39 protein-coding genes and 1 pseudogene (1 of these 40 running past the window's edge) are annotated in these 43,450 nt (G+C 65.8%); 28 read left to right on the top strand and 12 right to left on the bottom strand.

Annotation, left to right across the window (positions count from 1 at the left end):
- From ACU0AG_RS14010 to ACU0AG_RS14025, 4 genes are all read left to right on the top strand, one after another.
- A protein-coding gene (locus ACU0AG_RS14010; RefSeq protein ID WP_482782896.1) for a leucine--tRNA ligase crosses the window boundary here: on the top strand, positions 1 to 88 show its 3' portion. The gene continues 2,618 nt to the left of window position 1, outside the view; 88 of the gene's 2,706 nt are visible here — the last part of the coding sequence; the start codon falls outside the window, past its left edge; its stop codon occupies positions 86 to 88.
- A complete protein-coding gene (gene lptE, locus ACU0AG_RS14015; protein WP_482782897.1) occupies positions 88 to 588 on the top strand; it encodes an LPS assembly lipoprotein LptE in 501 nt (166 codons plus the stop codon). Before ACU0AG_RS14010 ends, lptE begins: the two co-directional genes overlap by 1 nt.
- Positions 585 to 1,667: a DNA polymerase III subunit delta gene (locus ACU0AG_RS14020; RefSeq protein ID WP_482782898.1), complete on the top strand. Its 1,083-nt coding sequence runs from the start codon at positions 585 to 587 to the stop codon at positions 1,665 to 1,667. The genes lptE and ACU0AG_RS14020 overlap by 4 nt, the downstream gene beginning before the upstream one ends.
- Positions 1,668 to 1,753: 86 nt before the next feature.
- Entirely contained in the window at positions 1,754 to 3,157 is a 1,404-nt protein-coding gene (locus ACU0AG_RS14025) for a sugar transferase (protein WP_482782899.1), read from the top strand.
- On the opposite strand, the gene ACU0AG_RS14030 is transcribed toward ACU0AG_RS14025, so the two are convergent.
- The 3 genes from ACU0AG_RS14030 to ACU0AG_RS14040 are packed head-to-tail and all read right to left on the bottom strand — an operon-like array spanning position 3,151 to position 5,052.
- Positions 3,151 to 3,738 carry an LptA/OstA family protein gene (locus ACU0AG_RS14030; protein WP_482782900.1) on the bottom strand — a complete coding sequence of 196 codons (588 nt, stop codon included), beginning with the start codon at positions 3,736 to 3,738 and terminating at the stop codon, positions 3,151 to 3,153. The genes ACU0AG_RS14025 and ACU0AG_RS14030 overlap by 7 nt on opposite strands.
- On the bottom strand, positions 3,738 to 4,406 hold the full coding sequence (lptC, locus tag ACU0AG_RS14035; protein ID WP_482782901.1) for an LPS export ABC transporter periplasmic protein LptC: 669 nt from the start codon (positions 4,404 to 4,406) through the stop codon (positions 3,738 to 3,740). Before lptC ends, ACU0AG_RS14030 begins: the two co-directional genes overlap by 1 nt.
- Before the next feature lie 25 nt (positions 4,407 to 4,431).
- Positions 4,432 to 5,052, bottom strand: a complete 621-nt coding sequence (locus tag ACU0AG_RS14040) for a ribonuclease D (protein ID WP_482782902.1) — start codon at positions 5,050 to 5,052, stop codon at positions 4,432 to 4,434.
- A 79-nt stretch (positions 5,053 to 5,131) separates the two neighbouring features.
- Here ACU0AG_RS14040 and ACU0AG_RS14045 point away from each other — a divergent pair, with 79 nt between their 5' ends.
- Positions 5,132 to 5,830, top strand: coding sequence for a uracil-DNA glycosylase (locus ACU0AG_RS14045; RefSeq protein ID WP_482782903.1), 699 nt, complete (start codon positions 5,132 to 5,134; stop codon positions 5,828 to 5,830).
- A gap of 38 nt (positions 5,831 to 5,868) precedes the next feature.
- Here the strand turns inward: ACU0AG_RS14045 and ACU0AG_RS14050 are convergent, their stop codons facing one another.
- Entirely contained in the window at positions 5,869 to 6,663 is a 795-nt protein-coding gene (locus ACU0AG_RS14050; RefSeq protein WP_482782904.1) for a 2-keto-4-pentenoate hydratase, read from the bottom strand.
- A 152-nt stretch (positions 6,664 to 6,815) separates the two neighbouring features.
- Between ACU0AG_RS14050 and ACU0AG_RS14055 the strand changes: the two genes are divergently transcribed.
- The 5 genes from ACU0AG_RS14055 to ACU0AG_RS14075 all read left to right on the top strand — a co-directional run bounded on the left by ACU0AG_RS14055 (position 6,816) and on the right by ACU0AG_RS14075 (position 11,848).
- Complete coding sequence (locus ACU0AG_RS14055; RefSeq protein ID WP_482782935.1) at positions 6,816 to 7,835, top strand: LacI family DNA-binding transcriptional regulator; 1,020 nt, start codon at positions 6,816 to 6,818, stop codon at positions 7,833 to 7,835.
- A gap of 93 nt (positions 7,836 to 7,928) precedes the next feature.
- The gene (locus tag ACU0AG_RS14060) at positions 7,929 to 8,561 is read left to right on the top strand and encodes an RpiB/LacA/LacB family sugar-phosphate isomerase (RefSeq protein ID WP_482782905.1); all 633 of its coding nucleotides are present in this window, start codon (positions 7,929 to 7,931) and stop codon (positions 8,559 to 8,561) included.
- A gap of 13 nt (positions 8,562 to 8,574) precedes the next feature.
- Positions 8,575 to 9,330: a 2-dehydro-3-deoxy-D-gluconate 5-dehydrogenase KduD gene (gene kduD, locus ACU0AG_RS14065; protein ID WP_482782906.1), complete on the top strand. Its 756-nt coding sequence runs from the start codon at positions 8,575 to 8,577 to the stop codon at positions 9,328 to 9,330.
- Positions 9,331 to 9,339: 9 nt separating this feature from the next.
- Positions 9,340 to 10,344 (top strand): sugar kinase, encoded by a 1,005-nt coding sequence (locus ACU0AG_RS14070; RefSeq protein ID WP_482782907.1) that lies wholly within the window; start codon positions 9,340 to 9,342, stop codon positions 10,342 to 10,344.
- A complete protein-coding gene (locus tag ACU0AG_RS14075) occupies positions 10,331 to 11,848 on the top strand; it encodes a carboxylesterase/lipase family protein (protein ID WP_482782908.1) in 1,518 nt (505 codons plus the stop codon). Before ACU0AG_RS14070 ends, ACU0AG_RS14075 begins: the two co-directional genes overlap by 14 nt.
- Positions 11,849 to 11,858: 10 nt before the next feature.
- On the opposite strand, the gene ACU0AG_RS14080 is transcribed toward ACU0AG_RS14075, so the two are convergent.
- Positions 11,859 to 13,199: a pectate lyase family protein gene (locus tag ACU0AG_RS14080; protein WP_482782909.1), complete on the bottom strand. Its 1,341-nt coding sequence runs from the start codon at positions 13,197 to 13,199 to the stop codon at positions 11,859 to 11,861.
- A 176-nt stretch (positions 13,200 to 13,375) separates the two neighbouring features.
- Between ACU0AG_RS14080 and ACU0AG_RS14085 the strand changes: the two are divergent.
- The 7 genes and pseudogenes from ACU0AG_RS14085 to ACU0AG_RS14115 form a co-directional block, all read left to right on the top strand.
- Positions 13,376 to 15,361 (top strand): annotated as a pseudogene (locus ACU0AG_RS14085) (TonB-dependent receptor); the annotation flags it as partial.
- Between the two features lie 37 nt (positions 15,362 to 15,398).
- Complete coding sequence (locus ACU0AG_RS14090; protein WP_482782936.1) at positions 15,399 to 16,121, top strand: TonB-dependent receptor domain-containing protein; 723 nt, start codon at positions 15,399 to 15,401, stop codon at positions 16,119 to 16,121.
- A gap of 92 nt (positions 16,122 to 16,213) precedes the next feature.
- Positions 16,214 to 17,176: an alpha/beta hydrolase gene (locus ACU0AG_RS14095; protein WP_482782910.1), complete on the top strand. Its 963-nt coding sequence runs from the start codon at positions 16,214 to 16,216 to the stop codon at positions 17,174 to 17,176.
- A 29-nt stretch (positions 17,177 to 17,205) separates the two neighbouring features.
- A complete protein-coding gene (locus ACU0AG_RS14100) occupies positions 17,206 to 18,213 on the top strand; it encodes a TRAP transporter substrate-binding protein (RefSeq protein WP_482782911.1) in 1,008 nt (335 codons plus the stop codon).
- A 14-nt stretch (positions 18,214 to 18,227) separates the two neighbouring features.
- Positions 18,228 to 18,686, top strand: coding sequence for a TRAP transporter small permease (locus ACU0AG_RS14105; protein ID WP_482782912.1), 459 nt, complete (start codon positions 18,228 to 18,230; stop codon positions 18,684 to 18,686).
- Complete coding sequence (locus ACU0AG_RS14110) at positions 18,686 to 19,969, top strand: TRAP transporter large permease (protein WP_482782913.1); 1,284 nt, start codon at positions 18,686 to 18,688, stop codon at positions 19,967 to 19,969. Before ACU0AG_RS14105 ends, ACU0AG_RS14110 begins: the two co-directional genes overlap by 1 nt.
- A 66-nt stretch (positions 19,970 to 20,035) precedes the next feature.
- Positions 20,036 to 21,118: a phytanoyl-CoA dioxygenase family protein gene (locus ACU0AG_RS14115; RefSeq protein WP_482782914.1), complete on the top strand. Its 1,083-nt coding sequence runs from the start codon at positions 20,036 to 20,038 to the stop codon at positions 21,116 to 21,118.
- Between the two features lie 4 nt (positions 21,119 to 21,122).
- On the opposite strand, the gene ACU0AG_RS14120 is transcribed toward ACU0AG_RS14115, so the two are convergent.
- Complete coding sequence (locus ACU0AG_RS14120; RefSeq protein ID WP_482782915.1) at positions 21,123 to 22,361, bottom strand: polyhydroxyalkanoate depolymerase; 1,239 nt, start codon at positions 22,359 to 22,361, stop codon at positions 21,123 to 21,125.
- 249 nt (positions 22,362 to 22,610) lie between these two features.
- Between ACU0AG_RS14120 and ACU0AG_RS14125 the strand changes: the two genes are divergently transcribed.
- The 4 genes from ACU0AG_RS14125 (at position 22,611) to ACU0AG_RS14140 (ending at position 27,964) form a co-directional block, all read left to right on the top strand.
- A complete protein-coding gene (locus ACU0AG_RS14125; protein ID WP_482782937.1) occupies positions 22,611 to 24,404 on the top strand; it encodes an ABC transporter transmembrane domain-containing protein in 1,794 nt (597 codons plus the stop codon).
- A 149-nt stretch (positions 24,405 to 24,553) separates the two neighbouring features.
- Positions 24,554 to 26,728, top strand: coding sequence for a M13 family metallopeptidase (locus tag ACU0AG_RS14130; RefSeq protein ID WP_482782916.1), 2,175 nt, complete (start codon positions 24,554 to 24,556; stop codon positions 26,726 to 26,728).
- A gap of 79 nt (positions 26,729 to 26,807) precedes the next feature.
- Positions 26,808 to 27,620 carry an undecaprenyl-diphosphate phosphatase gene (locus ACU0AG_RS14135; protein WP_482782917.1) on the top strand — a complete coding sequence of 271 codons (813 nt, stop codon included), beginning with the start codon at positions 26,808 to 26,810 and terminating at the stop codon, positions 27,618 to 27,620.
- Positions 27,621 to 27,706: 86 nt separating this feature from the next.
- Positions 27,707 to 27,964, top strand: coding sequence for a GlsB/YeaQ/YmgE family stress response membrane protein (locus ACU0AG_RS14140; RefSeq protein WP_482782918.1), 258 nt, complete (start codon positions 27,707 to 27,709; stop codon positions 27,962 to 27,964).
- A gap of 11 nt (positions 27,965 to 27,975) precedes the next feature.
- Here ACU0AG_RS14140 and phhA read toward each other — a convergent pair whose 3' ends face one another.
- On the bottom strand, positions 27,976 to 28,914 hold the full coding sequence (gene phhA / locus ACU0AG_RS14145; protein ID WP_482782919.1) for a phenylalanine 4-monooxygenase: 939 nt from the start codon (positions 28,912 to 28,914) through the stop codon (positions 27,976 to 27,978).
- 68 nt (positions 28,915 to 28,982) lie between these two features.
- Here phhA and ppk2 point away from each other — a divergent pair, with 68 nt between their 5' ends.
- Complete coding sequence (gene ppk2 / locus ACU0AG_RS14150) at positions 28,983 to 29,756, top strand: polyphosphate kinase 2 (protein ID WP_482782920.1); 774 nt, start codon at positions 28,983 to 28,985, stop codon at positions 29,754 to 29,756.
- Positions 29,757 to 29,759: 3 nt separating this feature from the next.
- Here ppk2 and ACU0AG_RS14155 read toward each other — a convergent pair whose 3' ends face one another.
- The 3 genes from ACU0AG_RS14155 to ACU0AG_RS14165 form a co-directional block, all read right to left on the bottom strand.
- Complete coding sequence (locus ACU0AG_RS14155) at positions 29,760 to 30,989, bottom strand: aromatic ring-hydroxylating oxygenase subunit alpha (protein WP_482782921.1); 1,230 nt, start codon at positions 30,987 to 30,989, stop codon at positions 29,760 to 29,762.
- A 145-nt stretch (positions 30,990 to 31,134) separates the two neighbouring features.
- The gene (locus ACU0AG_RS14160; protein WP_482782922.1) at positions 31,135 to 33,531 is read right to left on the bottom strand and encodes a TonB-dependent receptor; all 2,397 of its coding nucleotides are present in this window, start codon (positions 33,529 to 33,531) and stop codon (positions 31,135 to 31,137) included.
- A 260-nt stretch (positions 33,532 to 33,791) separates the two neighbouring features.
- Entirely contained in the window at positions 33,792 to 35,105 is a 1,314-nt protein-coding gene (locus ACU0AG_RS14165) for an aromatic ring-hydroxylating oxygenase subunit alpha (protein ID WP_482782923.1), read from the bottom strand.
- 129 nt (positions 35,106 to 35,234) lie between these two features.
- Between ACU0AG_RS14165 and ACU0AG_RS14170 the strand changes: the two genes are divergently transcribed.
- Together ACU0AG_RS14170 and ACU0AG_RS14175 are read left to right on the top strand one after the other, a co-directional pair.
- Positions 35,235 to 36,014, top strand: a complete 780-nt coding sequence (locus tag ACU0AG_RS14170) for an SDR family oxidoreductase (RefSeq protein ID WP_482782924.1) — start codon at positions 35,235 to 35,237, stop codon at positions 36,012 to 36,014.
- Positions 35,986 to 37,290: an MFS transporter gene (locus ACU0AG_RS14175; RefSeq protein WP_482782925.1), complete on the top strand. Its 1,305-nt coding sequence runs from the start codon at positions 35,986 to 35,988 to the stop codon at positions 37,288 to 37,290. Before ACU0AG_RS14170 ends, ACU0AG_RS14175 begins: the two co-directional genes overlap by 29 nt.
- 98 nt (positions 37,291 to 37,388) lie before the next feature.
- On the opposite strand, the gene ACU0AG_RS14180 is transcribed toward ACU0AG_RS14175, so the two are convergent.
- Positions 37,389 to 38,066 carry a DUF2490 domain-containing protein gene (locus tag ACU0AG_RS14180; RefSeq protein WP_482782926.1) on the bottom strand — a complete coding sequence of 226 codons (678 nt, stop codon included), beginning with the start codon at positions 38,064 to 38,066 and terminating at the stop codon, positions 37,389 to 37,391.
- A gap of 98 nt (positions 38,067 to 38,164) precedes the next feature.
- Positions 38,165 to 38,749, bottom strand: a complete 585-nt coding sequence (locus ACU0AG_RS14185) for a phosphoribosyl-AMP cyclohydrolase (RefSeq protein WP_482782927.1) — start codon at positions 38,747 to 38,749, stop codon at positions 38,165 to 38,167.
- Between the two features lie 150 nt (positions 38,750 to 38,899).
- Here ACU0AG_RS14185 and ACU0AG_RS14190 point away from each other — a divergent pair, with 150 nt between their 5' ends.
- The 4 genes from ACU0AG_RS14190 to ACU0AG_RS14205 are packed head-to-tail and all read left to right on the top strand — an operon-like array spanning position 38,900 to position 43,375.
- On the top strand, positions 38,900 to 39,943 hold the full coding sequence (locus tag ACU0AG_RS14190; RefSeq protein ID WP_482782928.1) for a sensor histidine kinase: 1,044 nt from the start codon (positions 38,900 to 38,902) through the stop codon (positions 39,941 to 39,943).
- Complete coding sequence (locus ACU0AG_RS14195) at positions 39,940 to 40,602, top strand: response regulator (protein ID WP_482782929.1); 663 nt, start codon at positions 39,940 to 39,942, stop codon at positions 40,600 to 40,602. The genes ACU0AG_RS14190 and ACU0AG_RS14195 overlap by 4 nt, the downstream gene beginning before the upstream one ends.
- An 8-nt stretch (positions 40,603 to 40,610) precedes the next feature.
- Positions 40,611 to 42,941 carry an ATP-binding protein gene (locus ACU0AG_RS14200; protein WP_482782930.1) on the top strand — a complete coding sequence of 777 codons (2,331 nt, stop codon included), beginning with the start codon at positions 40,611 to 40,613 and terminating at the stop codon, positions 42,939 to 42,941.
- The gene (locus tag ACU0AG_RS14205) at positions 42,938 to 43,375 is read left to right on the top strand and encodes a response regulator (RefSeq protein WP_482782931.1); all 438 of its coding nucleotides are present in this window, start codon (positions 42,938 to 42,940) and stop codon (positions 43,373 to 43,375) included. Before ACU0AG_RS14200 ends, ACU0AG_RS14205 begins: the two co-directional genes overlap by 4 nt.
- Positions 43,376 to 43,450: the final 75 nt, after the last annotated feature.

Genomic DNA, 43,450 nt, shown 5'->3' on the forward strand with positions numbered 1-43,450 from the left:
TTCGGCCAACCTGCAACGCTCGGTCGATGGCGCGGCGATCCGCAAGATCATTGTGGTGCCCGACAGATTGGTGAATATCGTCACCTGATGCGCCTGCTCGTCGCCCTCGCCGCACCCTTTGCGCTTGCCGCCTGCGGCCTGTCGCCGATGTATGCGGGCGGGGGCACCGCGGCGACCGCGCAGGGCATCGCCGCGGTCGAGGTGCCTGCGATCCAGGGGCGCGGGGGCTGGCTGGTCAAGAACGCGCTTGAAGCCCGCCTCGGGATCGCCGGGCAGACGACGCCGCAATACCGGCTCGACGTGCGGCTGGACGATTCGCTGGAGGCGCTGGGCGTGCTCAACGACGACACGATCAGCCGTGAACGCCGGATCCTGCGGGCGCGGTACCAGCTGGTCGATCTGGCAACGGGGTCGGTGCTGCTCGATGCCACCGCAGGCTCGGACGCGGGGATCGATGTGGTCTCGAGCGAATATGCCACCATCGCCGCCGAGCAGAAGGCGCTCGAAAACCTCGCGCTCGATGTCGCGGACCGGATGGCGACGCAGGTGGCGGTGACGCTCAGGGCGCGCGCCGCCGCTGGCCAATGAAGGCCAAGCATTCCGATTTTGCCCGCGGCTTTCCCGCCGGGGCCACCGCCTGCCGCATGTTCTTCTTCTGCGGCCCGGACGAGGCCGGGGCCAGCGCCGCCGCGGGCCGCCTCGCCGCCGCCCTGCCCGATGCGGGCGAGCGGGTGGAGCTTTCCGGCGCAGACCTGAAGCGCGATCCCGCCCTGCTCGGCGACGAGGCGCGTTCGACCTCGCTGTTCGGCGGCAAGCGCCACATCTGGGTGCGTGCCAGCGGCGATGATGCGCATGATGCGCTGCAATTCCTGATCGAAACGGCAGAGGCCGGCGCGGGCGAGGCGGCCCCGGTGTTCGTCGTCGCCACCTCCGCCACCGACAAGTCGCGCACCGCCAAGCTGCTGGAAAAGCGCAAGGATGCGCTGGTGGCGATGTTCCACCAGCCGGAACTGAAGGATGTCGCACAGGCCGTGCGCGGCATGGCCGATGCAGCGGGTCTCAGGCTGGGCGGAGACCTTGCCGAACGCATCGCGCGCGGCGCCGGGCTCGATGTGCGGCTGGCACAATCGGAAGTCACCAAGCTCGCGCTTTATTGCGATGCCGATCCGCAATCGCCCAAATCCGCCACGCCCGAAGATCACGCCGCGATCGGCGCGGCGACCGAGGAGGACGGCTTTGCCCCGCTGGTCAACGCCGTGCTCGGCGGCGAGACGGGGCGGATCGCGGGCGAGGTGCGGCGGATGCGCGAGCTGGGGCTCAACCCTGTCGGCGTGGCGCTGGCGCTGGAACGGCGGGCGGCGCAGCTGGCGCAGATCGCCAGCCGGATCGGCACCAACGGCCGCATCCCTTCGCTGGGACAGGGCGAGAAGATGCAGCTCGGCATCTTCTTCAAGGAAGAACGCGCCATCACCACCCAGTTCGAACGCTGGACCCAGCCTGCCACCCGCGGATCGCGCGAGACGCGGCTCGATCGCCTGATTCCCCGCCTTACCAGGTTGCACCGCACCATGCTGGCCAACAGCCAGACCGCCGAGCTGCTGCTGGCGCAGGAAATGGCGGAAATTGCCCGATATGCTGCAAAGCGGTCACAAAATGTGACAAACTGAATTTCGCAGTCGCACAATTACAATACTACTGTGTATTAAGCCCTAGGTAAGCATCCTGAGGGTCGCGCCTTTGGGGGAAGGTCTTAATGAATCGCGTGACGCCGAAACTGCTGGAGTCGGTTCGGCATGAAGCAGTCGAGAGCAAGATCGCTCCCTCGCTGGAGCGGCGGCGGCTGCGCGCCTATGTGCTGATGCTGCTGATGGATGGCGCGCTGTTCAATTTCAGCTTCGCGCTGGCGGCGCTGCTGTGGGAAGGGCGCTGGTGGGAACCGCGCACCATGCTGGCCGCGCAAGCCATGCTGCCGGTCTATTTCACGATCGCGCTCTATAACAGCACCTATGGCGTCAAGGCATTGAACGACTGGCTGTTCGCATCGCGCAAGGCCGTGATCGCGCTGGTGATCGCGGCGGGGCTGATCAATTTCGTCGGCTTCTACACCAAATCGAACGAGGATTTCTCGCGCGCGTCGGTCACCATCGGGCTGGCCTTCACCGCCCTGCTGCTGATCGCTTTCCGCCGCGCGATGAAGGTGCTGATCGCCAAGCGCTGGGGCGGGCGGGTGACCAACCGGCTGGTGATCGACGATGGCGGCACGGGCTTTCCGATGGAAGGTGTTGCGGTGATTTCCGCCGCGCAGTTCGGCCTCGATCCGGCCAGCCACGATCCCTTCATGCTCGACCGGCTGGGCAAGCTGCTGCGCAACCAGGATCAGGTGGTGGTCAGCTGCCCGATGGAGCGGCGGCAGGACTGGGCGTTCCTGCTGAAATCGGCCGGGGTCTATGGCGAGATCGTGAGCGAGCCGGCCCATGCGCTGGGCGCGGTTGGCGTGCATCACTATGGCGAATTCGACCGCACCACGCTGGTGGTGTCGACCGGCCCGCTGGGCCTGCGTGCCCGCATCCTCAAGCGATTGTTCGATCTTGCAGTCGCGGGCGGCGCGCTGGTTGCGCTCTCGCCGGTGCTGATTGCCACTGCCATCGCGATCAAGCTGGAAGATGGCGGGCCGGTGCTGTTCGTGCAGCGGCGGCTGGGACGCGGCAACCAGTTCTTCGACATGTTCAAGTTCCGCTCGATGCGCGAGGACAAGCTCGATCACAACGGCAACCGCTCGGCCGCGCGTGACGATGACCGCGTGACCCGGACCGGCGCCTTCATCCGCCGCACCAGCATCGATGAACTGCCGCAGCTGCTCAATGTGCTGAAGGGCGACATGTCGATCGTCGGCCCGCGCCCGCACGCGCTGGGATCACAGGCGAACAACAAGTTCTTCTGGGAAGTCGACCGCAAGTACTGGCAGCGTCACTGCCTCAAGCCCGGCCTGACGGGGCTGGCGCAGGTGCGCGGGCATCGCGGCGCGACGGAGCGCGAGGAAGACCTCACCAACCGCCTGCAATCCGATCTGGAATACATCGCGGGCTGGTCGCTCCGGCGCGATATCGAAATCGTGCTGCGCACCGCGATGGTGCTGCGGCACGAGAATGCCTACTGACCGGAGGTCTTCTGCGGCACGGCAAAGCTGCCGGTCACCCGCCCGCTGCTGCTGCTGCTGCCGCTGACCGCCGATCCGCCCGCCGCGCTGCCATCGACGCTCGACAGCCCGCTTTCCAGATCGATCACCAGCCGCCCGCCGTTCAGGGTGTCGCTGCCGCGGCGCAAGGCCACATTGCCCGCCATGGTGATGATGCGGCGGTTGAAATCATAGATCGCATTGTCGCCGCTGGCGCGTTCGTCGCCGCGGGTGATGGTGACCCCGCCGGTCGCGGTGATGCGCTGGATTTCGAGCCTTCCGGCATCGGTGAAATCGATCAGCAGCCGGTCCGAACGGACAGTGAGGCCCGCCTGCGTGAGCATGACCCCGCCGCCCAGCGTGATCCGGTTGGCGCGATCATCGAGCAGGCCGTTGCCCGCATCATAGGTCACCGGCGCGTTTGAATCGTGCCGGGCAATACCTTGTGCATTGAGTGTCATCCCGCCTGCCAGCACAGCGGCAAGGGCAAAGCCGCCGCCGCACCAGAGCGCGGCAATCTTTGCGAGGGCACGGGGCTGGCGGGGGGAAAGCGGCTTGGTCATCACGGCATCCTCAATTGGCCGGGCGTCATGGTCATACGGACATTGCCGTCGAGCAGGATCGTGCGTGCGGAAAGATCGGCGCGGATCGAATCGGCGGAAAAGGTGCCGGCGGGAACCTCGCCCGAAACCCCGGCATCGCCGCGCATCTCGCGGGCTTTCAGGTCGACCGAAACCCCGCGCGCGATCATGGCATAGCCATCGGCAGCGGTCAGGCGCACCGCGCCATCGACCGCGACGGTTTCGGCATCGATATCATAGGTGCCGCCTTCGGCACTGAGGCGCGTGGGGCCATCGGCGAACATCATCTGCGCGACCAGATCCTCCATCCGCACCAGCCCTTCGGCACCGGAGCGTTGCACCGCCTCTCCCGCCAGCAGCGAGAACGGGCGCCCCTTGTCGTCGCGACCGCGATACATGGCGTTGTCGACCGAAAGGCGTTCATCGATCAGGGCGACCTTGTTGCGATCGAGCAGGAAGCTGACCTCGCCCCGCGGGCTGAGCGGCGTGATCACCATCAGCGCCGCGATCACCCCCACGCCCATCGGCAGGGCGCGGGCGAGGAAGCCGACCAGCCGGTCGTGCGAACCGCCGGGCGCGGCAAAATGCTGGCGACGGCTGCGCAGCGCGCGGGCTTGAGTGGTTTCGATGCTGGGTTCGGCGGAGACCATGATCGTCGCTGTGCCCTTTGCCGCCTTACATGTGGCTGAAGATGTCGCTTTCGGCCCAGCCGGCGATGTCGAGCAGCGCGCGGGTCGGGAGGAAATCGAAGCACGCCTGTGCGATGGCGGTGCGCCCCTCGCGTTCCAGCCGCAGGGTCAACTCGTCACGCAGGCGGTGGAGATAGCGCACGTCGCTGGCAGCATAATCGCGCTGCGCATCCGACAGCACCGGCCCGCCCCAGCCGCTCGACTGCTGCTGCTTCGAAATGCTTTCGCCCAGCAGTTCCTCGACCAGATTCTTGAGACCGTGGCGGTCGGTATAGGTGCGGGTCAGCTTGCTGGCGATCTTGGTGCAGAACACCGGGCCTGCCATCACGCCAAGATAGTGGTGGATCGCGGCCAGATCGAAGCGGGCGAAATGGTAGATCTTCACCCGCGCCGGATCGGCCAGCACCGCCTTCAGATTGGGGGCATCATAGGCGCTGCCCGGATTGAAGCGCACCAGATGCTCGTCGCCCGTCCCGTCGGACAATTGCACCACGCACAGCCGGTCACGCGGGGTGACGAGGCCCATGGTCTCGGTATCGACCGCGATCGCGCGATCATTCACCAGCACGCCGGCAGGGAGGTCTTCTTCGTGGAAATGCACAGCCATGCGCCTGCCCCTACGCCGATTGGGGAAAGAGGGGAAGGGGTGAGTGGCGCGGTCCAGCGGTGCGTGCCAGTTTGCAGGCATGACTGCCGAAACCATTCCAGCAAGCTGGCGCGCCGTGCTCGATCCGGTGCTGGCGACGACCGAGGCGCGCCGCCTCGGCGGGTGGCTCAAGGCCGAGGAAGCGGCGGGCAAGCAGGTCTATCCCCCGCGCGGGCAACGGCTGGCCGCGCTGGCGCTGACCCCGCTCGATGCCGTGCGCTGCGTGATTCTGGGGCAGGACCCCTATCACGGCCCCGGACAGGCGCATGGGCTCGCCTTCTCGGTGCAGGATGGTGTGAAGGTGCCGCCCAGCCTCGTGAACATCTACAAGGAGCTGGAAGCGGACTGCGGAATTCCCCGCGCTGCCACCGGCGATCTGACCCCGTGGGCGCGGCAGGGGGTGCTGCTGCTCAACAACACGCTGACGGTCGAGGCGGGGCAGGCGGGCAGCCATGCGGGGCGCGGATGGGATGCGGTGACCGATGCCTGCGTCGCCGCCGTGGCCGCGAGCGAGGCGCCGACGGTGTTCATCCTGTGGGGCAGCCACGCGAAGAAAAAGGCCAGCCGCGTCCCGGCTCTCGCCCGCGCGCTTGCCGGCTCGGGGCACCATCTGGTGCTGACCTCGGCCCACCCCAGCCCGCTATCGGCGCATAACGGCTTCTTCGGCTCCCGCCCCTTCAGCCAGACCAACGCCTTTCTGGAGGAACGCGGGCGCGGCAGCATCGACTGGAGGGTTTGATCGCGATCCGGCGGCGGCGCATCCCGCCCGCCGCGCCGTCAGGTGATCAGCGCCTCGACCGATCCGATACCGGCAAAACTGGCGCAGACCGCGCTGCCCGGTGAAACAGGGTGGACGCCGGTGATCGCGCCGCTCGAAATCCACCAGCCGGCCTCGGGAACGATGCCCCGGCTGGCGAGATTGCCGATCAGGAACCGCGCTGCGCCGAAAGGGCCATCGAGCATGGTGGCGGTGGTCGCGCGGCCCGCGATCCGGCCGTCGATCGCCAGCGCCACCTCGACCTCGTCAAGGCGCCCCCAGTCATCGCGCCCGACCACCCGGCCAAGCAGCAGTCCGGCATTGTTGCCGTGATCGGAAATCGTCACGCATGGCCCGTCGGCATTGATCCGGGCATAGGGTGACGAGGCGATTTCGATGCCGATGCGGACCTCGTCGATCCAGTCCATCGCCGCTTCGGGGGTCGCGGGAAGCGGCCCCTCCCGCGGTGCCAGACGCAGCATGAATTCTGCCTCGGCTGCGGCAAATCCGCCGTGAAAGGTGGGAAAGGGGTGCGGCTCCTGCCCGGCCATCACGATGGCGTCGCGAAACGCGGGTCCGACCAGCCGGTCCGCGCCGAGCCTGGCATCATTGGGCGGATTGATCCGGCCGACCTTCCACCCGCCCACAGGCCGGTCCCAGAGCGAAAGCGCGCAGTCCTGGATCGCATAGGCACCGGCCAGATCGACGGGACGCCGCCCCGGATACTCGCCGATAGCCGTGCCGCCGCGCCGTGCGGCAACGAATGCGCCAGCGATGTCGCGCACCTCGGATTGCACCGTTTTCCTCTCGTCCATGTGCCCCACAAGGAGAGGCATTGGCGAAAAAGGAAACCGGTGTCAAAAGCTTTCTTGAAGCGCTATTGCTGCCTTGCAGGGCGGGCGTTTTTGCAATCGGGCAATTGCCGACTAGAAGGGCAGCCTCACGCTGAAAGAACATGACAACGACCATGGCCAAATCCGGCAAACCTCCGACGATCAACGATGTGGCGCGGCTTGCCGGTGTCTCCAAGAAGACGGTCAGCAGGGTGATCAACCGCTCGGCCCTGCTCAGCGAGGATACCCGCACCCGGGTCGAGACGGTGATCGAACAGCTTGGCTATGTGCCCAACCCGCAGGCGCGCGCGCTGGCGCTGCGGCGCAATTTCCTGCTCGGCCTGCTGCACGACAATCCCAATGCGCAAACCGTGCTCAATTTTCAGGAAGGCGTGCTCGATGCGATCCGCGACACCGAGTTCGCACTGGCGGTGCGCCCGGTGGACCGCCACTCGCCGACGATGATGGACGATATCCGGCGGTTCCTTGAACAGCAGCGGCTTTACGGCGTGCTGATCCTGCCGCCGATCTCGGAAAATGATGCGCTCGCGCAGCTCTGCACCGAAATGGGCTGCGGCTATGTCCGGATGGGCTCGGCGATGCTGGATGATGGCGATCACATGGTCGCCTCGAACGACCGCGAGATGGTGGCGCAGGCGGTCGATCATCTGGTCGAACTCGGCCATCGCCGGATCGCGCTGATCGAAGGGCCGGAAGGGTTCCGTTCGGCCTTCGAACGGCGCGAGGGCTTTCTTGCGGCCATGGCAGCGCATGGCCTGCCCGTGCCGCCCGAAGCGCGGGCGCAGGGGACCTACCGGTTCGAATCCGGACTGGCCGCCGCCGGGCAATTGCTCGACGCCGCCGAACGCCCCACCGCGATCTTCGCCAGCAATGACGAGATGGCGTCCGGCGCCTTCCACGCCGCCCGCCAGCGCAACCTGAGGGTGCCCGACGACCTGTCGATCATCGGCTTCGACGATTCGCCGATCGCGGCCCATATCTGGCCCCCGATGACCACCGTCGGCTGGCCGGTGCGTCAGATGGGCCGGGCCGCCGCGCTCAAGCTGATCGCACCGGACGACAAGACCGCCGGCCAATCGCGCTTTCCCGCACAGCTCGTCAAACGCCAGTCCGTCGCTCCGCCGAAGGGCTGAAAATGCGAGGTTGAATCGGCCCGCGCTTTGCGGTTACACAGCATCATGACACCGGTTTCCTAAAGCGCCGGTTTCGCAGAACAGGATAGACCCATGAAGATCGCGCTCATCACCGAAAACAGCCAGGCCGCCAAGAACGGCATCATCCACGAGGCGCTGACCGCTGTGGCTGAACCTCTGGGGCATGAGGTGTTCAATTACGGCATGTATTCGGCAGAGGACGCCGCCTCGCTCACCTATGTGATGAACGGGTTGCTGGCGGGCATCCTGCTGAACAGCAAGGCGGCCGATTTCGTGGTCACCGGCTGCGGCACGGGGATGGGCTCGATGCTCGCCTGCAACGCGATGCCGGGCGTGTTCTGCGGCCTTGTGATCGACCCGACCGACGCTTTCCTGTTCAGCCAGATCAATGCCGGCAATGCGGTTTCGATGCCCTATGCCAAGGGTTTCGGCTGGGCCGCCGAACTCAATTTGCAGGATTGCTACCGCAAGCTGTTCGAAGGCGAGCCGGGCGCGGGCTACCCCAAGGAACGCGCCGCGATCATGGCGGTCAATCGCGGCAAGCTGGCGGACCTCAAGGCGGCCAGCTGCCACGACATGCTGACCGTGCTGAAAAGCGTCGATCAGGACCTGTTGCGCGCCGCCATCGCGGGCGAGCGCTTTGCCGAATACTTCTATCCCAACTGTCAGGACGACAGCATCGCCGCCTATCTGAAGGCGCTGTAAGGGGGCTTCGGACATGGCGATTTCCTTCGACCTCACCGGCAAGCGCGCACTGGTGACGGGGGCCAACACCGGTATCGGCCAGGCGATTGCCGTCGCGCTCGCCGATGCCGGGGCAGATGTGGCGCTGGCCGGACGCAGCGCGCCTGCCGAAACGATGGCGCTGATCGCCGCGACCGGGCGCAAGGTTGTCGACCTGCGCGCGGACCTGTCCTCGATCGCTCCGGTCGCGGGGCTGGTCGATGACGCGGTGGCGGCACTCGGCGGGCTCGATATTCTCGTCAACAATGCCGGGATCATCCGCCGCAATGATCTGGCCGATTTCACCGAGGAAGACTGGGACGCGGTGATCGATACCAACCTGAAGACGCTGTTCTTTCTCAGTCAGGCTGCGGCCAGAGTGATGGCGGCGCAAGGGGCAGGGAAAATCGTCAACATCGCCTCGCTGCTCAGCTTTCAGGGCGGGATCCGCGTGCCGAGCTATGCTGCGGCCAAATCGGGCGTGGCAGGGCTGACCAGGGCGATGGCCAACGAGCTTGCGCCTGCGGGCGTGCAGGTCAACGCCATTGCGCCCGGCTATATCGCCACCAACAACACCGCCGCGCTACAGGCGGATGCAACGCGCAACCGCCAGATCCTCGAACGCATTCCGGCGGGGCGCTGGGGCAGGCCGGAAGACATTGCCGGAGCGGCAGTATTTCTGGCCTCGCCGGCCTCGGACTATGTCACCGGACATATTCTGGCGGTCGATGGCGGCTGGCTGGCGCGGTAATCCGGTCCCATGACCGTCACCTGCTTCGGCGAGATCCTGCTGCGCCTCTCGCCGCCCGACCGGCAGATGCTCGTGCAGGCGCAGGGCCTCGACATGGTCGCTGGCGGGGCCGAGGCCAATGTCGCCTCGGCGCTGGCGAGCCTTGGGCATGAGGTGCGCTTTGCCGGGGTTCTGCCGGATAATCCGCCGGGCGATCGGGCACTGGCGGCGCTGCGGGCGAGCGGGGTGGGCGTGCAGCACATCACCCGCGCGCCCGGGCGCATGGGGCTCTACTTTCTCGAAGCCGGTTCCGGCCCGCGCCCTTCGGCGATCACCTATGATCGCGCCGGCAGCGCCTTTGCCTGCGCCGCGCCGGAGAGCATCGACTTTGCCGGAGCACTCGCGGGCGCAAGGCTGCTGCATTGCGGCGGGATCACCCCTGCACTCGGCCCGCAAGGTGTAGCGCTGGCGCGGGCGGCCCATTCTGCGGCGCGCAGCGCCGGGGTGCCGGTGTGTTTCGACGGGAATTACCGCGCCCGGTTGTGGGCGGCGTGGGACAGCGATCCGGCCGCGATCCTGCGCGATTTGGTCGCCGATGCGACCATCCTGATCGGCAACCACCGCGACATCTCGCTGCTGCTCGGACGCGATTTCTCCGGCGCGGGCGAGGACCGGCGGCGCGAAGCGGCCGAGGCGGCCTTCGCGGCTTTCCCCAGGCTCGAACTGATCGCCTCGACCGCACGGCATCTGGTGACGAGCGATCATCACCGCATCAGCGCAAGGGTGGACAGCCGCCGCACCAGCCACCAGACGCAGGAGATCGACGTCACCGGTATCGTCGACCGGATCGGGACGGGCGATGCCTTTGCGGCAGGCGTGCTCGACGGCTGGCTGGAAGGCGGGGAGCTTGCCGTGATGGCCGGTCGGGGGCTGGCACTCGCGGCGCTCAAGCATACGATCGCTGGCGATATGTGTCCGGTCAGCCGCGCCATGCTCGATGGTTTCAGCGCCGGTGCAGGCGATGTCCGCCGCTGAAGGCTGGTCGCGCCGCGCTGCACTGGCGGGCGGGGCGGCGCTGCTTGGCGGGCTCGCGGTTCCGGGGCGGGCGACCACGATCCGCCTGCCGGAAGTGCGCAGCGCATCGGGGCACTACATCGGTGCCTTTGCCTATGACCCCGCCGACAATGTCACGCTGCGCGCGCACCGCTTTGCCGGGATCCGCTACGCCCGCGCCGAGCGGTTTTGCGCGCCCGTGCCGGTCATCTCGCACGCGCCGATGGCCGAACAGGCCGCAGGGTTCGGCCCCGCCTGCCCGCAAGCAGGCAGCGCCTATCAGCCGCAATCGGAAGACTGCCTGTTCCTCAATGTCTGGGTTCCGGCAGGCGGGAAACGCGCTCTTCCGGTGATGGTCTATTTCCACGGCGGGGCCTATTCCACCGGCTCGGTCACCGACCCCCTCAATGACGGCGCGGCGCTGGCGGCGCGGGGGCAGGTTGTGGTGGTGACGGTCAACCACCGGCTGAACGCGCTGGGCTATCTCTACCTGCCCGAGGTCTTCCCCGACAGCGGGAACGCAGGACAGCTTGATCTGATCTGTGCGCTCGAATGGGTGCAGCGGAACATCGCGGCTTTCGGGGGCGATCCGGGCAACGTTACGCTGTTCGGGCAATCGGGCGGGGGCGCCAAAATCGCCACGCTGATGGCGATGCCCGCCGCCGCAGGGCTGTTCCACAAGGCGATCACCATGAGCGGGCAGCAGGTTACCGCCTCCGGGCCGATGAACGCCGCAAAGCGCGCCGCAGCATTCCTCGCGGCGCTGGGGCACGATCCGGCGACGACGCCGGTTGCCGCGCTCGTCGCCGCGCTTGACGCCTCCGATCCGGTGCTGGGCGGACGGGTCTATTTCGGGCCGGTGGTCGATATGCGCCACCTTCACCGCCACCCCTTCTGGCCCGATGCGCCGCCGCAATCGGCCGCAATCCCGATGCTGCTCGGCAACACCATCGCCGAGACGCGCGCTTTCTATCCGCCCGATAGCAAGGTGCTGAAGGGCCTCACCTTCGACAATCTCGCCGAACGGATCGGGCCCGAGATGCGAGTTGACCTCTCGCCCGGCTGGGTCGTGGACCAGTTCCGCGCCCGCTATCCCGAAGCATCGCCCGACGAGCTGTTCCACCGCATTGTCACCCCGGCGCGCAGCTGGCGCGGGCAGGTGGAAGAGGCCGAGGCGCGGGCGCGGGACGGGCGCGCCAATACCTTCGTCTACCAGCTCGATTTCGACAACGCCAAGCACACCGACGATATCGGCCTCGCCTTCGGCACGGTGCCCGGTGCGACCCCGGCACAGGCCGCAATGAGCGCGCGCGTGATGGACGCCTTCGTCCGCTTCGCCCGCACCGGCGATCCGGGCTGGCCCGCCTATGACCTTGAACGGCGCCAGACGATGGTGTTCGACCGCGACAGCCGCGTGGTCAGCGACCCGCGCCGGTGGGAGCGCGAGCTGTTCGCCCGCGCCCCCTACGTGCAGCCGGGGACCTGACGGCCAGCCCTTACTTCGCGCCGGCCCGCATCCCGCGGTCGCGGGGCGAAAGATGTTCCTGCGCGCCCGGCTTCTGGCCCGGCCAGATGCCCGATTTCGGGGTCATGGTGGCCAGATCCCACTCGGCCTCGACAAACGGGGCGCTGACCGGATCGACCACGGGATAGCCGCCCACCTCGCTTTCATCGTCGATCACCTCGCCGCGCCCCTCGGCGATGAAGAACAGGACGCGCAATTCCTCGCTCCCGCGATTCCACGGACGGGCCCCGGCGGTGGCGAGCACGGTGGTCTCGACCTCGGCGGCGGGCAGGATGGCATAACCATCGAGGCTGGCGAGCGGCGCCTTCGCCGTGATCAGTTTCGCAGCGGTGTTGCCATAACGCCCGAACTGCGGAAGCGGGTTGCCGTGCCGGTCAACCGCGAGATTGTCGCGCCCGTAATAGGCCAGATCGCCCACCCCGCCCAGCATCAGGAACGGCAGGCCCGGCACGGTATCGTCGCCCCCGCGCATGACATTGCCGACCGCCGTGATCTCGCCCGTCACGTGCGGCTGGCCGGCCCATTCGAGGTCCATCAGGTTGTAATGCACCGCGCGCCGTTGCGGATTGTAGATCAGGTTGTTGATCATCAGCACCTGCGCCCCGCCCTTCACCAGCGGGCTGCGTTCGACATTGTGCGCCCAGATGTTGCGATCGAAGACGATGCCGGTGGCATTATCGTGCACCAGCGAACCCTTGGAATGTTCGCCCTTGGGATGGCTGGAATCGGCCAGACCCTCGGCGGCGAGGTTGAGCCGGAAGACGATGTCGTGGCTGGTGCCCTCGCGCCATTCCTCCACCGTGGTGCCGGTGAAGCGCGGGCCGGAGGCGGACATGTTCTCGTCCACGCCCCACAGGAAGGTGCAGTTCTCGATCACCACCCGCGCGGCGCGCACGGTGGACAGGGCATCGGCTTCCCACCCGCTGCGCTTGGCCTGCCCGTCGGCACCGGTGAGCACGCGGATGTGCTGGATCTTCACATCATGGGTCTTGATGTCGATCCCGCCCTTGATGATCGTGATGCCGGGGCCGGGTGCGGTCTGGCCGGCGATGGTCAGGAAGGGGTTGTTGATATCGATGCTGGTGCGGCCAAGATCGATCACCCCTGCCACTTCGAACACGATGATGCGCGGCCCCTTGGCCTTGATCGCGGCGCGCAAGCTGCCCGGGCCATCGGCGGCCAGTGTCGTCACCCGGATGATCCGCCCGCCTGCCCCGCCCTGTGTGGGATCGGCGGGATGGGCATGGGTCTGTTGCGGCAGGAACACAGCAGCCACCGCGAAAGCCACCAGAAAGGCAAAAAAACCGCGCATTTCAGCCACTCTCCCAAGTTTCGCTCCGCTGCTTGACAGAAACGCGGGGGCATGGCAATCGATAATGACACCGGTTACCAAAATCGGGGGAGAGGGGAAGAGCGCGGCAGCGCTGCTTTGCGGCATTCGGGGGAAACCGGTGTCACTCTCTCAGGGGAAAAACAGGGAGAGACTGCGTGTCACACATTGCCAGCCACATCCGGTTGAAATCCGTCCTGCTCGTCGGGAGCGCTCTGGCCCTGCCCTCGGCAGCGCTTGGCCAGACCCAGGAGGCCGCAACCGTAGAACAGCCGGCCGGCGAGGATATCGTCGTCACCGGCTTCCGCAGCAGTCTCAACGCCGCGCTCGGCCAGAAGCGCGAGGCCGTGAATGCCGTCGATGTCATCCTTGCCGAAGACATTGCGGACTTCCCCGATCTCAACCTCGCCGAATCGATCCAGCGCATTCCCGGCGTCTCGATCGACCGCGATAATGGCGAAGGCCGCACGATCACCGTGCGCGGCCTCAATCCCGATTTCACCCGCGTGCGCATCAACGGGATGGAAACGCTCTCGACCACCGGTTCGACCGACTCCTCGGGCGGCACCAACCGCGGGCGCGGGTTCGATTTCAACACCTTCGCCTCAGAGCTGTTCCGCAGCATCAAGGTGTCGAAGTCGCCGACCCCCGCCACCGAGGAAGGATCATTGGGCGCAGTGGTCGATCTGTCGACCTCGCGGCCGCTGGATTATGGCGGCGGCCTGACCCTCGCCGGTTCGGCGCAGGCGCTCTACAATGATGCCTCGCGCAAGTTCAATCCGCGCCTCGCCGGTCTGGTCAGCTATGCCAATGATGCCGAAACCTTCGGCGCCCTGCTCTCGGTCGCATGGACCCCGCGCGACATCGTGGAGGAAGGCTTCAGCTCGGTGCGGTTTGCCGGCAACCCGGTGCCCGCCGCCGGCGCGGCGCAAAGCTTCACCCTGCGCAACGCCTTCCAGAACGAGGCGGCCTTCCCCACGGCGGCAACCGCCTTCTTCCCCCGCATTCCGCGCTACGGCGTGCTGACCTCGGACCAGGACCGGCTGGGGATTACCGGCGCCCTCCAGTTCGCCCCGAGCGAGCGGACCACGATCAGCCTCGATCTGCTCTATTCGCGCTTCGCCGGGACCCGCCGCGAGGAGTTTCTCGAAGCGATTTCGTTCAGCCGCAACACGGCTGACGGCATCCGCCAGACCGACATCGTCGCGCTGGAAGTCGATCCCGAAACCCGCAACATCATCAGCGGCACTTTCGACGATGTCGATGTCCGGATCGAGAACCGGCTCGATGATCTGGAGACCGAATTCAAGCAGGCCACGCTCGAAATCGAGCACCAGTTCTCCGACCGTTTCAAGGTGCGGCTGAACGGTGGCCTGTCGGAATCCGATTTCCGGATCGCGCAGCAGGTCACGATCATCGCCGATGCCCTGAACGTCGACGGCTATCGCATCGATTTCAGCCAGAACCGCAACGCGCCGCTGATCGATTACAATATCGATGTCACCAATCCGGCCAACTTCCTTGTCAACGAAGTGCGCGACCGGCCGCAGTCGACGCTCAACGAGTTCAAAACCGTTGCGCTTGAAGGCGACTGGGCGGCGACCGACACCATCAGCCTTCAGGCTGGCGGTTCGTACAAGCAGTTTGCCTTCGCCTCCACCGAATCGCGCCGCGACCGGGTGCTGACCGCAACCACCGTGGTGCAGCCCTTTGTGCTGACCGCAGCGGAATCGAGCCTTGCGCGAATGGGTTCGGGCGCCCCGGGCCCCGACGGAATCGATCGCACCTGGGTGGTGCCCGATATCGAAGCGATCGCGGCCCGCGTCGGGCTGTTCACCGGCAACTTCCCGCTGGTGCTCCAGAACGGTGCGCAGAACGAGGTGGTCGAGAACGATTATGCCGCCTTCCTCCAGGGCTCTCTCGATACCGAACTCGGTTCGTGGGGCCTGCGCGCAGTGGCCGGGGTGCGCTATGTCCGCACTGAAGTCACCTCGACCGGCATCCTGAGCGGCACCACGGTTTCGGTCGACAACGCTTATACCGATTGGCTGCCGACCGTGTCGGTGGTGCTGGAACCGACCGACAAGCTGCTGATCCGCGGCAACATCGCCCGCCAGATGGCACGCCCGACGCTCGCCAGCCTGACGCCGGGGGGGTGCCTTCAACCCCTTCGGCCAGACGCTGAGCTTCGGCAATCCGCAGCTCGATCCGTTCCGCGCCAATTCGTTCGATCTGGGGATCGAATGGTATTTCGCCCCGGAATCGCTGCTGTCGGTGGCCGTGTTCTACAAGGACATCGAAACCTTCGTGACGCGCGCGACCGAGTCGGTGCCGTTCAGCTCGCTCGGCCTGCCTGACAGCCTGCTCGAAGGATCGCCCTCCGGTCCGGATGACATCTTCAACGTCACCCGCAACATCAACGGCGAGGGCGGCGATCTGAAGGGGATCGAGATCCAGTACCAGCAGCCGTTCACGTTCCTGCCCGGTGTGCTGAAGAATTTCGGCTTCCTCGGCAACCTGACGCTGCTCGATTCCAAGGTGAACTACGGCACCGCCGCCGCCCCGCTGCGCGACCAGCTGACCGGCCTGTCGAAGACCGGGTTCAACACCACGCTCTATTACGAGGACAAGAAATTCAGCGCCCGCGTCTCCGGCGCCTACCGCAGCAGCTTCCTGACCCGCGTGCCGGGCCAGAACGGCAACGACATCGAAGGCACACGATCGACCTTCAACCTCGATGCCGCGATGAGCTATGCCGTGAACGACCGGATCAGGGTGACGCTGGAGGGGATCAACCTGCTCGACACCATCCGTCCGCAATTCGTCGACAGCGTGGGCGATCGTCCGGTGACCTTCAACCGCACCGGCCGCACGGTGCTGGTGGGTGCGCGCTTCACGATGTGATCTGCCCTCGCGCGGCGGGGCTGACCAAGCCTCGCCGCGCTGCCTTGCCGCATGACTTCCGGGACACGCCGTTGATTGACCGCCGCATTGCCATGGCCGGATTGGGATGGGCTGCCGCCGCGCCGTTCGTCGCCGGTCGGGCCATCGCCGCGGCCCCGGCCGGAGAGCCTGCATACGAGCCCGCAAGCTGGGTCGCACTCTGGCCGGGCCCCGCGCCCGGCCAGCCTGCCGTGCTGCCGCAAGAACAGATCGTCGAACGCTCGGCCGATCCGGCCAGGCCTGACCGCATCATGCAGGGCATTGTCATGCCGCGCATGGCCGTGTTCCGCCCGCAGCAGCCGGGCGGAGCCGCCGTGCTGATCGCGCCGGGCGGCGGATATCGCCATGTCGTGATCGACAAGGAAGGCTTCGAGCTGGGGCGCTGGCTGGCGGAGCGCGGGATCACCGCCTTCGTGCTGTTCTATCGCCTTCCGCATCAGGGCTGGGCCGCAGGGCCCGATGTCGCCCTGTCCGATGCCCAGCGCGCGCTGCGTCTGATCCGGCATAGCCATGCCGAATGGGGCATCGATCCGCAGCGCATCAGCGTGATGGGCTTTTCCGCCGGGGGTCATGTCGCCGCCAGCCTCGCGACGCGCTTTGCCGCGCAGACCTATGGGCCGGTCGATGCCGCAGACAGGGTGTCCGCCCGGCCGGATGCGGCGGCGCTGATCTATCCCGTCATCTCCATGCGCACCGGACTTGCCCATCCCGGCTCGCGTGAACGTCTGCTGGGTGCGGATCCCCCCTCCGCACTGGTAATGGCGCATTCTCCGGACGAGACCATCCCGGAGGATGCGCCCTTTTTCTTCCTGCTGCACGCCGAGGATGACGAAGTGGTTCCGGTCGGCAATGCGCTGGCCATGCGCGCTGCGTTGACAGCGCGGGGGATCGCGGTGGATTCGCACTTCTACGCAAGCGGCGGGCACGGGTTCGGCATCAGCCGGGCGGCGGGCAAGGCGGTCGCCGCCTGGCCGGAAGCATGGCTCGCATGGGCGCGTGCGACAGGCGTGGTATGAAGGCGGGAAGGAAAGGGGTGGTCGCGCCGATGGCAGTTTCTGGCAGACCGACGCGGCGGGCCGTGCTGGGCGGCGCGATTGCACTCGCCGGCGCAGGACTGCTGCCGGGCTGCGGCCCGCGCATCGGCGGGATGTTCACCGCCACCGATGGCCACCCCGCCGATTACCCGACCGTGCGCGCCGTGGAATTCATGGGCCGGTTTCTCTCCGAACAGACCGGCGGACGGCTGGGGATCAAGATGTTTGCCGGAGGGCAACTGGGCAGCGAGGCCGATACGCTGGAAATCACCAGCTTCGGCGGCATCGATCTTAACCGGGTCTATTTCGCGCCGCTCAATTCGATCGAGCCGATGACCCTGCCGTTCTCGCTGCCGTTCGTGTTCGATTCGGTCGATCACATGCGGCGCGTGGTGGATAGCCCGGTAGGCGGCGAGGTGCTGGCGTCGCTGGAGCCGCACGGGCTGATCGGGCTGGCGATCTACGATTCCGGTTCGCGCAGCTTCTACAACACGCAGCGGCCGATCCGTTCGCCGGACGACATGAAGGGGCTGAAGCTGCGGGTGCCCGCGTCCGATCTGTCGGTTGCGATGATCAATGCGCTGGGCGCCAATGCCGTGCCGATCCCGCTGGGCGAAACCTACCAGTCGCTTGCGCAAGGCGTGATCGACGGGGCCGAAAACAACCTGCCATCCTTCACCAGTTCGCGCCATTACGAGGTGGCATCCTTCCTCAGCATCAGCGACCACCTGTTCACCCCCGAAGCGCTGGTGATGAGCAAGGTCAGCTATGACCGGCTGTCGGGCGCCGACCGCGATCTGGTGCGCGAGGCGGCGCGCCGTTCGGTCCCCGAAATGCGGCGCCTGTGGGATCTCCGCATGAACGAGGCGCAGGCGATGCTCGCCGCATCGGGCGTTGCGATCAACACCGTCGACCGCGCGCCCTTTGCCGATCTGATGCGACCGGTGTGGGATCGCTTCATCACCTCTGCGCAGCAGCAATCGGTGCTGGCCCGGATTCTGGAGATGCGTCCGCGATGATTGCGATTGAACGAATGACCGGTTGGCTGATCCGCTCTGCCGCGTTTGGACTGGTCGCCATGGCAACGATTGTCATCTGGCAGGTGTTCGGGCGCTTCGTGCTCGATTCCAGCCCCTCGTGGACCGAACAGGCCGCGCTGGTGCTGATGATCTGGTATGTGATGTTCGCCTCTGCCGCAGGGGTGCACGAAGGGTTCCATATCCGCATTGCCCTGCTGGAAGAACGGCTCGGCCCGCGCGCGACCTTGCTGCGCCGGATTACGGCGCTGGTCGTGCTGGCACTGGGTCTGGTGCTGCTGGTTTACGGGGCGCAGCTGGTCTGGCTGGTGCGCGGCAATGCGATGCCCGCGCTCGGGATCAGCCGCGCGGTGGCCTATGTCCCCATGCCCGTGTCCGGACTGCTGATGGCGCTGTTCGCCCTGCCGCAGGTGCTGGACGGAAAGCCGCGCGGCGATGAAGGGGGCAGCGCCTGATGGAACTGCTGGTTCTGTTCGCAAGCCTCGCGCTGCTGCTGGTGCTGGGGGTGCCGGTCGGCTTCGCGCTGCTCGGCGCGGCGCTCGCCTGCTTTGCCGTGATGGGCATCCCGCCGATCGTCGCGGTGCAGCGGGTCGCCGCGGGCATCAGCGTGTTCACCCTGATGGCGATCCCGTTCTTCATCTTCGCCGGAGACCTGATGTACCGCGCCGGCATTGCCGAACGGCTGGTGCGGGTGGCCGATGCAGCGATGGGCCGGATGCGCGGCGGGCTGGGCGTGGTCGATGTCGGCGCATCGATGATGTTCGGCGCGGTGTCCGGCTCGGCCATCGCCAGCGCCTCGGCGATCGGATCGACGATGGTGCCGCTGATGAAGGAAAAGGGTTATCCGGGCGACTTTGCGGTCAATGTCACAGTGACGGCGGCGATTGTCGGCTTGCTGATCCCGCCTTCGCACAACATGATCATCTATTCGGCAGCATCGGGCCTTGGGGTATCGATCGCGGACCTGTTTCTGGCGGGGGTGTTTCCGGGCCTGCTGACCGGCTTCATGCTGATGGGCACGACCTGGCTGGTGGCGCGGCGGCGCGGCCTGCCGCGCGGCAGCTTCCCCGGCTGGCGGGCCTTTGCCCGCGCCGCGGTGTTCGCCGTGCCCGGCCTGATGACCGCCGTGATCATCATGGGCGGCATCCTGAGCGGCATTTTCACCGCGACCGAAAGTTCCGCAATCGCCGTGCTCTACACGGTGCTGGTGGGCGCGCTGGTGTATCGCAGCCTCGGCTGGTCGGCATTCTGGGAAGCGGCGCGCAAATCGGTGCGCACGGCAGCGATGGTGCTGTTCATCATCGCCGCCGCCACGGCTTTCGGATTTGCGATGGCCCTGCTCGAAGTGCCGCAGCAGCTGGGGCAGCTGATCGGCTGGATGACCGATAACCCGCTGCTGACCCTGCTGATCATCAATGTCCTGCTGCTATTGCTGGGAACCTTCATGGACATGGCGCCGCTGATCGTCATCACCACACCGATTTTCCTGCCGGTGGCGATGGATGTGGGCGTGGACCCGGTGCATTTCGGAATCATCATGATGCTCAACCTCGGGATCGGGCTGGTGACCCCGCCGGTCGGATCGGTGCTGTTCGTCGGGTCTGCCGTGGGCGGGATTCCGGTCACCACGCTGGTGCGCACGATCATGCCGTTCTATCTGACCCTGATAGCGGCCCTGCTGCTGATCACCTACGTGCCGGCCCTGTCGCTCTGGCTGCCGGGGCAGTTCGCATCCTGAGAACCATCCGATCAATCATGCCGTTAACCCTATAGAGAAACTTCCGCGGCAATAACGGCAGCCGTTATGGGCCAACTCAATGTATCCAGCGATACGTCCGCGTTCGAAGTCGCTGCCGTGCTCGATGCAGGCGGCAGGCTGACCGATGCCTGCGCCCGGCAGGCGGCGGGGATGATGGATACCTACGGGCTGGTGGTGCTCACCGGGCTGCTGTCCGATGCCGAGGCCGATCACGCGCTGGCGTTGATGCGGCAGACCATCGAGGATCCCGACCGCAGCCATTCGACCTTCGCGAGCGAGACCGACAACCACTACATGCGGCGCGATTTCTGCTCGCTGCCGTCAAGCCCCGAAGTGATGCACTTTGCCGCGACCCTCGCGCGGCGGCTTGAAGGCGTGTTGTCGGAGTTTTGCGGACGCACGCGCCCGTTGCTCGAAGTGGCCACCTTCACCAGCTACCTCGGCTCCTCGCACCAGTATATCCACCGCGATCCGGCCGGGGTGATCAGCCTGTTTGCAGCCGTGGAGGATGTGTCCGAAGCCCAGGGCGGGACGGTGTTCGTGCCGGGCACGCATATGTATGGCGGCGCCGGCAACACCCATGGCGGCGCGGCCTTTGCGCTGATGGAGCTGTTCCGCACACGCTGCAACTGGCGCATCCTGCGGCACAATCTGACCAAGCTGCTGGCGATGCGCCGCAGCGGGCCGGCCGCACTCGTCCCCGGCGAATTCCGCGACCGGGTGTTTTCGGCCAAGTGGGATCTGCACCAGCCCAATCTGTTGCGGTTCGTTCTGGGCAAGAACGCGCAGTTCAGCCTGCGCAATCTTGGCCCGCGCACCCTGTGGCAGCTGTTCCGCCGCGGCCAGATGCTCGACGATACCTTCGCGCTCGTGCAGACAGCGCCGCGCAAGGGCTCGGTCATCATCTATCGCAGCGATCTGCTGCACGCAGGGCCGGACAACCGCTCGCCCCGCCCGCGCCGCTTTTTCGGCATGAGCATCGCGCGCGACATGATCGAGCGCAAATACTGGCACGACGGCTATTCGCCGCACCCGACGCTCACGGCAAATCCCGTGACCTTCGGCGATCTGCTGGAACTTGCGCCTGCGCCGTCACAGCACCAGCCTGAAAGCGCGCTGGCCGGATAACGCCTTACCCGGCGTGGGCGGCGATCCATTCCTCGACCACCGGAGCGACCTTTTCGCGCCAGCGGCTGCCGTTGAAGATGCCGTAATGGCCCGCGCCCTCGGCCATGTAATAGCGCTTCATCGCGTCGGGCAGGTTCGGCGTCAGCTTGAGCGCGGCGCGGGTCTGGCCGAGGCCCGAGATATCGTCCCGCTCGCCCTCGATCGCCAGCAGCGCGGTGCCGGTGATCGCCGTCAGATCCACCACTTCGCCCTTGTGGCGGAACTCGCCCTTGGGGATCGAGTGCTTCTGGAACACCTCCTCCACCGTCTGGAGGTAGAATTCGGCGGTCATGTCGCACACCGAGCGGTATTCGTCATAGAAGGTCTTGGTCGCCTGCGCGCTCGCCTCGTCGCCGATGGTGAGGTGTTTGAACATCTCGTAATGGCTCATCATGTGGCTGGAGAGGTTCATCGACATGAACGCCGACAGTTGCATGAAACCGGGATAGACCCGGCGGCCCGCGCCCGGATACTTGCCGGGAACGGTCGCGATCACGCTCTGGCGGAACCATGCGATCGGGCGCTGCATCGCCATGTTGTTGACCACGGTCGGGCATTCGCGGGTGTCGATCGGCCCGCCCATCATGGTGAGGGTGGCAGGCGTGGCGGGCGATTTGTGGAGATTGAGCAGCGCGGTCGCGGCGAAGGCGGGCACCGAAGGCTGGCACACTGCCATCATGTGGATGCGCTGGCCGCCCGCTTCGGAATGGACGTGCTCGGCAAAGTCCATCAGGTAGTCGATATAATCGTCGAGATCGAACTTGCCCGCACTCGCCGGAACCATCTTGGCGTCAGCCCAGTCGGTGATGAACACTTCCGCCGATTCCAGCATCCGTTCCACCGTGCCGCGGAGCAGCGTGGCGTAGTGGCCGCTCATCGGGGCGACGATCAGCAGGCGCGGGCGGTCTGCCGGAGTGCCCTCGACGCGGAAGCGCAGGAGATCGCCGAAGGGGCGCTTCAACACCACGCTTTCAGTCACGGCGTGGGACTTGCCGCCAATATCCACGCTGGCGATGCCGAATGCGGGCTTGCCGTAATGCGCGGTGGCGTGGGCAAAGACATCGAGCGCGCTCGCCGCCATCGGCCCCATGCCGAAAGCGGTCAGCGGATTGGCGGGGTTGGAGAGCAGATTGGCGCTGATCGAAGCAAGCGCGCTGGCGCTGTTCATCCAGCTGCGTTGCAGCTCATAGGCGTGATAAAGCATGCAGTTACCCTTGCGCGACGAACACTCCGGCGCCTCATCCCCCGGGCACCTTGGGATAACAGATGCGCCTTCGCGCCCCATTGTGCAATGCACAATTACGCTAAGGGCTATCGGGGCGGCTGCCAGCCTGTGCTTTTTGCACGTGAAATCCGCGCGCTTCGCGGCTAGGGCGCTGCGATCATGCATGGCGAAACCCAGACCCGCGGGCCATCCGACATTTCTGCCGACACTCTGCCCGAAGCGGCGGAGATGCCGCCTGTGGACGAAGCGGAGCAGGACGCGGCCCCGAAATCGCGCTCGCTCGCGCCGCTGCGGATGGTGTTCGGCGCGGCGGTGCAATACCCGCGGCAGATCGCGCTCGCGCTGCTGGCGCTGGTGATCACCTCGGCGGCAACGCTGGCGATCCCCTGGCGTTTCAAGGTGATCATCGACGAGGCGTTCACCGGCGCTGCCACCACCGACGATATCGCCCACGCCTTCCAGTATCTGCTGATGATCGTGGTGATCCTCGGCTTCGGAACGGCGCTGCGGTTCTATTTCGTCAGCTGGCTGGGCGAACGGGTGGTGGCCGATATCCGCCTGCGCGTGCAGGAAAACCTGCTGCGCCTGTCGCCCGGTTTCTACGAGGAGAACAGCCCCAAGGAAATCTCCAGCCGGATGACCTCGGACACCGCGATCATCGAAAACGTGGTCGGCACCACCGTATCGGTGGCGCTGCGCAACACCCTGACAGGGATCGGCGGCATCGGGTTTCTGGTGTTCCTCGCCCCGTCGCTGACCATCGGGCTGCTGGTCGGGATTCCGCTGGTGATCCTGCCGATCGTCTATTTCGGGCGCAAGATCCGCGCTGTCTCGCGCTCCAGCCAGGACCGCATCGCCGATGTCGGCGCCTATGTGACCGAAGTGCTCTCGGCGATGAAGATCGTGCAGAGCTTCGGGCAGGAACAGCGCGAGAGCCAGCGCTTTGCCAGCGTGGTCGAAGGCACCTTCGAAACCGCCCGCCGCCGCATCCTGCTGCGCGCCGCGATGACGACCGTGGTGATCCTGCTGGTGTTCGGCGGGGTGGTGCTGGTGATGTGGCGCGGCGCGCTGGCGGTGGCCGAAGGCGCGATCAGCGGCGGCACCATTGCCGCCTTCGTGATCACCGGCGGGCTGGTGGCGGGCGCGCTCGGCGCGCTGACCGAGGTCTATGGCGATCTGCTGCGCGGCGCGGGCGCGGCGAGCCGCCTTGCCGAACTGCTCGAAGCGCGGCCCGATATCGCCCCGCCTGCCCGCCCCGAACGCCTGCCCGTGCCGCCGCGCGGCAGCCTGTCGTTCCGCAATGTCACCTTCCGTTACCCCTCGCGTCCCGAAACCGCGGCGCTCAGGGATTTCACGCTGGAGATCGAGCCGGGCGAGACGGTCGCCATCGTCGGGCCGTCCGGTGCGGGCAAATCGACCATTTTCCAGCTGGTGGAGCGGTTCTACGATCCGCAGGGTGGCACGATCCGGCTTGACGGGGTGCCGCTGACCGCCGCCGATCCGGCCGAGGTGCGCGCCCGTATCGCGCTGGTGCCGCAGGACGGGGTGCTGTTCAGCGCCAATGCCCGCGACAACCTGCGCTATGGCAAGTGGGACGCTTCGGACGAAGACATCTGGCAGGCCGCCCGCGCCGCCAATGCCGAAAGCTTCCTGCGCGCCCTGCCGCAGGGCCTCGACACCTATCTCGGCGAAGGCGGCACCCAGCTTTCGGGCGGGCAGCAGCAGCGCGTCGCCATCGCCCGCGCCCTGCTGCGCGATGCGCCGATCCTGCTGCTCGACGAGGCGACCAGCGCATTGGATGCCGAAAGCGAACAGCTGGTGCAGCAGGCGCTCGAAGGCCTGATGCAGGATCGCACCACGCTGGTGATCGCCCACCGCCTCGCCACGGTGCGCGCCGCCGACCGGATCGTGGTGCTGGATGAAGGCCGGATCGTCGAACAGGGCACGCACGAGGCGCTGAGCAAGGCAGGCGGGCTCTATGCGCGCCTCGCCCGGCTTCAATTCACCGCCGAGGCGGAGTAGGGGCGGGTGGTCTGCGCCACGGAAGGTGGCACAGCAACATAATCGACGAAGCGCATGGCCCGCCGGACAAGCGGCAACCCTTTGCCGCGTGCAGCGTTAGTGTTGCGCGCAGCAGACGACCTGCACCAGCTTTTCGGGGACAACCGCACATGATCCACAAAACCGCCCTTTTCGGCGCAAGCCTTGCCGCGCTGGCGCTGGCCGCGCCCGCTATCGCCAATGACGATGTCCACGCCCACGATGCGGGCATCGAATTGCTGCTGGCCGAAGGCGAAGCCGCCGCGCCCTCGCTGCCGAGCATGAGCTTCGGCACCTGGGGCTTCGACCCCGCGCTGCTCGCCACCGACATCAAGCCGGGCGACGATTTCAACGCCTATGCCAACAAGCGCTGGATCGATGCCAACCCGCTGCCGGCCGAATTCAGCCGCATCGGTGCCTTCACCCTGCTCGGCGAAAAGAGCACTGCCGACGTCAAGGCACTGATGGACGATCTGCTGGCCAAGCCCGCCGCAAGCCTCAGTGCCGATGAAGCGCGCATTGTCGGCGCCTACAAATCCTATCTCGATACCGCCGCGATCGAAGCCGCGGGCCTCGCGCCTGCCAAGCCCTATCTCGACCGGATCATGGGCGCGAAGACCATCGGTGATCTCGCCATGCTGTGGGCCGACCCTGGCCTTCCCAGCCCGATCGGCGGCGGGGTGAGCGTCGATGCCAAGCAGCCCGACCGGCACATCGCCAGCGTCGGCTTTGGCGGGCTCGGCCTGCCCGACCGCGATTACTATCTCGACACCACCGAAAAGGGTGTCGCGATCCAGACCAAGTACAAGGCTTATCTCGCCTTCCTGCTGGGCGAGGCCGGCTATGCCGATCCCGCCGCCGCAGCCGAAGCGATCTATGCCTTCGAAGACCGCATCGCCCGCGAGGTCGCGTGGGACCGCACGGTGCGCCGCAACCGCGATCTGACCTACAACCTGCTCACCGCCGATGAACTGGTGGCGATGGGCGGCAAGGTGCCGGTGGCGGCGATGATTGCGGCGCTGGGGATCGAGAAGAGCCCCGGCTTCGTCGTCAGCCTGATGCCGCCGACGGCCGAGGAGATCGCGCAATACAAGCTCGACGAGGCGACCCTCGCCAAGATCGGCACCGGCCTGCCGGGGATGTTCGCGCTGCTGCCGGAAACGCCGGTCGAAACCCTGCAGGCGTGGATGGTCAAGGAGTTCCTCTCGGCCCATGCCGCCGTGCTGCCCAAGCGGTTCGACGATGCCAGCTTCGAATTCTTCGGCAAGACCTTGCGCGGCACCCCCGAACAGCGCCCGCGCTGGAAGCGAGCCGTGGGCGAGGCCGAGGGCCTGCTGGGCGAGCTGATCGGCAAGGAATATGTCGCGCGCTACTTCCCGCCCGAAAACAAGGCGGCGATGGACGAACTGGTGGCCAACCTGCGCCTCGCGCTGGCGGAATCGATCTCCGAAATCCGGTGGATGGGCGAGGAAACCAAGACCCAGGCCCGCGCCAAGCTGGCCAGCTTCGATCCCAAGATCGGCTATCGCCCCAACCTTGAAACCTATGAAGGGCTGGCAATTACCGCCGGCAACCCGATCGCCAACCGCATGGCGGCGGCCAAGTGGGGGCGCGACGACAACGTTGCCAAGCTTGGGGCACCGATCGACCGCACCGAATGGTTCATGCTGCCGCAGACCGTGAACGCCTATTACAACTCGACCAAGAACGAGATCGTGTTCCCGGCGGGCATCCTGCAACAGCCGTTCTTCGCACTGACCAATGATATCGCGGTCAATTACGGCGCGATTGGCGGGGTGATCGGGCACGAAATCGGCCACGGTTTCGACGATCAGGGATCGAAGTCGGACGCAAGCGGCGCGCTGCGCAACTGGTGGACCGATGCCGACCGCAAGGCCTTCGATACGCTGGGTGACCGGCTGGTGGCGCAGTACAACGGCTTCTGCCCGCTCGACGACGGCAAGACCTGCGTCAACGGCCGGCTGACGCTGGGCGAGAATATCGGCGATGTCGGCGGGCTTTCGATGGCCTACCGCGCCTACAAGATTGCCACCAAGGGCAAGGATGTGCCGGTGATCGACGGGCTGACCGGCGACCAGCGCTTCTTCCTCGCCTGGGCGCAGGTGTGGCGTTCGACCCAGCGCGAGGAGAACTACCGCAACCGCCTGCGCACCGACAGCCACTCGCCCGAGGAATACCGCGTCAACGGCGTCGTGCGAAACCTTGACGAATGGTACGAAGCCTTCGGCGTGAAGCCGGGCGATGCCATGTACCTGCCGCCCGAAGAGCGCGTGCGCATCTGGTGAGGTGAAAGAGGCCCGCTCCCGCAAAGGAGCGGGCCTTTTGGTTTGACTTGGCGGCCCCGCTCGTCAAAGCCGTGCGCCCATGAACGAAACCATCGCTGCGATCCTGCTCGGCATCCTCGAAGGGCTGACCGAGTTCCTCCCCGTTTCCTCGACTGGCCACCTGATCCTCGCATCCGAGCTGTTCGGCTATGACGCCGCGCAGTGGTCGCAGTTCAACGTGGTGATCCAGCTGGGCGCGATCCTGGCGGTGGTGGTGACTTACTTCCGCTACCTGTGGGGCATGTTCATGGGCCTGCTGCGCTGGGAACAGACCGCGGTGCTGTTCGTGCGCAACCTGCTGATCGGGTTCATGCCCGCAGCCGTCATCGGCCTGCTGGCGAAAGACCACATCTACGAACTGCTCGAAAGCCCGCTGGTGGTGGCATGGGCGCTGCTGGTGGGCGGCGTGGCGATGATCGGGCTGGAAAAGGCCGTGCGCCCCGGCGAGGACAGCGGCGTGGCGGCAATCCCGCTGAAGAAGGTGATCGGCATCGGCTTTATCCAGTGCCTTGCGATGATCCCCGGCACCAGCCGTTCGGGCGCGACGATCCTCGGCGCGCTGGCAATGGGCGTCGGGCGCAAGACGGCCGCCGAATTCAGCTTTTTCCTCGCAGTGCCGACCATGCTCGGCGCGGCGACGGTCAAGATCGCATCCGAACCGGAACGCCTTCTGGCAGGCGGCGGGCTGATCGGCTGGAGCGAGATCGCCATCGGCCTCGTGGCCGCCTTCATCGCCGCAATGATCGTGATCCGCGCCTTCGTGACCTATGTCAGCCGCTTCGGTTTTGCGCCTTTCGCCTATTACCGGATTGCCATCGGCGGCGCGGCGCTGGTCTGGCTGATGATGCGATAAACGCAACTTTGCCGGAACCACCTGCGCGGATGCCGGTTTAGGAGTCGATCCGTCCGGTGCGGCGGGATTAGGAGATTGTTTTCAAAATGGCGTTGCTGGTGCTGATCATGTTGGGGGCGACTCTGGGCTGGCTGGCCTCGATCCTCGCGCGGACAGAGGCGCCGGGTGCGATCCTGCGCCAGATGGCGCTGGGGCTGGTGGTCGCACTGATCGGCGGAGGCATTGCCAATGGCGGCACGATGCTGGGCGGGCTTTCGCTGCTGGGCCTCGGCGTGGCACTGGCCGCGACCGGCGCGGTGCTGATGCTCTATCACGCCGTCATGCGCCGCAGCGCCAAGGCCTGAGGCGCGAAAGCCTAAACCGGAACCGCGCCGCTGCCCCGCCCGCCGCGCAGGTGATATTCCTGCGTGCCTCTGTGCAGCACATTATCGACATCGATCACCGCCGAATTGGCATAGGTGAAGCCCGCGGGCAGACTGCGATAAAGCCGGTCGAAATCACGCTCCACCGTCTGGCGATAGAGATCGGCGAAACTCTCGATCACGAAATAGGTCGGTTGCAGGTCGCTGATGACGTAATCGGTGCGCATCACCCGGTCGACATTGAGCATGATGCGGTTGGGGCTTTGGGCCTCCACCGCAAAGCGCGCCTCGGTCGGGCCTGACAGAATGCCCGCGCCGTAAGCACGCACGCTGCCCTCTTCCTCGATCAGCCCGAATTCGACTGTGTACCAGTACAGCGCGCCCAAGGCCTTCAGCCGGTTATACCGCATCGCCTTCCACCCGGCGCGGCCATATTCCTGCATGTAATCGGCATAGACCGGATCGGTCAGCATCGGGACATGGCCGAACACATCGTGGAACACGTCGGGCTCTTCGATGTAATCGAAGGTCTCGCGGGTTCGGATGAAGTTGCCTGCCGGGAAGCGCCGGTTGGCAAGGTGCCAGAAGAACACGTGATCGGGAATCAGCATCGGCACCGGCACCACGCTCCAGCCGGTCAGCGCGCCCAGTTCTTCCGACAGCGCGCCGAATTCGGGAATGCCGCCGCACCCGAGATCGAGCCTTTCCAGCCCGTGCAGGAAGGCGCTGCACGCCCGGCCGGGAAGCACCTCCATCTGGCGGGCGAAAAGATCGTCCCACACGGCATGGTCTTCGGCGGTGTAGGCCGTCTGCGCCGGTTCCAGCCAATCCGCGCCCACGTGGGCGGGCCTGGCGAGCGGGGCGGTGAAGACATCGGCTGCCATCTCTGGCAGGGTGGCGAAATCGGGGGCGGGGTCTGCAAGCGTGGCCATATCGTTGCAGATGATACTATCTTTCCCCCCCAAGGACAAATGATGAGGACAATCGGGAGGAGCGATCGATGGGCATGAAGCGCAAGGATTACGAAGACGCGCTTGAACCGCTGACGCACGAACTGGTCAGCATGGCGCGCTGGGCCAAGGCAAGTGGTGCGCGCATCGTGGTGCTGTTCGAGGGGCGCGATACCGCAGGCAAGGGCGGCGCGATCAGCGCGGTGCGCGAGGCATTGAACCCGCGCCAGTGCCGTACAGTGGCGCTGTCCAAACCGACCGAGGCGGAACTGGGCCAGTGGTATTTCCAGCGCTACGTCGCCCACCTGCCCACTACTGGCGAAATCGTGCTGTTCGACAGGTCGTGGTACAATCGTGCGGGCGTCGAAAAGGTGATGGGCTATGCGAGCGCAGAGCAGGTCGAGGCCTTTCTCAAGGCGGTGCCCGCCTTCGAGCAGTTGCTGGTGGATGATGGCATATTGCTGTTCAAATACTGGCTGGCTGCCGATCAGGCCGAACAGGAGGCGCGGCTGCGCGAACGGCTGGAAGACCCGCTGAAGCGCTGGAAGCTCTCTCCGATCGATCTCGCCGCACGGGCGAAATACGATGATTATACCGCGGCGCGCGAGGCGATGCTTGCCGCGACCCACACCGCCCATGCTCCGTGGACCATCGTCGATTTCAACGATCAGCGGCGCGGGCGGCTGACCCTGATCCGCGACCTGCTGGCCCGCGTTCCGGACACGCACGAGGAACCCGAAGCGATCGACTTCCCCGATCTCGGGCGCGAGCCGGTGGCGGAGACCTATGGCGTGCTGAAGCCGATTGCGGATTGGGAGGGCTAGACCTTACTCCGCTGCCTGTCGCTGTTCGGCTGCAAAAATCTCGACCAGTTCATCGTCGCTGGCCTTGGTCAGCCGCTCAACCCATTGGTGGAACACCTGCCCGCCCTTTTCATTGCGGCCGAACAGCACCTCTTTCATCAGGCCTGACGCGAGCGCCTGCTGCTGGCGCTTGCCGGTGGCGTAATCCTCGTCGCGCACCACGATTTCGAGGAAGTTGAACTGGTCGTGCGCGGCCTGAACCTGCTCCGGGGTCTCGGGCTGGTTTTCCATGACGTAGAACTGGGTGGTGTAGCTCTCGCCCACCTTGTCGCCCGGGAACAGCTGGCTGATCATCGCCCCGCGCTGCCCGCCGCCATAGAAGCTGGCGATCGAGATGTGCGGGAAGATCGTCCACACGCCCTGCACCAGCACTTCCTGCGGCAACTGGTCATCGCTCATCGCTTCCAGATCCAGCTGCTGGTCATCGTCCCCCTGCACCTTGATCGCGAATTTTGACGGGGTGCTGAGACGCTGGTGGGGACCGAAGGCGAAGTAGTTGGCGCGGTTGTAGAAATCGGCTCCGAAGGTGTCCTTGTGGAGCACCGGCAGGTGGTAGAAATCGAGATAGCCGTCGTACGCCGTCTTCCAGTTCGGCCCCGCCAGCGTGCGCTGCGAAAACAGCGTCCAGCCTTCGAACTCGAAGGCCTTCAAGAGCGTATCGTAGCCGCACAGGTAATCGGCGATCGGGAGCTTCGAGTCCGGATCAAGCGTCACCCAGATCAGCCCGGCGTTCTCGTAAACTGGAAACTTCGTGAGGCAGTGCGCGGCCTTGTCGATCTTGCCGAAATCCTGCGGGGATGCGACGCCGATCAGGTCGCCGTCGGCCTTGAAGGTCCAGCCGTGATAGCCGCAGGTGAAGCGGCTGGCATTGCCGCAACCGCTCGCCAGCGGGTTGCCGCGGTGGGTGCACATGTTGAGGAAGGCGCCCATGCTGCCATCCTTCTGGCGGCTGAGCAGCAGCGGCACGCCGCAGATGTCCATCGCCTTGAAATCGCCCGGATTGGGCAATTCGCAACTGGGCGCGACCATCAGCGGCAGGCGGCGGAAGATCTGCTTTTTCTCGCGCTCGAACAGGGCCTCGTCGGTATAGGCGCTGGCGGGAACGCGCACGACCTCGTCGGCATATTCCATCGTGTCGGCCGCGCCGTGGGCGACCAGATTGCGGGTCATTTCGACCAGGGTTTCGCGTGACATGCCATTCCTCCCGAAGCGTTGGCGCGAACATCCGCCTTCGGAACCGGCCCGGCAATGATCACTTTTGGCAAAGGCAGCGGGGCCCAAAGCAAAAGGGGCAGGCCATGGCTGGCCCGCCCCTCCCCCGTTGGCTGTTGCAAGGCGATCAGAAGCGGAAGCTGATTTCCGCAAACACCTGACGCCCGCGGTTCTGGGTCAGGATCAGGTCATCCCCGCCCGGCGGCAGGAACGGACGCCCGCCCGAGGTGATCACGAAGATCTCGTCGGTGAGGTTGGTCGCCACCAGCGAGAGCTTCCAGTTGCCGTCCGGATGGCCGATCGACACGTTGGTATCCAGCGTCCAGAAGCTCGGCTGGACATAATCGTTCAGCGAGGTTTCGTCGGTGATGTAGCCATCATTGTAGGTGGCGTTGCCCGACAGGAACAATTCGAGGTTGTCGGACAGGGGGATTTCCCAGTCCGCCGCGAAGTTGCCCGACCATTCCGGTGCCTGGCTGCCGCGCCGTCCGCGCAGGTTGACGAGCCCGCCCTGACCGCCCGGCTGGAGGAAATCGTCGGTGTACTCGGCATCAAGGTACGAAATGTTGGACGAGAAGCTCAGCCCGTCAACCGGCGTCCGCCAGCGGGCTTCGAGATCGACGCCCTTGGTGGTCAGTTCGCCGGCGTTGCTGGTGATGAACTGCACGGTCTGCGCGTTGAAGTTCTGCACTTGCAGATCCTTGAACACGTACTGGTAGGCCGTCATGTTCAGCGTCACGCTGCGACCGGCCCACTGCGACTTGAAGCCGATTTCGCCGCCGATGGCTTCTTCCGACTTGAAGATCAGCGAGCTGAAATCGCCGGTTGCCGCAGCAGTGCTGAGGCTGTTCGACGGCAGCGCCGAATTGTCGATCCCGCCCGATTTGAAGCCCGTCTTGAACGAGGCGAAGATGTTGAAGTCATCATTCGCCTGATACCGCAGCGTCACTTCGGGAGAGAAATTGTCGTCGTTGAAGTTGATCGGTCCGGAGAAGAAGCCCGGCCGCACGAAGTTCGGGCCCTGCAGGAAGGTGTGGACGTAAGGCACCGAGATCGTCTGCACCTTGGATTCGTCAGTCCAGCGCAGACCGCCCGACAGTTCCAGCTGTTCGGTCAGGTCGATCATCACGCTGCCGAAGAACGACAGGGCTTCGGTCTTGGTGAGATGGGTCTTGTCCCAGTCATAGGTGAAGCCCGTCACCGGGTCGGGCCCGAGGAACGAGATGTTGACGCCCTGTTGCGAGGTATCGAAGGTGATCGTGCGGTCTTCGTAGAACGCGCCGAGCATGAAGTTGAAGGCCCCGTCGAAGTCCGAAGCCAGCCGCAGTTCCTGCGTGTACTGTTCCAGATTGTTGATCGGATCGGACGAACCGGCCCCGCCCGGCAGGCGGGTGCCGTTGGGGCCGGGGATGAACCCGCCATAGGAATAGGCCTCGAAATCGACCGCCTTCATGTTGAGCAGGCCGGTGACCGAAGTGAGGCTCAGGGTGTCGGACAGGTCGAGTTCGAACTGCAGGCGGCCGAACCAGATGTCGGTTTCGCCGAAGGGCACGCCGTTGCGCCCGGCAGCCGCCGACGGGGTCGGCACGCCGCCAGCCAGCGGGCCTGCCGCATCGGTGGTGTAGTAACGCTGGTCGAAGGCGTTACAATCATAGCCCGCCGGAAGGTTGACCGCGCCGCCGAGCAGGAAGATCGAATCCGCCACGCCGTTGGCGCCGCAGAACACTTCGCCCGTGCCGAGCGCACCGTCATTTTCGTGCTTGGTGTATTGCACCTTGAGGTTGGCGCGGAACATGTCCGACGGTTGCCAGTCAAGCGTGACGCGGCCGATGAAATCGGTCAGCCCGCGTTCCTGGTTCACCGCAGGCGTATTGTCCTGCATCAGCATGAATTCGTCGATGTCATTGAACTGCGCGGCAATGCGGATGCCGAGCGTGTCGCTGAGCGGGCCGGAAATATAGCCCGAGAGCAGGTAGCCCTTTTCCTCGAATTCATAGGAGCCGCGCATCCCCACTTCCCAGTCGGAGGTCGGGTTGGCCGAACGCAGGGCCAGCACGCCGGCGGTGGCCGATTTGCCGAAGAACAGCGACTGCGGCCCGCGCAGCACATCGACCTGCTCGACATCGAAGAAGCCGGCCTGCACCATGCGCATGGTCGAGACGACGACGCCGTCATATTCGAATGCGACCGCCGAATCGAACGCCGCCGAGATGTTGGACGAGCCCACGCCGCGCAAGCTGAGCTGACCGCCCGACCCCGAACCGCCGACCTGCACGTTCAGCGTCGGCACGCGGCTGGTAATGTCGGCGACCTGATCGACATTGTAGCGCTGGAGCGTCTCGCCGCCGATCGCGGTGACGGTAACGGGGACTTCCTGCAGGGTTTCGTTCTGGCGGCGGGCCTGCACCACGATCACGCGTTCTTCGGGCGCCGTTTCGGCCCCTTCGGAATCCTGCGCAAAGGCCGCGCTCGGCATGGCTGCAATGCCGCCCAGCGCAGCGCCGCACAGCAGGGCACGGCGCATTCCTCCGGAACGCACACCGGATACATTTCGGGCACGAAGTAAGTTCATGGTCCTCTCTCCCCATCGGGCCGCGGCTCCCCCGCGCGCCCTGTTTTCCCCAACCCGCTGGCGTGTCTCCTCACGCCGTCCGGCCGAAGCCTTCAGGTATGCGAACAGGTGTATGTTGCGGTGAAAAGTGCACCATCAGCAAAAGCGATAGTGACCGCGGCAAACTGCGACATATACGTCACATAGGCCTGCAAAAGCGGGATGCCGTAGCGTCATTCGGCGGCTTCGCGGGCGCGGGCGGCTTCGCGCTGCATCTGCGCGGGGCGCGGGTCATTGGGCCACACCCACTCCGGCCCGATCACCGGTTCGACCCTCAGCGCCTCGGGAACATTGCCGGTGCCGATCATCGCATCGAGGCTCTGGTGGAAGGCGTAGATGCGCGCTTCCTGATAGGACAGCGGCACCGAACGGAAGGCCGAACCCGCGACCGATTTCTGGATCGCCTCGCCGAACTGGGTGTCTTCAAGGATGATCGGGCTCATCTGGCGGCCACCCGGCTGCGAAGCATCGGGAACGGTCCAGAGATCGGGCGCGGGGGCATCCCCCCAGTCGAGCGCCATCGTCACCAGTTCGAGTCGACAGGTATCGAGCGAGGTCGGCCAGAACAGCAGCGGCGGCACGAAGTAATTGGAGAGCGGGCTGACCCAGTTGGGGAACAGCGTGTAGCTCTGCGTGCAGGTGCGGCCCAGCTCGCCGACGCTTTCGATTGGCTGCCAGCCGGGCGGCGAATCGATCGCACGCACGTGCTCGCGGTCGGTCTGGCGCGGCGGCGGGGCGAGCATCCGCGCATGGCCGTTGGGATAGATGGTGTTGAAGTTGCGCGTCGAATCCACCAGCGGCGCGACCGTATCGGGGTGGATGAAGGGCACATGGTAGACCTCCATGTTGGCCTCCATCGCGATCTTCCAGTTGCACTGCAATTCGAAGGAATGCCGCGCCGCCAGCCGGATGCGGTCGAAGGCGAATTCCCCCCACTCGCGCGCCACCGGCCCGAGCCAGTCGATCAGCGGCATCGCGTCTGTGTCGAAATTGACGAAGATCACCTTGCCGAACAGCTCGCAAGCCACCGGCAGCAGGCTTCGGCAGGAGAGGTCGAAATCGGCCGGAAAGTCGCGCCGCTCGGGTACGCCCACAAGGCTCCCGTCGGTCTTGTAGGTCCAGTTGTGATAGCCGCACATCAACCGGCTGGACTTGCCGCGATCCTCGGTCACCACCGGCGCGCCGCGGTGGCGGCAGGTGTTGTGGAAGGCGCGCACCACCCCGTCCATGCCGTGCACGATCACGATCGGATCGCCGGCATTGTGCCAGCGTATGTAGCACCCCGGCTCCGGGATCTCGTCGAGGTGGCCTGCGAACAGCCAGCTCTTGCGGAAGACGTGTTGCTGTTCGAGCGCGAAATATTCGGGGCTGGTGTAACGTCCGGCGGGCATGTCGGGCAGCACGGGGAAACCCTCCGGCGGCGCGGTGCGCGTGCCTTCCCATTCCATCATCGCTTTGAGCTGCGCGACTTCGGCGGCGTCCATCATCAGTCCACTCCCTCGGCCAGGGAGAATACATCGCACAGCGCTGCCTGCGCCCTCGCGCTTTCGACAGTGGCCCCGCAGCTACCGGCCGATAGGCTGGCGCGACAGAACAGGCTTTTGGGAGAGAGCGGAATGGCGGGACGGGTAGCGGGCAAGGTTGCGCTCGTGACAGGGGGGGCGATGGGTCTGGGCAAGGCCGATTGCGAGATGCTGGCACGCGAAGGCGCCAAAGTGATCGTGACCGACCGCGATGCCGAGCTGGCCCATCAGGTGGCCGACAGCATCGGCGGCGATGCCATGGCGCTCGATGTCACCAGCGAGGAGCAATGGATCGAGGTGATGCGCGCCGTGCAGGAACGCCACGGCGGGCTGGATATCCTCGTCAACAATGCCGGCAACGTGATCTTCGAGAGCATCGAGGATTGCAGCCTCGCCCATTTCCGCCTGCATCTCGACATTCACGTGGTCGGCACCTTTCTGGGGTGCAAATATGCCGTGCCGCTGATGAAGCACCGCCACCAGAGCATCGGCGGCGGGGGTTCGTCGATCATCAACATGGCCTCGACCGCGGCGCTGATGGGCTATGGCAACATCCCCGCCTATGCCGCGTGCAAGGCCGGGATTGCAGGGATGACCCGCAGCCTTGCGGTGGACTTTCAGGACAAGGGCTACGGCATCCGCGTCAACGCGCTCGCGCCGGGGGGGATCGAGACGCCGATGGTCCGCGATATCTCGGGCCGCGCCGGGCAAGAACTGATGGTGGTGCCGGACGGGCCGCTGCCGATGGATGCGCTGGGCGCGCCCAAGGACGTGGCGGCCTGCGTGCTGTTCCTCGCATCGGACGAAGCGCGGTTCTTGAACGGCCTGACGATCCCGGTCGACAATGGCCTCTGGGCAAGACCCCATCACTGACAGGGCAAACCCGGGGGCATACCGCTGGTATGTCCTGGCGCTGCTGACGCTGACGAGTGCGTTCAGCGTCGCCGACCGGCTGGTGTTCGGCATTCTGGTCGAGGACATCAAGGCCGAGTTTGCCCTGTCCGATTTCGAACTCGGCCTGCTCGGCGGGCTCGCCTTCAGCCTTGTCTATGTGCTGGCGGGCTTCCCCGCCGCGCGGCTGGCTGACCGTTCGACCCGCAAGAATATCGTCGCCGCCGCGATCGGGTTCTGGAGCCTGATGACCGCCGTCTGCGGCATGGCGAGCGGGTTCTGGACGCTGTTCGCCGCCCGCACCGGCGTGGGGGTGGGCGAGGGGTGCTCCGGCCCGTCCTCGCAAAGCCTCGTGGCCGATTACTTCTCCCGCGCCGAACTGGCCAAGGCGATGGGGTTCCTGACCATCGGCGCGAGCATGGGGACGGCAGGCGGGTTGATCATCGGCGGGCAGCTGGCCGAGCTGTTCGACTGGCGCTGGGCCTTCATCCTGATGGGCCTGCCGGGGCTGCTGCTGGGCGGCGTGATCTACCTCACCGTGCGCGAGCCATTGCGCGGACGCTACGCCCCGCCCGGTACCGACATGGCGCAATTGCCGCTGGGGCAGACGATCGTCAGCCTCCTCACCAACCGCGTGTTCATGGGGCTGGCGCTGGGCTGGGCGGTGCAGATCATGATCGGCTACGGCCTCGCCTTCTGGATGGCGGCGGTGATGCTGCGCCAGTTCCCGATCTCGACCGGCGATGTGGGGCTGTACCTCGGCTTCACCTTCTTCCTCGGCGGGATTCCGGGACCGATTCTGGGCGGCTATGTCACCCACTGGCTGACCCTGCGCGACGAACGCTGGCGCGCATGGCTGCCGGGGGTGGTGAGCCTCGGCTGCGTGATCCCGCTGGCGCTGAGCCTGTCGTCGGGCAGTTTTGCCGGCTTCCTCGGCTGGTTCGGGGTGGCGTACGGCATCTATGTCGCCAGTCAGGCGGGCATCCTGTCGGGCATACAGGCGAGCGTCGAGCCTGCCAGCCGCGGCTTTGCAGTCGCCATCGCGCTGTTCTTCAACAACCTGATCGGCCAGACACTCGGCCTCGGCGTGATCGGCGCGCTGAGCGATGCGCTGGGGCCGACACAGGGCGACAGCGCGCTGGCGGCGGCGGTGTTCGCCGTGTGCCTTGTCTCGGGCGTGGCATCGCTCGCCATCTTCATCTGGACCGCCGCGCAGATGGGGCCGAGCGGTTATCTGGCGAGGATGCGGGGTGGGTAAGCGTCCGCTTTCGGGAACGGGGGCGGTGCGGCGGAATGTCGGCAGGTGGGTGGGTAGCGGAATGGCCGCTTCCTCGGCCCAAGTTTGAATAGTGTCAGTCAGAAAGTCATGAAAAGATTCACGTTGGCGGTGTGGTCGGATCGGTCCTGCCCATCGCGGAGCACATGTTGATTGAGATACCCGGGCACCACCTCGATGTTATTGGCGAGCGGGATCGACACGCCGACGAAGTTGCGCCAGATCGACAGCCCGCCGCGCTGCACGCCGGTTTCGTTGAGGTCGATGAACGGCTCAGTGTAGGCTACGATCTTGTTGTTGTCGCTGATCGGCACCCGAAGCTGGACGAAATTGCGCAGCCGCCACGATGTGTCCTCGCCCTCCTCAAAAGTGCGCTGCTCAAGCCGGGTGCGGGAATCCAGCGTCACGCCGCCCTCGGTCGACAGCAGCCGGACGTTCAGCTCCTGGTAGAAGCGATGTTCGTTGAGTTGGGCGGGGCCGACCGGGTCGGTCAGGATATAGGCGTATCCCGCCCCGATGTTCATGTCCTTGTTAATCCGGTAGCCCACAAGTGAGCGCAGCAGGAGCTGGCCGAGCCGGTCGGCGTCATTGGTGAAGCGCTCCTGCGCTTCGACACGGACATAGATGTCGTCAGTGGCATTGATGGTGGCGAACTGGCCGAGCCAGATGTTGAAATCGTCTTCGTTGGCGTGAGCTGGGGCGGCAAGCGATGCAGCCAGCAGCGCCGCCGCGCTATACGATTTCTTACGAAAGGGCATGAAACAATCCTCGAAGAAGCCGGGAGAGCGCGGGCCTTACGACCCTTCGTGGGGGAGAACCCGCGCTCCGTAGCTACCCCCGCGGGGGCGGGCAAGCGTCAGCCGCCGTTGTAGGGCACCGACGAATCGTGGACGACGATCTTCAGATCGCCCTGCGGGTCGCGGATGTAACCGAAGGTGTATTCTACCTTGGTTTCGGCGCCGGTGTCAGCGGCGGTAAACCAGTAGTTCCCCATTGCGACGGCCATCGTGCAGGCATTGTTGGTGATGCCGACATTCTTCCAGCGGACCTTGGTCCAGGGCTTGATCGCGAAGCCCTTGTCCTCGGGGTAGGTGGTGTTGCCGCCGACGAAGTAGGATAGCGCCGAGTCGAACGAGGTGCGGAACTGGTCGACCGAAGCCAATGTCGGCTTGAACAGCACGAGGCTGAGATCATAGGCGTAGAACTGGTTGATGTGGGCAGCCGCAGCGGCGCTGTAGTCGCCGCCTTCGGAATAGACCTTGCCGATCTTGACGATGCCTTCGCCCCACGCCTTCTGCGCGGCAACGACTTCCTTCTCGGTGATGCAGTCGACGTTCTGCTCAACCGGGGCGGCTGCTGCGCGCGCCTTGGTTTTGGCATAGCCGGGAGTGCATGCGACGATCATGGACGCGGCGGTGAGGATGAATATGCTCTTTTTCATGGGATCGCTCCATCGGTTGAAGGCGGTTGCCAGCGGATGATCACCAGATGGCGCAGCGGCGGCCCGGCTGCGTCAGCCGGATGGCAGGCTGCGTGGCCTATGCCGTTTGGCGTATGACAAATCGGCTTGGCCCGGATATCGCCCGTCGCGATGTCGCAGCTTGCTACTCCCCGCCTTCCCGAAAACGCTTCCGATTTGCGCAGTCTCTACCGCGCAGCCGAAGCGCGCGCCGCGCGCTTGCGCGTGCTGGTCGAAGCTGGACAGGTTCTGGCTGCCGCCACGCCCGAAACGCTGGATGCTGCCGTGTGCGATGTGGCGCGCGCCGCAGCACATCTGGCGGGATATGAGGACGGACGGGTCATCGAGGACAGGGCGGGCGAAACGGCTGACGATGATTGCCTGATCTTCCCTCTGACCTCGCCGGGTTCTGACGTGCCATTGCCCGGCGCGATGGTTCTCGAAGGTCGTCGCAGTGCGCCATCGGCCGAAGACCGCGAGGCTCTCGCGGTCGTATGCCAGCTGATCGGGGCGAGCCTTTCGGCCCGGGCGCGTGAGGCCCGGCTCGCCCGACTGCTCGGCGAATTGCTGCGCAGTCAGGAGATCGAACGCAGCCGGATCGCGCACGAATTGCATGATGGGGTCGCACAGAACGCCGCCGCGTTGATGCGGCGACTGGAGCTGGCAGGCGACGGCGACCCCGCCGACCTTGCCAGGGCGCGCTATCAGGCGCGCGATCTGGTCAGCGAATTGCGCCGGGTCATCGCCGGGATGCGTCCACCGGTGCTCGATGATCTCGGGCTCGTCCCCGCGCTCCGTCAGCTTGCGGCTGAGGCCCAAACCCGCGGCATGGCGGCCACCCTCGAAATTGCGCCCGACGCCGACCAGCGCCCGCCCCCGGCGATCGAGACCGCGCTGTTCCGCGTCGCGCAGGAGGCGCTCAACAATGCTCGGGCCCATGCCGGGCCCGAAGTTCGCGTGACCCTGCGACTGGCATGCGATGCCGGTCGCTGGCGGCTGTCTGTGCGCGACGATGGCTGCGGATTCGATCCGAATGCCGGACGCACGGCGCATGGTGCCGGCGGCCTCGGCCTTGCCTACATGCGTCAACGGATCGAATTGCTGGACGGGTGCTTGACGATAACGAGCGCGCCCGGTGCGGGCTGCACCCTACTGGCCGAGGTTCCCGCCGCATGAACAAAGCCCGGATCGTGATTGCCGATGACCATGCCCTCGCCCGCGAAGGCCTGCGGGCCATTCTCGATCGCAGCGGGCGGTTCGACGTGGTGGGCGAAGCGGCCAGCGGTGAGGAAGCGCTGGCACTTTGCCAGCAGCACCGGCCCGAACTGGCGCTGCTCGATATTCGCTATGGCACGCGCGGGGGCGAGGCAGGGATCGACGGGCTCGAAGCCGCGCGGCAGCTGTCCGATACGCAGCCCGACATCGCCATTATCATCCTTACCATGCATGACAACGCCGATTATCTGCGCGCGGCGATTGCTGCGGGCGCACGCGGCTTCATCACCAAGGATACATCGCGGGAAGAATTGCTGGCGGCGATCGATCTGGTGGCGGCGGGCGGGGTCGCCTATCCGCCCGCACTGATGCGCCGCGCGGTGGTGGCGGCCGATCGCAGCCCCGTGTTCGCCGCGCTGGAACGGCTGACCCCGCGCGAACGCGAGGTGCTCGATGCGCTTGCAAGCGGCGGAACGAACAAGGAGATCGCGCTGGCGCTCGGCATCAAGCCGGGGACGGTCAAGACCCATGTCGAACGCTTGATCGGCAAGCTGGGCGTGCGCGACCGGACACAGGCTGCAGTGATCGCGGTCGAGCACCGCGGCGGGTGGACGGCGTGACAAGCCCGATGACCGCGCGTTGGTGGGCCAATCGCCCGCTTGCCACCAAGGGGCTGGTGGTGGTGGCGGTGCCTCTGCTGATCTTCCTCGGCTCGGTCGCCGCGCTCTACGCGATCAGCCGGATGGAGGCCCGCGCAGAGCAGGACGTCCGCCTGACCATTGCGATCCAGAACGATGTCAACGAAGTTCACGCGCTGCTGGCCGAGGCCTCGTCCGGCGTGCGCGGCTATCTGCTGACGGGCGAGCCGCGTTTTCTTGAACCCTACGAGCGCGCCGAAACGCTGGTGCCGCAGGTCACCGCACGTTTGCGCGGTGCGATCCGCGATTCCGAGGCTGCCACGCGCCTTGCCCGGATCGAGACGCTGGCAGGCCAGAAGCGCGAAGGTCTGGCGCTGCTTCTCGCTGCCCGAGCCCAAACCGGGGCGGATGTTGTCGGCGACCCTGTGATCGCCGCTGGCCTCGCGGCCAACAAGCAGGTGCTTGACGCGGTGCGCGGCGAGATCGAGGGGATGCAGGCGCGCGAGCGCGAACTGCTGGCAGCACGGCAGGACAGGCTCAATGCGGTGCGCCGAAACGGCCTGATCGCCACCGGCTTGCTGACGCTTGCCGGTCTTGTCGGCAGCCTGTTCGCGGTGTTCCTGTTCTCCAGCGGGATCGTGCGCCGGGTGCAGCGGCTCGAAGGCGATGCGGTGCTGCTGGCGCAGGGCGAGGCCTTGGACGAGCGCAATGCGGAGGGCGACGAGATTGGCTCGCTCGCCGGGCGAATGGTCGAGGCAAGCCGACTGCTGCGCGCACGCGAGCAGGCGCTGCGCGAAGGCGAGGAACGCTTTCGTCTCGTGATCGAGGGCGTGCGCGACTACGGCATCTTCGCTCTCGATCCAGACGGTCATGTGGTGAGTTGGAACACCGGCGCGCAGCGCATCAAGGGCTGGACCGGGGACGAGGCCTTGGGCCAGCATTTCTCGGTCTTCTACCCCGGAGATGATGCACGCGAGCGTTCGATGCGCAACCTCGCCGATGCGGTGCGCGACGGCCGCACCGAGGACGAAGGCTGGCGCGTGCGCAAGGATGGTTCGCGGTTCTGGGCCAATGTCGTCATCACCGCGCTCCACGACGAGACTGGCGCCCTGCGCGGATTTTCCAAGGTCACCCGCGACATCACCGAACGCCGCCGCGCGCAAGAGGCGCTTGAACTGGCGCGGCAGGAAGCCGAACAGGCGAGCGCCGCCAAGAGCCTGTTCCTTTCGCGCATGAGCCACGAACTGCGTACGCCGCTCAACGCGATTCTAGGCTTTGCGCAGTTGCTGGAGCTTGACCGAACCCACGCCGGGCAAGCCGAACACGCGAGCATCCAGCAGATCCTGCGCGCCGGACGGCACCTGCTGGCATTGATCGACGAAGTGCTCGACATTGCTCGGATCGAAGCCGGCAAGCTGGGTCTGTCGATCGCGCCCACATCGCTGGAGACAATCGTCACCGAGGCCATCGGCCTGTCCCTGCCCGAGGCAGAAGCTCGCCACATCACGATTTCGAGCGAGTCAGGCGCGCTCTCGCCGGTCGCAGCCGATCCACGGCGCTTGTTGCAAGTGTTGCTCAACCTGCTGAGCAATGCGATCAAGTATAATCACCACGGCGGCACCGTGACGGTCATGGCGCACGATGCCGGAGAGCGGGTGCGAGTCGAGGTGATCGACAGCGGTATCGGGATCGAGCCCGAGCAGGCAGGGCAGTTGTTCCAGCCCTTCACCCGCCTTGCTGCGGGCGCCGCGCGCACCGAGGGCACAGGGCTCGGCCTGTCGCTGTCACGCGCGCTGGTCGAAGCAATGGACGGCGAGATCGGCTATATGCCGCGCGCCGACACGCACAGCGGGTCCTGTTTCTGGTTCGAACTGCCGCTGGCGCAGACCCCAGCCTTGCCGGGGCCCGTGACACACAGCGCGGCGCCGACTGCGCTCGCAGGGCCGCAGGATGTGACGATCCTGCTGGTCGAGGACAACCTTGCCAATGCCCAGCTGATCGAGGCGGTGGTGGCACGCAACTTGCCGCAGGCGCGACTGGTCAGCGCGATGCAGGCGCGGATCGGGCTCGATCTGGCATTGCGCCACCTTCCTGATCTGGTGCTGCTGGATCTGCACCTGCCCGACAAGGATGGTGACTGGGTGCTGGCGGAATTGCAGGCCAGCCTGCCCGACATTCCGGTGATCCTGCTCACGGCAGACGCGATTGCCGCGCAGGGTGAATGGGCGGCGCGCGGGGCCAGCGCGGTGCTGACCAAACCGATAGATGTGCCAGCCCTGATGGCTGCGATGAACAAGATGCTGCTGGAGCGCACGTCATGAATGCCGGACAATCCGCCCGTGACGCGCGCATTCTCGCAATCGACGACGAACCGGCCAATCTCGCTCTCGTAGAGGCGGTTCTCGCCCGCGAGGGATATTCCCGCATCGAAACGCTCGCAGATCCGCGCCAGGCCGTGGAGCGTCATCTGGCATTTCGACCTGATCTGGTGCTGCTCGATCTGATGATGCCAAGCCTCGACGGTTATGCCCTGCTCGACAGCCTCGGCCGACTCACTCCCGAAGACGAACTCCTGCCGATTATGGTGCTGACCGCCGACACCTCAATCGAGGCGAAACGACGCGCGTTGGCTCTTGGCGCACGCGACATCGTGACAAAGCCGTTCGATGTGTTCGAATTCGGGCTGAGGGTGGCAAACCTGATCGAGCTCCGCCTTTTATTCCAGACCGCAAGGCCGAAATTTCACTTTGATTAAATGTGGCTCAGCGGTTGCCGGTCTCTGACTGGGCACCTCTGACCGCCGAAATGAATGGCTGAACGCGCCAAAGGC

This window comes from Erythrobacter sp. RANMB8 (genome assembly GCF_056848235.1).

Bases quoted from the DNA above. Each gene is read 5' to 3' on its own strand.
- lptE (WP_482782897.1), top strand. From the start codon at position 88: ATGCGCCTGCTCGTCGCCCTCGCCGCACCCTTTGCGCTTGCCGCCTGC.
- ACU0AG_RS14020 (WP_482782898.1), top strand. From the start codon at position 585: ATGAAGGCCAAGCATTCCGATTTTGCCCGCGGCTTTCCCGCCGGGGCC.
- ACU0AG_RS14025 (WP_482782899.1), top strand. From the start codon at position 1,754: ATGAATCGCGTGACGCCGAAACTGCTGGAGTCGGTTCGGCATGAAGCA.
- ACU0AG_RS14030 (WP_482782900.1), bottom strand. From the start codon at position 3,738: ATGACCAAGCCGCTTTCCCCCCGCCAGCCCCGTGCCCTCGCAAAGATT.
- lptC (WP_482782901.1), bottom strand. From the start codon at position 4,406: ATGGTCTCCGCCGAACCCAGCATCGAAACCACTCAAGCCCGCGCGCTG.
- ACU0AG_RS14040 (WP_482782902.1), bottom strand. From the start codon at position 5,052: ATGGCTGTGCATTTCCACGAAGAAGACCTCCCTGCCGGCGTGCTGGTG.
- ACU0AG_RS14045 (WP_482782903.1), top strand. From the start codon at position 5,132: ATGACTGCCGAAACCATTCCAGCAAGCTGGCGCGCCGTGCTCGATCCG.
- ACU0AG_RS14050 (WP_482782904.1), bottom strand. From the start codon at position 6,663: ATGGACGAGAGGAAAACGGTGCAATCCGAGGTGCGCGACATCGCTGGC.
- ACU0AG_RS14055 (WP_482782935.1), top strand. From the start codon at position 6,816: ATGGCCAAATCCGGCAAACCTCCGACGATCAACGATGTGGCGCGGCTT.
- ACU0AG_RS14060 (WP_482782905.1), top strand. From the start codon at position 7,929: ATGAAGATCGCGCTCATCACCGAAAACAGCCAGGCCGCCAAGAACGGC.
- kduD (WP_482782906.1), top strand. From the start codon at position 8,575: ATGGCGATTTCCTTCGACCTCACCGGCAAGCGCGCACTGGTGACGGGG.
- ACU0AG_RS14070 (WP_482782907.1), top strand. From the start codon at position 9,340: ATGACCGTCACCTGCTTCGGCGAGATCCTGCTGCGCCTCTCGCCGCCC.
- ACU0AG_RS14075 (WP_482782908.1), top strand. From the start codon at position 10,331: ATGTCCGCCGCTGAAGGCTGGTCGCGCCGCGCTGCACTGGCGGGCGGG.
- ACU0AG_RS14080 (WP_482782909.1), bottom strand. From the start codon at position 13,199: ATGCGCGGTTTTTTTGCCTTTCTGGTGGCTTTCGCGGTGGCTGCTGTG.
- ACU0AG_RS14095 (WP_482782910.1), top strand. From the start codon at position 16,214: ATGGCCGGATTGGGATGGGCTGCCGCCGCGCCGTTCGTCGCCGGTCGG.
- ACU0AG_RS14100 (WP_482782911.1), top strand. From the start codon at position 17,206: ATGGCAGTTTCTGGCAGACCGACGCGGCGGGCCGTGCTGGGCGGCGCG.
- ACU0AG_RS14105 (WP_482782912.1), top strand. From the start codon at position 18,228: ATGACCGGTTGGCTGATCCGCTCTGCCGCGTTTGGACTGGTCGCCATG.
- ACU0AG_RS14110 (WP_482782913.1), top strand. From the start codon at position 18,686: ATGGAACTGCTGGTTCTGTTCGCAAGCCTCGCGCTGCTGCTGGTGCTG.
- ACU0AG_RS14115 (WP_482782914.1), top strand. From the start codon at position 20,036: ATGGGCCAACTCAATGTATCCAGCGATACGTCCGCGTTCGAAGTCGCT.
- ACU0AG_RS14120 (WP_482782915.1), bottom strand. From the start codon at position 22,361: ATGCTTTATCACGCCTATGAGCTGCAACGCAGCTGGATGAACAGCGCC.
- ACU0AG_RS14125 (WP_482782937.1), top strand. From the start codon at position 22,611: ATGCCGCCTGTGGACGAAGCGGAGCAGGACGCGGCCCCGAAATCGCGC.
- ACU0AG_RS14130 (WP_482782916.1), top strand. From the start codon at position 24,554: ATGATCCACAAAACCGCCCTTTTCGGCGCAAGCCTTGCCGCGCTGGCG.
- ACU0AG_RS14135 (WP_482782917.1), top strand. From the start codon at position 26,808: ATGAACGAAACCATCGCTGCGATCCTGCTCGGCATCCTCGAAGGGCTG.
- ACU0AG_RS14140 (WP_482782918.1), top strand. From the start codon at position 27,707: ATGGCGTTGCTGGTGCTGATCATGTTGGGGGCGACTCTGGGCTGGCTG.
- phhA (WP_482782919.1), bottom strand. From the start codon at position 28,914: ATGGCCACGCTTGCAGACCCCGCCCCCGATTTCGCCACCCTGCCAGAG.
- ppk2 (WP_482782920.1), top strand. From the start codon at position 28,983: ATGGGCATGAAGCGCAAGGATTACGAAGACGCGCTTGAACCGCTGACG.
- ACU0AG_RS14155 (WP_482782921.1), bottom strand. From the start codon at position 30,989: ATGTCACGCGAAACCCTGGTCGAAATGACCCGCAATCTGGTCGCCCAC.
- ACU0AG_RS14160 (WP_482782922.1), bottom strand. From the start codon at position 33,531: ATGCGCCGTGCCCTGCTGTGCGGCGCTGCGCTGGGCGGCATTGCAGCC.
- ACU0AG_RS14165 (WP_482782923.1), bottom strand. From the start codon at position 35,105: ATGATGGACGCCGCCGAAGTCGCGCAGCTCAAAGCGATGATGGAATGG.
- ACU0AG_RS14170 (WP_482782924.1), top strand. From the start codon at position 35,235: ATGGCGGGACGGGTAGCGGGCAAGGTTGCGCTCGTGACAGGGGGGGCG.
- ACU0AG_RS14175 (WP_482782925.1), top strand. From the start codon at position 35,986: ATGGCCTCTGGGCAAGACCCCATCACTGACAGGGCAAACCCGGGGGCA.
- ACU0AG_RS14180 (WP_482782926.1), bottom strand. From the start codon at position 38,066: ATGCCCTTTCGTAAGAAATCGTATAGCGCGGCGGCGCTGCTGGCTGCA.
- ACU0AG_RS14185 (WP_482782927.1), bottom strand. From the start codon at position 38,749: ATGAAAAAGAGCATATTCATCCTCACCGCCGCGTCCATGATCGTCGCA.
- ACU0AG_RS14190 (WP_482782928.1), top strand. From the start codon at position 38,900: ATGTCGCAGCTTGCTACTCCCCGCCTTCCCGAAAACGCTTCCGATTTG.
- ACU0AG_RS14195 (WP_482782929.1), top strand. From the start codon at position 39,940: ATGAACAAAGCCCGGATCGTGATTGCCGATGACCATGCCCTCGCCCGC.
- ACU0AG_RS14200 (WP_482782930.1), top strand. From the start codon at position 40,611: ATGACCGCGCGTTGGTGGGCCAATCGCCCGCTTGCCACCAAGGGGCTG.
- ACU0AG_RS14205 (WP_482782931.1), top strand. From the start codon at position 42,938: ATGAATGCCGGACAATCCGCCCGTGACGCGCGCATTCTCGCAATCGAC.